The following is a 57671-nucleotide window of genomic DNA, read 5'->3' as shown; positions in this document are numbered from 1 at the left end:
ATCAACCGCGGCAGCCTGGGCTTTCTCACCGACATCCGTCCCGACGAGCTCGAGGTCCGGGTCAGCGAGGTGCTCGCCGGGCGCTACCTGCTGGAGAGCCGCTTCCTGCTCGAGGCCCACGTGCGCCGCGGCCTGGAGTCGATCGGCCAGAGCGACGCGCTCAACGACGTGGTGCTGCACCCCGGCAAGTCGACGCGGATGATCGAGTTCGAGATGTACATCGACGGCCAGTTCGTCTGCAGCCAGAAGGCCGACGGCCTGATCGTCTCCACCCCCACCGGCTCCACCGCCTACGCGCTGTCGGCTGGCGGCCCGATCATGCACCCCAAGCTGGACGCCATCGTCATCGTGCCGATGTACCCGCACACCCTGTCCAGCCGGCCGATCGTGGTCGACGGCAACAGCGAGCTGAAGGTGGTGATCGCCTCGGACATGCAGATCTACCCGCTGGTGTCCTGTGACGGCCAGAACCACTTCACCTGCGCCCCCGGCGACACCCTGACCATCCGCAAGAAGGCGCAGAAGCTGCAGCTGATCCATCCGCTGGAGCACAACTACTACGAGGTCTGCCGGACCAAGCTGGGCTGGGGCAGCCGGCTCGGAGGGCATGACTAGTGCTGCTCGACCCGGCGCGCAGCTACGACCTGATCGGTGACGTGCATGGCTGCGCGCGAGCCCTCGAACGCCTGCTGGCCGGCCTCGGCTACCGCCGCCAGGGCGGCGTCTGGCGCCACCCGCAGCGCATGGTGCTGTTCCTCGGCGACATCCTCGACCGCGGCCCGCACATCCGCGAGGCCATGCACCTGGTGCACGACATGGTGGCCGCCGGCCAGGCCCTGTGCCTGCTCGGCAACCACGAGTGGTACGCGCTCGGCTGGACCACCCCGGCGCTGCCCGGCAGCGGGCGGACCTTCGCCCGCGAGCACGTCCCGCGCCACGAGCGGCTCATCCGCGAGACCCTGGCGCAGTTCGAGGACTATCCGGGCGACTGGCACGACTTTCTCGCCTGGATGTACGAGCTGCCGATGTTCCTCGACGCCGGGCGCTTCCGCCTGGTGCACGCCTGCTGGGATGCCGGGCTGATCGCGCGCCTACGCGAGCGCTTCCCGGACGGGCGCATCGACCGCGCCTTCATCCAGGAGGGCGGCGATCCGCACAGCTTCGCCGCCCACTGCTTCCAGCGCCTGCTGCGCGGCATCGACATGCCGCTGCCCCAGGGCCTGACCCTGACCAGCAGCGACGGCTTCACCCGTTCGGTGTTCCGCACCAAGTTCTGGGAGGAGGATCCGCAGACCTACGGCGACATCGTGTTCCAGCCCGACGCGCTGCCCGACGAGGTGGCCAACCTGCCGCTGACCAACGCGCAGAAGGCCGCGCTGCTGCGCTACGGCGAGGACGAGCCGATGCTGTTCGTTGGCCACTACTGGTGCAACGGCACCCCGGCGCCGCTGCGCCCCAACCTGGCCTGCCTCGACTACAGCGCGGTGCGCCGCGGCAAGCTGGTGGCCTACCGCCTCGACCAGGAAACCCGCCTCGACCCCAACAAGTTCTTCTGGGTCGAGGTCAAGCGCCTGGAGGCCGACACATGAGCCCGGTGGCGGCCCTGCGCCGACCGCTGGGCGACGACCTGGCGGCCTTCGTCACCCTGCTGCAGCGCCTCGGCGTGCCGCACCGGGTCAGCGAGGAGTCCGGCGAGCAGGTGCTCTGGGTGCCGGACGAGACGCTGGCCGAGCAGGTGCGCGAACTCTATGCCCGCTATCCCGGCGGCGCGCCCTACGCTGAGGCGCCGGCCGCGCCGCGCCCGGCCGCCACTGGCCAGTGGCTGGCGCGCCTGCGCAGCCTGCCGGTCACCAGCCTGATCCTGCTGCTGACCTTCGGCGTCGCCCTGGCCACCTGGTTCGGCGACAACCTGCGACTGGTCAGCTGGCTGACCTTCAACGACTTCCGCATCGACGGCGACTACGCCTGGTTCCTGCCGCTGGGCGACAGCCTCGCCGCCGGCCAGTGGTGGCGGCTGGTCAGTCCGATGCTGGTGCATTTCGGCGTGCTGCACCTGGCGATGAACAGCCTGTGGCTGTGGGAGCTGGGCCGGCGCGTCGAGTGGCGCCAGGGCAGCCTGCTGCTGCTGGCGCTGGTCCTGCTCTACAGCCTGGTGTCCAACGTCGCGCAGTTCGTGTTCGGCGGCCCGGCCATCTTCGGCGGCCTGTCCGGCGTGCTCTACGGCCTGCTCGGCCACTGCTGGCTGTTCCAGCGCCTGGCGCCCAATCCGCACTACCGCCTGCCGCCCGGCGTGGTCGGCATGATGCTGGTGTGGCTGCTGGTCTGCCTGTCCGGTCTGATCGGCGCCCTCGGCCTCGGCGAGATCGCCAACGCTGCCCACGTCGGTGGCCTGCTGATCGGCTGCGCCACCGGTGTGCTCGGCGGTCTGCTGGCGCGCCGCCGGCGCTGAACGAGATACCCGCAGGGTGGACAACGGCGCCGCCCTGTCCATCGGTGTGCCGCGCAGGACGGTGGAAAGGACCTGCGGTCGTTTTCCACCCTACGGCCATCCGGCCCCGCTAGAATCACTTCTTTTTCCCTGGAGGCTACCCATGACGTCCTTCGCCGAAATGATCGAGAACATCACCCCCGAGATCTACCAGAGCCTCAAGCTCGCCGTGGAGATCGGCAAGTGGCCGGACGGCCGCAAGCTCACCCAGGAGCAGAAGGAGCTCAGCCTGCAGGCGATGATCGCCTGGGAGATCAAGAACCTGCCCGAGGAGGAGCGCACCGGCTACATGGGCCCGCAGGAGTGCAAGTCGAAGTCCTTCGAGGTGCCGAACATCCTGTTCAAGAGTTCGGACACCCTGCACTGATGGCCGAGATCGCACGCGGCGCGCTGACCAAGATGGCAGTGCGCCTGGACGCCCCGGTGCAGTACGCCCTGCGCCTGGACGACCGTGAGCTGCCGCTCAACCCGCTGATCGGCCAGACCCTGCGCCTGGAGTACCTCGGCGCCATCCACTGCAGCCACTGCGGCAGGAAGACCAAGAAGAGCTACGCCCAGGGCTACTGCTACCCGTGCATGACCAGGCTCGCCCAGTGCGACAGCTGCATCATGAGCCCGGAGAAGTGCCACTACGAGGCCGGCACCTGCCGCGAGCCGAGCTGGGGCGAGCAGTTCTGCATGACCGACCACGTGGTCTACCTGGCCAACTCCTCCGGGGTGAAGGTCGGCATCACCCGCGCCACCCAGCTGCCGACCCGCTGGCTCGACCAGGGCGCCAGCCAGGCGCTGCCGATCCTGCGCGTGGCCACCCGCCAGCAGTCCGGGCTGGTCGAGGACCTGTTGCGCAGCCAGGTCGCCGACCGCACCAACTGGCGCGCGCTGCTCAAGGGCGACGCCGAGCCGGTCGACCTGCCGGCGGTGCGCGAGCAGCTGTTCGATACCTGCCGGGAAGGCCTCGAGGCCCTGCAGCAGCGCTTCGGCCTGCAGGCGATCCAGCCGCTGGCGGAGGCCTCCGTGGTCGAGATGCGCTATCCGGTCGCGGCCTACCCGGCGAAGATCGCCAGCTTCGATCTGGACAAGAACCCGGTGGTCGAGGGCACACTGCAGGGCATCAAGGGCCAGTACCTGATCTTCGATACCGGCGTGATCAACATTCGCAAGTACACGGCCTACCAGCTGGCCGTGCAGCAACCCTAAGGAAGCCAGCCATGCGCAGCGAACAACCGAAGACCGTCTACCTCAAGGACTACAAGGCTCCCGACTACCTGATCGACGAGACCCACCTGACCTTCGAGCTGTTCGAGGACCACACCCTGGTCCATGCGCAACTGGTCATGCGCCGCAACCCGGCCGCCGGCGAGGGCCTGCCGAAGCTGGTGCTGGACGGCCAGCAGCTCGAGCTGCTGTCGCTGGCCATGGACGACGTGCCGCTGGCCAAGGGCGACTACCACCTGAGCGACAGCCACCTGACCCTGCAGCCGACCCAGGCGCAGTTCGTCATCGACAGCAGCGTGCGCATCCACCCGGAAAGCAACACCGCGCTGGAAGGGCTGTACAAGTCGAGCGGCATGTTCTGCACCCAGTGCGAGGCCGAGGGCTTCCGCAAGATCACCTTCTACCTCGACCGCCCGGACGTGATGAGCAAATTCACCACCACGCTCAGCGCCGACAAGCAGGCCTATCCGATCCTGCTGTCCAACGGCAACCCGATCGCCAGCGGCCAGGAAGAGGACGGCCGCCACTGGGCCACCTGGCAGGACCCGTTCAAGAAGCCCGCCTACCTGTTCGCCCTGGTGGCGGGCGACCTGTGGTGCATCGAGGACAGCTTCCGGACCCTGAGCGGCCGTGACGTCGCCCTGCGCATCTACGTCGAGCCGGAGAACATCGGCAAGCTGCAGCACGCCATGGACAGCCTCAAGCGCTCGATGAAGTGGGACGAGGAGGTGTACGGCCGCGAGTACGACCTGGACATCTTCATGATCGTCGCGGTCAACGACTTCAACATGGGCGCCATGGAGAACAAGGGCCTCAACATCTTCAACTCCAGCTGCGTGCTGGCCCACCCGGAAACCGCCACCGACGCCGCCCACCAGCGCGTCGAGGCGGTGGTCGCCCACGAGTACTTCCACAACTGGTCGGGCAACCGCGTCACCTGCCGCGACTGGTTCCAGCTGTCGCTGAAGGAAGGCTTCACCGTGTTCCGCGACGCCGAGTTCTCGGCCGACATGAACTCGCGCACGGTCAAGCGCATCGAGGACGTCGCCTTCCTGCGCACCCAGCAGTTCGCCGAGGACGCCGGCCCCATGGCCCACCCGGTGCGCCCGGACGCCTACATGGAGATCTCCAACTTCTACACCCTGACCATCTACGAGAAGGGCGCGGAAGTGCTGCGCATGATCCACACCCTGCTCGGTGCCGAGGCTTTCCGCAAGGGCAGCGACCTGTACTTCGAACGCCACGACGGCCAGGCGGTGACCTGCGACGACTTCGTCAAGGCCATGGAGGACGCCAGTGGCCAGGATCTCGGCCAGTTCAAGCGCTGGTACACCCAGTCCGGCACCCCGCGCCTGAGCGTGGAGGACTGCTACGACGCCCACGCCAAGACCTACACCCTGACCTTCCGCCAGAGCTGCCCGGCCACCCCCGGCCAGGAGCACAAGCAGCCCTTCGTCATCCCGGTGGCCATGGGCCTGCTGGACGCCCACGGCCACGAGCTGGCGCTGCGCCTCTCCGGCGAGGCCGAGGCGAGCGGCAGCTCGCGCGTGCTGGCGGTGACCGCGGCCGAGCAGAGCTTCACCTTCGTCGACGTGCCGACCCAGCCGCTGCCGTCGCTGCTGCGCGGCTTCAGCGCGCCGGTGAAGCTGCACTACCCCTACGGCCGCGACCAGCTGATGTTCCTCATGCAGCACGACTCCGACGGCTTCAACCGCTGGGAGGCCGGCCAGCAGCTCGCCGTGCAGGTGCTGCAGGAGCTGGTCGGCCAGCAGCAGCGCAGCGAGCCCCTGCACCTCGACGCCCGCCTGATCGAGGCGCTGCGCACGGTGCTGGCCGACCAGTCGCTGGATGCGGCGATGGTCGCCGAGATGCTCGCCCTGCCGGCCGAGGCCTATCTGGCCGAGCTCAGCGAGGTGGCCGACGTCGACGCCATCCACATCGCCCGCGAGTTCGCCCGCAAGGCAATCTCCCGCGAGCTGTTCGACCTGCTGTGGAGCCGCTACCAGGCCTGCCGCGAAGCCTCGCGCAGCACCGCCTACGCCGCCGACGCGGCGCAGATCGCCCGGCGCAGCCTGCAGAACATCGCCCTGTCCTACCTGATGCTGGCCGAGGACGACGAGGTGGTCGACGCCTGCGAGGAGCAGTTCGAACACGCCGACAACATGACCGAGCGCCTCGCCGCGCTGGCCGTGCTGGTCAACTCGCCGTTCGACGCCGAGAAGGCCCAGGCGCTGGCCAAGTTCGCCGACTACTTCAAGGACGACGCCCTGGTCATGGACCAGTGGTTCGCCGTGCAGGCGGCCAGCCCGCTGCCCGGCGGCCTCGAGCGCGTGCAGGCGCTGATGCACCACCACACCTTCACCCTGAAGAATCCCAACAAGGTGCGCGCGCTGATCGGCGCCTTCGCCAACCAGAACCACGTCAACTTCCACCGCGCCGACGGCGCCGGCTACCGCTTCCTGGCCGACCAGGTGATCGCGCTGAACGCCCTCAACCCGCAGATCGCCTCCCGCCAGCTGACCCCGCTGACCCGCTGGCGCAAGTTCGACCCCGCCCGCCAGGCGCTGATGCGCGGCGAGCTGGAGCGCATCCTCGCCAGCGGCGAGCTGTCCAGCGACGTCTACGAGGTAGTGAGCAAGAGCCTGGCGTAAGCCGGCTTGCGCGGTGCCGTGCCGTCTGGGCACGGTGCCGCTGCTTCATCCGCGATCTGGCGCAGCCAGCCGCGATCCCGCAGACCTTCCGCCCCCTGCCTGCTCAGGCCGGGCGCCCACCAGGCCGCGCAGCACTGCCGATCAATACGAGTTGTGCGCTGCCGCACGCCGCGCCGGCTGTCAGTCGCCCTGCGCTGATTGCACAATGACGTCCTCTCCATCTGCAGCCTCAGGCAGGGACGCATGTGCGGGCCGCAATACCAGACTCCCCTCGGCGCCCTGAGCGCCAGCACGCTCCCTGCCGCTTTGCCGCCGCTTGCCTGCTTCGCGCCCTGTCGGGCCGCTACGCGCCGGCTCGGCTGTATTGCACCGTCAATGAACCTCCGACAAGGACAGCAGGAACCCACGCATGCGCAAGGACATCTTCGACGACTTCGACACCAGCCACTGGCATCCCAAGGACAAGGCCTGGATGGCCGAGCGCGAGCAACAGTGGCGGGAGGTAGAGAAGCTTCTCTACGGACTCAACAAGAGCAAGAAAGCTGTGGGCATCTGCAAGCGCTACTTCTTCAAGGGTACCCTTCCGGACTGGAAGAAGCTGCAGGATTGGGATGCACATGAACGCCACCTGGACCTGATGCTGTTCCTCTATCTGCACCCCAGCCGTGACGAGACGGTCCTGCGTCCGCTGTGCGAGGGTTACCTGCGCTCCCGCCGCGTCAGCAGGGCCGATATCTTGCATGGCTTCTATTCCTTGCGGAGTGTCAGCGAGATCCGCAGTTGCAGTGGAGGAGGGGTGCTGTGCTACCTTGATGACGTAGAAAAGGACCTGCCCCACCTCGCCGGGGAGCTGGAACTGCTCACCTGGGGCGAAAAGCCACCTTATCAGTATCGCCGACGCCTGATCTTGCATACCCAAGGCAGCAACGAGTGGCTGTTTCGTCTGATGTGCCCTGATCCCGAGAAAAATCGCCTGTTTGAACTCGCTGGTCAGCAGAGCCACATGCTGTATCTGCAGTATCGCTATCAGGAAATCCAGACCTGGGGCGGCTGGTTGAGACTGACTCCCCCCTTAAGTGCCGGCGCGGCGGATATGTTATTCCAGTATGACCTGCCGCTGGAAACCTGGTACCTGCAATGCACCCGCAATCCCAACAGTTACCGGCAGATGCTCGAGGAACGGAGTGCAGAGAATGTTCTGATTGGTCTGTACCGTATTCACCACTTCGACCTTGCTGCCGAAGGTGATAGCCCACGGACCCGCTTCGTGCAAAAGTTCACTGCCATGCTGGAGCAACGCGAGTTCCCCGCCGAGTTCAAGGCCCTGTGGGAGGAGGTGAAGCGCGGCGAGGTCGAGGTGGAGGATGCCTGGGGGCTGGACTGCCGTGTGCTGGCCTCGAAGGCGCTGGGCATCCAGCGCAAGGAGTCCTAAGTGGGCTACCACGTACGCAGTGGCGCTTCGCTGATCCGCATCCGGGCAGAGCGGATCATGGCGGTTCTCGCTGCTCTCGACTTCGAGCCGGACGAGGATTTCAGCGCCGGGGACAACCTGAGCGACTGCCTGTCCGACCTCGACTGGGTTTGCGTGGGCCACGAAGACGGCGTCCTCGCCTTCAGCCACGAGAACAGCGATTACCATGACCAAGGCATGGACTGGGAGGCGCTGATCGCCATGGCCCCGTTTCTCGAGGAGGGCAGTTTCTACGAGGAGGGAGCGGGCGACTACGTGGAAGACCTCGACGGCAACAGTTGCCCCGGCGTGCTGCAGGCGCGGGTGGAAGGCGGCGCGCTCCGCTGCCGGCTGTATGCACTGGTCACGGATGCCGAAGGTCAGCGCAGCCGCCAGCTGATAGAGGAAATCGATCCGCAACTGTTCTAGCGAATACAGCAGTCCGCTGTTGCAGCGGTAGTTAAAGCCTGGCGCTCAATGGGGCAAATCAAACATGCAAGGGAATGACAGTCGATGATTCTGGATATCACCCATGATCCGCAATGGCTCGCCCAGCGAGAGCTACTGTGGCAAGCGATTAAGCGAGAGACCGCCGAGGGTCTGACCAAAAAGGAACTGGAGGACATCCGCACCTTCTTCTTCACCGGGATCCCGCGCAAGAACAGCTGGTTGCCGCCGTCGCGGATGCTGGACTTCTTTCCGGTATTCACCGTGGAGGGCATCGCCTGGTGTCTGCGGACCTAGGGTGCCTTGGCGCAGAGCGACAAACCGTCTGCCGATTCGGACTATTGGATGGTCCAAAGTTTATTTTGTAATACTTTGTCCAGTGTACCTGGCTTGTCCCGCGAGGAACGCTTGCACCTGTTCCACCATGTGTTCGGCGAGACCTATGACCCGTCGCGACGGTTTCCCTTTCTGATCGGCGAGGAAACTGAGCACCGATCGTTCGAGCTGCATGCGAATACTTTGTTCTGTAGCTCAATGTATTTCAGTTACATATGGCTGTATCGGGAGTACAACGAAGAGCCGCTGTGGTCCGCTTTGCTGGACTTCTTCTTTTCGCTGGTGCCCCATGTGGATGTGCGGATTTTCGACCAGAAGATGGAGGAGAATGGACTGGTTCGTCTGGAAAGGGGCGAAACTTTGGAACTTACCCAGTCCCGCCTGCGGGACATCATGACCTGGTGCTTCGACTACCCCGACCCGACCAAGGGTGCGCCCGAAGGCGAGTCGCGCCGTCGTTACCTGGCCGAGTTCCGCAGGCGGATGGACAGCCTGGAGAGTTATCCCGGCGAACTGGGGCAGGTGTGGAATGCTATCAAACAGGAGTACCGCTGATATGGAAGACGAACTCGAGCTGTCCTTCACTCCCGCTGTCGAGCAACGGCCGCTATGGCGGCAGATTCTCGCAGGGCTCTGCGAGGGCGAGGCGGGTGCACTGTTCCAGGAGCGCATGGAAGCCTTCGGTCCGGCCGTCGAGGCGAAGCTCGAAGCCATGCTGGAGGTCTGGCCGGTCGAATATTTCGAAGGGCAATACTGGGAAGAGGATGGCGAGCGCTTCTGTATCGGCTTGCTCCCCGGATCAGACGGCGACGAATTCGCCAGGGATCTCGAGGCCTTGTTCGCGCTCTGCCTCGTGAGGGATGTGCGGGTCGAGGCGCGGTACGACGGGGAAGGCGACGAGTAGCCGTGGGGTAACCACCGCTATGAGCTACCGCTGAACTCACCCGCCAGGCGTTGCCCCGGTCATGACGGACTGGCCGGGCCGCCGCGTTGGCGCCGGCACAAACCTGCCGTTGCCGTGCATTTTTCGGCGGATAACCGCGAATTGTGCAGGGTCGCACAATTCGACGCCTGCCAATCGCCCGGCGGTAATTGCAAAATGCTGCCTCTCCAACCAGAGCCTCAGGCAGGGACGCATGCACGGGTCGCAACTCCAGAACCCTCCGGGTGCGCTCCGCGCCTGCCTTTCCATCGTTCCCCCCATCTCTCGTTCGCGGCAGGCCAGGCAATGCCGGGCATCCGCTCATTCTCTTTCTGCCCATCGCCGCCCGCTTGACGTGCTGTCAGGTGGCGACGACGGCGACCTGACAACTTCGGAACTGCAGCCAGATTGCCGCCACAGGACAATCCGTCATCGATTCCCGATGAGGAGAGTGGCATGGAAAAATATCTGAGCACCGTGGAAATGGTCGGCTACTGCGCCGCCCATGCCGTATACAGCGTTTGTGACGGTGAGGTGCTGATACCCATCGTCGGTACCCTGCGTGACGACGGCCAGACGCAGCTGACGCGCCTGGTCGGCGGCTCCATCGAGACCACGGCCGGCGGGGCGAGGAAACTCAGCGAACTCGGCGCGGACATGCTCGGCGCGTGCTTCATCAGGGATGCCGTCATGACCAGCGCGACCGGCAAGACCGACTGCCTGCTCATCGACGTGCGCTTCAGTGCCGATCGCGAGCGCGAGATGCAGTTCGTCCTGCCGTACCGCAATGCCGGGCATGCCGATGGCTTCGGGGTCAACCGGCCGGAGTTGACCAATGGTGCCGAGGGACTGGATACCGGCACCCGGCAGGCCATAGGCCAGGCCTTCTTCAAGGGCATGCGCTCCCACTCGGAGGGTTTTGCCACCTGGGAGGCGCACTACCTCGACGAGGTCTGCAACAACGCTGCCTCCAGCGGCGAGGAAAACACCGGGTTCAGTGTGGACGAGCTGCGCACCCTGCAGCGCGCACCTTTTCTGGTGTTCTTCATCGTCGCTGCCGCCGACGGCAAGGTGGATCGCAAGGAAGTAGCCGGTCTGCTCCGTTTGCTGACGGACGCCGAGCACTACGGCAGCCCGCTATTGATCCGTATCGTCACCAACATCATCGACAAGCTGGACGTCATGGCCGCCAGCCTGGGCGAGCAAGGGCTCAACTTCGCCCTCGAGCTGGTGATGGTCGCGAGCATCGTCGACGAGCGCATGCCCGCCGCCGAGGCACAAGCCTTCAAGCGCGCGCTGCTGACCGTCGCCGAGGACATCGCCAAGGCTTCGGGCGGCCTGTTCGGCTTCGGTAGCCGGATCAGCAAGGCCGAGCGCACCGCGCTGACGCAGATTGCCCTCTGTCTGGGGATCGGCGAAGCCCACTGATGTCGATCCCGCCCGGAAGTTTCGCCATGCCCGAGAACATCCAACCCCGGCCCTGCTGTGAGCCTGTCTGCCGATGACCAACGAAGCCTTTGCCACCCTGCTGACGCTGTACATGCGGCGCATCCGCGCCAGCGCCGCCGGGGTGGCGGCCGAGATCGGCCTGAGCCGCGAGGCCGTCAACAACTGGCGCAACGGCACCTCGCTGCCCAGCCCGAAGACGCGCGATCGCCTGCAGGCCTGCGCGCGCTACCTGCGCCTCACCGAGGCGGAGACCAACCGACTGTTCGTCACCGCCGGCTTCGAGCCGGAGTTCCCGCTGCAGAGCGGGGCAGGGAGCGAGGTGCCCTTCGCCACCTTCATCGACGGCCTGTTCGCCCGCCTCGGCCAGGCGGTGCCCTATCCCATCGCCCTGCTGCTGTCCCAAGCCCACTGGGGGCAGCCGCCGTTTCGCCAGGAACTGCTGGCGCGGGCGCGCAGCCTCTACGGCGACGGCGCGGTGCTGCACATCCAGCCGCCCTACAGCGTGAGTACCGCCAGCAACGACTACTTCGCCGCCATCGGCCGGCAATGCGGCTTCGCCGGCGTGGCCTCGGACTACGAGTTCGAGGCGGCGCTGGAGGACCGTCTGATCGGCCACGGCCGGCTGTTCTGCCTGGTCAGCCGCTTCGAGCAGGGCACCCCGGAGCTGCGCGATACCCTGGCCGGCATCCTGCGCAGCCTCAGCGAGATGCACGGCGGCCGCCTGCACCTGCTGCTGTGCGGCGGCGAGGCGCTGGCCGATCTCAAGTACCGCAGCGGCGACCTCTCCCTGCTCAACATCGCCCAAGTCAGCCACTGGCCCGAGCTGACGCTGGACGATCTGGCCACCCTGGCCGGGCTGCGCTGGCCGAATCGCCCCTTCGAAAAGGCCACCCTGGCGCTGCTGCTGGAGCTCTGCGGTGGCCATCCCGCGCTGGCCGAGGAGGGGCTGCAATGGCTGTGCGAGAACGCCGGCCGCGACCAAACTGCCCAGGCGGCCCTGCGCACCCGGCTCGCCGCCAGCGCGCGGCTGTGGCAGACCTTCCTGCCGCTGGCCGCCGACCCGGCGGCGCGCGAACGCCTGCACACGCGCCTGCAGGCCGAAGACCTCGGCCGGGCGCGGCCGTACCTGCCCGATGCCGAGTTGCGCCGGCTGTTCTGGAGCAACCTCGTCTGCGTGCGCGGTGAGGGCGAGGCGGCGCGCCTGCACTGGCGCTGCGAGGTGGTGAGGCAGGCCGGTCTGCAGGTGCTCGAATCATGCTCGAACGACTGAAAACCCGCGCCTGGCGCCGGCCGCTGGTCGTCGCGCTGCTGGCCCTGCTGGTCGGCAGCGCCGTGCTGACGCCGCAGTACAACCCGCTCACCCGCGGCGCCGCGCTGGCGACGGTCGGCACTGGCGCGGTGTGGGGCGAACTGCTCGAATGGCGCCGCGCCATGCTCGAGGCGCGCCAGGCCTACGACGGCTGGCCGCAGGACATCCACGAGTTCGCGCCGCCGCTGTCGCAGGCGTTGCTGCGCGTGCACTCGCCGCAGCCCTGGCGGCTGGTTGCCGAGGTGGCCGAGAATCCCGAGCTGGGCGATCTTGCCGGCACCGAGATCGTCCTCGACTTCGCCGAGCGGGGCGACGGCTGGACCTGCCGCGCCGGCGAGCCGCCGATCCCGGCGCGCTACCTGCCGCCCAGCTGCCGCGCCGCCGGGGACGAGGCGGCCGAAGCCCCGCTGGTCGACGACCTGCGCAGCCTGATCCTGATCTGCCTCGCGCTGTTCGCCGTCGCCGCGCTGTTGTTGCTGGTACGCCATCCGCTGCTCGGCCCCAGCCAGCTGCAGCCCAAGAGCCTGCTGCGCCTGCCGCTGGGGCAGTTGCCCATGCTCGATCGCCTGCTCGGCCTGTTCGGTCGCCGCCGCGCCACCCTGACGGCCGCCGGCATTGTGGCCAGCGACTGGCAACGCGCAATCGCCTGTGCGAGCGCCGCATCTGCCGAGCGGGTGCAAGCCCTGGCATTGGCGCTCGGCGCGCGCTGCCAGCCGAGCGCCGACTGGTCGCTGCCCGGTATGGTGTTCGAGTGGCAGTTCTGCACCGAGCTGCCGGTCAGCCTCGACCGCTGTCTGGTCTACGTGCCCGCGCCCTATCTCGATGCCGCCGCCGTCGTCCAGCACCTGCGCGCCGTGCAGACCGGGCTGGACGTGATGCTGGTGCTCGCCGACCCCGCCGGCGAGCTCGAAGCCGGTGTGCTGCTCGCCCACTGCGCCGATCCGGCCAACCTGCTGGTGGCGCTGGACAGCAGCAGCCAGACGGAGTGGCTGCTCGGCGGCAAGCCCGCCGACGTGCTGCTGCGGCTGCTGTCCAGCCAGTTGCGCGTCACCCGCATCTCGCCCTACCAGACCCGCGGCGGCGTGGTGCGCGCCGGCGCCTTCTTCGGCCGCGCCCAGTTGCTGGCCCGCGTGCTCAACCGCGAGCCGGCCAACTACCTGGTGGTGGGCGGCCGCCAGTTGGGCAAGAGCAGCCTGCTCAAGGCGGTGCAGCGTCGCCTGCAGGGGCATCCGCACATCGCCTGCCACTACGTCTCGCTGCGCGACCACCGTCTGGCGCCGCGGCTGGCCCTGCAGTTCGGGCTCAAGGCCGACACGCCGCTGGACGCGGTCATCGACCATCTGGCGACCCGCCACGCCGGTCGGCGCCTGTTCCTGCTGATCGACGAAGCCGACCTGTTCTTCCGCGACGAATCCCGCCACGGCTACCCGCAGCTCTCTGCCCTGCGCGCGCTGAGCGAGGAGGGCCGCTGCTGGTTCATGCTCGCCGGCTTCTGGGACCTGTACGCCACCGCAGTGCTCGACTACCAGTCGCCGCTGCGCAACTTCGGCGAGGTGCTGAGCATCGGCGGCCTGGAGCCGGAAGCCTGCCGCGAGCTGGCCACGCTGCCGCTGGCCCGTCTGCGCCTGAGTTTCGCCAGCGACGCGCTGGTCGAGCAGGTGGTGAAGGCCAGCGGCCAGCGCGCCAACCTGGTCGCCATCGTCTGCCAGGAATGCCTCGAAGCCCTGCAACCGGGCGAGCGGGTCATCGAGTCCCGCCACCTGGCCCAGGCGCTGGCCTCGCAGGCGGTGCTCGACGCCCTGGCTGGCTGGGGTCGCCTGTGTCACGACGAGGCGGCTTGCCGCCTCGACCGCATCGCCGTGTACCAGGTCGCGCTGCATGGCCAGACCAGTCTGGCCGCGCTGGTGCGCCTGTTCGAGGAGCACGGCCTCGCCGGCTCCGCCGACGCCCTGCAGCGCGTGCTGGCGCGCCTGCAACTGGCCTACGTGCTGCGCCGCGAGGACGGCATCCACCGCTTCGCCATTCCGCTGTTCCTGCGCCAGTTCGAGCCCGACGAGGTGGCGCTGCTGCTGCGCCAGGAACTGGCGGCCGAACGCAGTCAGGCTTGATGAACGATCTCAGTCACAAGGAGTTAAAGACATGGAAACCTACCTGCAACTTGAAGTGAGCGCCGAGGAATCGGTACTTGGCACCCTGCACGAAGTCCTGAGCGCCATGCAGGACTATGACCTCGATACCAGTCGGGAGCTACTCAGCGACCTCGACGAGAGCCTAGCTCCGCTGTTCGACCAGCTGGTGCAGCGCTTCGGCGACTACATCGAGGGCATCGAAGACATCGAGGAGGGCGAGGGTGGGCTTTCGGCCTCCTTCGTCTGCGGCGGTGAAGGCCTGGAATACGCGGTTGCCCTGCTGCCGATCCTCGGCCGGCACGCCACCCGCGCCAGCATCGCCTTCGATCATGACGAGGAGCACGAAGATGACGAGGAGGACGTCATGCTGACCTGCAGCGGAGGCCAGGTGCTGCTCAACGGCAGGCCGGTGAGCGCCTGATTCCCTTTCACACGGATCGCAACAAGGAGCGTGCATGAACAACGAATCCATCCAGGTCAGCGGCCACGCAGCGTTGCTGGACGATGAGGCCGCGCTGGCCGAGCTGTTGACCAGCGTCCTTTACGAGTCCGCCCCCGAGGAGGCCTGTGTTGCCGTGACCTGCAACCCGCGCCTCGGGCTGGCGGCCATGGTCTGCTACGGGGACGACCCTGACTTCCCTAGCTTCTGGTTCTTCGATTACCGCACCGGCCAGCTTCTCTACTTCGACAGCGACGATCTCATCGACACCCCGACGATCCACGACATGCGTCTGGAGGACCGGCCCGGTGTGCTGAGCATCGAATCCTTCAGCGGCGAGCGCCTCGAGGTGTTCTACGAGCTCGGTCGGCAGCTGATGCACTGGAACGCCCCGACTGCCGCGCAGTGACACAACCGGGCGGCGTTACGGGCGCCGCCCGCGCAGGCTCTGAGGGCCACGCGCAACCCATTACCCGAACTCAGGAGTCTTTTGCATGAGCACTACCCCCCTAGACACGGAAGCCAGCCCCTTGAGCGAAGAGGAACAGGCGCTGGAGGCGCTGGAGCTGCTGGCCGATTCCCTGGCGGACACCGAAGCAGAGAAAGAAGATGTGCTGGAGTTGCTGCTCCGTGCCATGGAGGAAGCTGGAGATGAGCTGGCGGCTGGGGAGGCGTCGGAGGAAGCCGAGCGCCAGGCCCGGGCCGCACTGCCGGCACTCGACCCGGCCCAGGCGCCGCTGGGCGAACTGTCTCGCCACCTCGACGACACCCAGGAGCGCGCGGCCTTCGCCCGCATCCTCGCCGAGCGCCTGCAGGACGGTCGTGCCGCGGAAGTGGCCGAGTTCTTGCGCACCTGCGAGGAGCGCTGCCTCAACATCCTGTCGCACCTGGGCGGCGACGACGCGCCCTGGCTGGCGAGCACCGAGACTTGGCTGGCCTTCGCCCGCATGACGATTCCGCGCGGCCAGTTGTACCACTGCTCTCGCGAGATCCCCCGGCGCAGCCCCGAGCTGGCCGCCGAGCTGCGCGCCCTGGCCGACGCCTGGCTGGCCCGCGCCCGCACCGAGGGCAAGCCGGGCCACCAGGTCGTGGGCCTGGTGCTGGCGCGTATCCTGCCCCTGCTGTGGTATCCGGAAATGTCGCGCGAGGATTGCCTGGCGCACATCGAGTGGGCGCTCGCCCTGCGCGCGGAAGTCGGCAGCGACTACAACACCGGCTGGTATCCCTTCATCGCGGGCCTGAGCGAAGCGGCCGATCTGATCGCGCTGGCCGAGCGCGGCGGGCGCCTGTGCAAGGACGTGCTGGAGGTGTACCGCAAGCGGGTCGAGGACGTACCCGCGCCCACCGGCTGGGCGCCGTGGCACGCATTCTTCGCCCTTCATCCCGAGCTCTACGACGACAACGCCTTCCGCGACCCCGGCCTGATCGAGCTGCGCTGGTCGGGGGCGAGCGCCAAGCGACGCCAGCAACTGGCCGATCAGATGTTCAGCTGTCTCAGCTACCACGACCGGGCCGAGCGCGAATACACCTTCGCGGTGTTCGACCGCCTGGTGCGCGAGGATGCCGAGCCCTTCGTCGCGCAGCTGCGCGAGTGGGGGCGCTACGACATCAGCTTCAACCTCGCCTGGAAGGTGTGCACCGAGCCGTACCCCGAGCTGCTGCCGCTGATGCTGCCGGCGATTGCCTCGCGCTGCGAGAACGACTGCGAGGCCAGCCGCTACCGGCGCATCGTTCGCCACCTGGTTGCCAGCCGCCCGGACGACCTGGTGCAGGTGCCGACCAAGGATCTGGTCCATCTGTTGCCGACCCTTGATGCCGCGAGCCTGCAAGCCGCGCTGCCGGTGCTCACCAGGGTGGTGGCCGGCAGCAGCTCCAAGGCGCTGCGCGATGCCCTGGCCGGTATCGCCGGGCGTTTCGCCCCCGCCGATCTGGTCGCCGCCGGCTGGCTGCGCAAGCCGCCGAAGAACCTGCTGCTGGCCTGTCGCGACGTGCTGCTCGCCCATCCCGATGCGGCGGCCGGTCCGTTGCTGAGCGAACTGCTGGCCGCCGGCAAGCTCGATGCGGCCTCGGCCAGCATGGTCGAGGAGCGCCTGCAGCAGCTCGGCCAGGGCGCCGCCGGTCCGACCGAAGACGCTGCAGGCGAGGCCGCGCCGACTGCCGACCCCGCCGCCGCGCTGGCCGCCGTCGAGGCCCAGGCCGCCACGGTCAAGCGCATCGCCGCCAGCGTGAAGCACTACGACAGCCCCGAACTGCTGGCCCTCTGCGCGCCGCTGTCCGAGCACGCCGCTCGCGTGCTGCTGCATCTGACCGCCACCGCCGAGGACAGCCTGTCGCCGCTGGTGGCCAAGCTCCTCACTCCCATTGCCGCCGACAACCGTGCCCGCCTGGCGCTGGCGCTGGCCGAGGTCTGGATCGCCAGCAACGGCGATCCCAAGCTGCGCTGGGCGCTGAAGCTGCTGCCGGGCAACGCCGACGACCGGGTGGTCGACCAACTGGTCGCCGCGATCAACGTCTGGAACAAGCCGCGCCTGCAGCGCGCCGCCGCCGCCACCGAGCAGCTCGGCGAGGTCGACACCTTGTATGCGCTGCTGCGCGTGCAGGAGATTGCCGAGTCGCGCAAGCTCAAGGACATGGTGGTGAGCAGCGCTCGCCAGGCCCTGCGCGCCGCCGCCCAGCGCCGGCAGATGAGCGTGGCCGAGCTGTTCGACGAACTCACCCCGGACTTCGGCCTGGGCGAGGGGCTGACGCTCGTGGTCGGCCCCAACGCCTACCGCGTCGAGCTGCAGGGCGACCTGTCGCTGCGCGTCGTCAACGACAAGGGCAAGGCCGCCAAGTCGATTCCGGCGGTGAAGGATGCCGCGCTCAAGCCCGAGTGGGAGGCCGCCAGCGCCAAACTGAAGGGGCTGGCGAGCAATCTCAAGACCGTAGTCAAGCAGCAGGCGCCGCGCATGTACGGCGCGCTGGTCACCGGCAAGCGCTGGCCGCTGGCGCGCTGGCAGCGTCTGTTCGTCCAGCACCCGCTGCTGCGCATCGTCGGCCGCAGCCTGATCTGGCGCGCCGAGGATGCGCCGGATCTCGCCCGCAGCAGCTTCCGCCTCGCCGAGGACTTCTCGCTGGTGGATGTCGAGGACGATGCCGTCGTCTTGCCGGAAAGCTGCAGCGTCAGCCTGTGGCATCCGGCCACCGCTTTGGCGGGCGAGCTGGAGGCCTGGCAGGCCTATTTCGCCGACTACGAAATGGAACCGATGGTCGACCAGTTGGGTGCCTGCGCCGAGCTGCCGCCGGCCGAGCTGTTCAAGGATGAGCAACTGCTCGCTCCGCCCGGACTCGTGGTGGCGCAGGAGCAACTGGCTGGTCTGGCGAAGAAATGGGGCTACCGCCCCGGCCCGGTGGGCGACGGCCCGAGCATCGACGAGCACACCTGGAATCTGCCGGCGCTGAAACTGAGCATCGAACTGCACCACGGCTACTTCCCGCCGTGGATGGACATCGGCACCCCGGTGGAGATCGAGGGCTTCCGGGTGCGCGACCTCAGTAAGAGCTGGGCCTGGGTCAAACCCGCCGACCTGCCCAAACCGCTGCAGGCCACGCTGATGGGGCAGATCCGCGCCCTGCAGGCCAAGGCCAGCGAAGCGCCGACCAAGTGAGTGCGCCTTGCGCCAGGCCGACGGCGTCGGCCTGGCGCATATCTTGCCGAGCGGGGCGCCCGGCAAGTTCTTCGTGTTTCCCAAAACCAAGGAAGTGACTGATGGAAATCTTCAAGCGTGTCATGGCCTGTGCCGAGCGCCACAACCTGCCGGTGGCGGCCCATGCGGAGCTGATCGAGGTGGTCGAGGACTGGCGGGAGAGCCTGTGCGAGTGACGGGGATCGTAATGGCATGACCGACAAGGACAGCCCATGACCGCACCCTGTTCACCCGATAACACACCACACCGAGCGTCCTGCAGCTGCCCTGACCGCGACTCATCAACCTGTTAAATCAAGGACGAATCTTGAAACTCAGCACAATGACCCTGGCCAGCCTCGCGCTGGTCGGCTTGGCCCCGTCCTGGGCCCAGGACACCACACCTGCCGGTCAGCCTCTGGTCGGCGACTGGTGTCTCGTGGAGACCGTGCTCGACGAGGAAACCTCGATCCCGAACATAACCTGGTCCTTCGACGCCCATGGCAAATACCGCTTCGCGATCGGCGGATCGCCTTTCTCCGGCGACTACCGCCTGGAGGGCGACACCCTGCACGCGGCGCCCTATGTCTTGTCGAACCTGGAGTTCGCCGACGACTCCTTCCGTGCCAACTTCAACGGCCGCTCGCGCTTCGTCAAGGGTGCTTGCCCGGCGCCAAAACTCGGCTTCGACGATCACATGGCACTGATCAAGGCCGTCCGCCTTGGGCAACTGGACGAGATTCGGCGCCTCATCGCCCAGGCGGAAAACCCGGACATCACCGAGCCGGGCGATACCTGGGAGCACACGCCGCTGCACCTTGCCGCCAAGTTCAACGCCAAGGAGTCCGCCGCCCTGCTGCTTTCCCTGGGCGCGGCCCCGAACAAGGCGGATGCTGCCGGCAATACACCGCTGGATATTGCCGTGAAGAAAAACGCCCTGGCGGTCGCCGGGGTGTTGCTGGAGGCCGGGGTGGATCCGAACCGTGCCGACAGCCAGGGGCGTACTCCGCTGATGTTCGCGATCGGCGACTCCGACACGGCCATGGTCAAGCTGCTGCTGGAGCACGGCGCCGGTGCCGATGCTCACTTCAGTGGCTGGGACGGCCAGTCCATGTCCTTGCGCGAATACGCCCAGAAAAGCGAGCGCAGCAGCGAAATCCTCGAACTCTTGAACCAGCACTGACATCAACCCAAGGAGCACGACATGAAAAAAACTCTCGCCATTCTGATCCTCGCCGCCTCCACGGCCGCCTTCGGCAGCGAAGATAGAGCCACCCCGGAAATGTGCAAACGGGCGCTCACCCAGACCAACGACTCGCTCGATACCGCGCGGGGAACGGTCAAGAAAAATCTCGCGGGCGGTTACATCACCCAGGCCAACTACGACGAAGCGATGAAGATGCTGTCCCTGGTGGAGGGCAAGCTGGAGATGCAGCAGTGCCTGGGCAGCAGCGGCCGGGATCTTGAGGTCTACCGCTGCCTGTCCCGCTATGGCGACTTCATGGGGTGTCTGAAGGGCTGAGCAGGGGGCCCGGCGTTCGCCCGGTTGACCATTCCGCTCGGCAGGCTGCTGCGCAGCGACCGGTTGGTACTCGCCGAGCATGCTCGCAGCGATGAACGCGTTCGCCGAAGCCCACCTCAGTGGCATGTTCGCGAGTGTGTTCGAGCGCCGGGTCGACCATCGGAACGCCTGGCGGCCGCAGCCCGAACCTCTCGCCCCGCGGCTGCTCGCCACGCCGATGGAAGAGATGCTGGCACTGGCGGCATCGACGGCCAGCGCTGAGGCGGCGTGAAGCCCGCTCTGCAGATTGCTTTGTTCCCGAAAATACAAGGAGGCAAACGATGGAAATGGATGGCAAGACGATGTTTCAACAACTGATGGCGTGCGTCGAGCGCCACCGATTGCCGGTGGCCGCGGAGCGGGTGGCCGAACTCGAGCTCAAGTGCGAGTCGCTCGAGGCGATGGATATGCTCTTTTTGTTACCGGACATGCTGTGCGAATTGTTCCCTGAGATCGCCATCACCCACGTTGACGAGTACGAATCCTCGCCCGAGGAGATCTACCCCGTCCTGTTCGACAGCTACTGCGAACTGACCGGCGGGGCGTTCGAGCCGCAGAATGTGGAGTTCGTCCAGGTGGACGGCGTGGACGATGTGGGTGACGAAGAGGACGAAGAGGACGAAGAGGACGAAGACGGCGAAGGCGACGGTGCTGATCTCGAACTGCGTTTTACCTGGCAGGGGCAGGCGCAGCAGTTGCTACTGCGGGGCGCCGACTGCAACGGGTTTTACTCGATGAGCCTAGCCGATGAACTCAACAAGTTCGCCGAAGCCCACCTTGCCGGCCGCTGGTTGGTGATCGAGGGCCTGGAAGATTGCGACTACACGGGGATCTACCTGCCGGTGGCGGCCTACGCGGAGCTGGACAAGATGGTCAAGGACTGGCTGGAGAGCCTGGACGAGTAGTGAGTCATGTAGGGCCGGGCCGCCGTGTGCTGCTGCGGCCCTGTCGTTGAGCAAGTATTCGGGCGAATCGACAACGGAATGAGCAACGATATGGATCACTTCAACGAACTGGCGACTGCCACGGACGAGGCCGAATTCCTGCAGCGCCTGGAGCGCAGCTATGCGCAGCAGGGCATCGGCGAGGGGTTGGACTTTGGTGCGGTGCGCCAGTACTGGCAAGACGGGGCCGAGTTGCCCAAGGCGTGGCGCCAGGCGCTGGCGCAGAGGCTCTGTCCGACCCGGACGGAATTCGACCGTTACCAGGACAGGTTCAGGCGCCTGTATGCCTGGGCGCTGGCCGAGCGGGCGCCGGAGCACTGGCTCGATTGCTGGGAGCGGCTGGTCGTGCTGCTGTCGCCTTTCGTGACTCCCGGTGACGCGTACTACTACCGGCATTGGTTGCCCGGGGCGGGGGGCGGGCCGGTACGCCTCAATACCCAGGTCTGGGTCCATGCGCTGGGCGAGTCGATGCGCGATTGGGCCGGCGCGTTGGCCGAGGGCGTGCGGGGCTGGGAAGGCGTGTATGCCTGGCTGGTCCGTGCCGGCGCCAATCCGGCCTGCCTGGCCGAGGTGCTGGCTGCGCCGGATATGTTCTGGGATGAGCAGCGTTTGCGCGCTCTGGCCGGCATGCGCCTGTTCCTGATCCTGGTGCGCGAGCAGTTGCAGCGTGAAGCGCTCGGCGAAGACGTCTGGATCGACCTGTTGCTGGGCTATCGCCAGAGCGTTGCCGGCAGCTTCGAACATGTCTTTCCCGCCCGACGGGCCATTGCGCTGCGCCATCAGTTGCTGCTGCCACTGTTGCAGGCGCTCGCCGCCAGTCCGCGGTTGTACGAGGTGCTGCAACTGCAGGAGGGCCGGAACTGGCCGATGGTCGAGGTCTTCCGCGACCTGGGGCTGGCCCTGGTGCTGGGCGAGTCGGCCGAGCGGTTCGCCGAGGTGCTCGAGCGCCTGTCCGATGCAGAGGTGCGGCTGCTGTGGCGTTCCGATCTGTTTTGCGAGCGGTGCCCGGCGGCGGCCCTGCGGCTGGAGCAGCACCGCTTCGAGCGCTGCGGGGTGTTCGATCCGAACCTGAAAAGCCCCGAGGCGCTGGCCTGGTATCGCCAGGTCATCGACCGCGTGCCGGTCGATTCGGACGGCTTCAAGACGGTCATGAAATTGCTGTCCAGCGAGTTGGCGGAAGACGAGCTGCAGGGGCTGATCGACCGGCTGATCGCGCCGGCGCCGCAAGCCAAGCTGGGGTGGGAACTACTGGGGGGCATCACCCTGGCGGAGCCGCTCTGTGCCTGGCTGGAGTCGTGCAACGAGTCGCTGCGTGAGCGTGCCGCCGAACGCCTGCACGAGTTGGCCATCGCGCCGGCGAAGAGCGCCGAGCGGTTGCTGCCCGAGGTTTGGGACAGACTGGTCGAGGCCAGCCAGCGCTATCCGGCGCTGTTCATCGGCGCTCTTTCCTCCGAGCGTCTAATGGCCGGCGAGGATAGCGTGGAGCGCTGGCTGCTGCTGTGGCGGGCCTGCGAGGAGGCGGAACCGCGCGTGCAGCTGCTCAGCCTTGCGCTGAGCGGGCTGGGTGGGGCCGGCCATGCCGGGCTGCTGGCCCTGCTCGAGACGCTGTACGGCGAGGCGCCCGAGCTGTTCCGGCGTTTTGTCGAGGAACATTCCAGCTATTACCTGCCGCCGGTGATCGCCGCGCTGGGGCGCCAGGACACGCCGTTGCTGGCCCTGGTGCCGCTCATGGCCGGGCGCTGCTTCCAGGCTTCGGCCGGCTCCGGCGCCCGCTCCGGCCCATTGTCCGCCGCCGTGTGCCGGGCGCTGGTCGCCTTTCCCGAGGCTTTCGCCAGCCTGGAGAGCAAGGCGCAGCTCAAGCTGCTGCCGCTGTTCGACGACGTGGCGCTGGTGGCCTGCGGCCCGGCGCTGGTCGGGCTGTTCGCCGGCAGTTCGAAAACCCTGCGCGAACCTGCGGTGGCGCTGCTCGCCCGCTGCGCGCCGCAGGCCATCGAGGCCAGCGGCCTGCTGCAGGCCGCGCCCCGCGCGCGCCGGCTGGCGCTGATCGGCATGGCGCTGTCGGCGGACCCGGCGATGGCCGGGCCGATCCTGCGGCATATCGACGATGCGGCCCACGACGACTACAGCCGCAGCATCAGCCTGGACGCCCTGGAGCGTGCCGGGCAGCCGCTGGACGGGTTGGATCCTTGGGCCGGGGCGGATCTGGCCGCCCTGCAGGCGCAGGTGGGGGGGCGCAAGGTGCCGGCGGCGGTGGGCAAGTGCTGGAGTCCGGAATTGGCCGAGCTGCTGGCGCCGCTCTGCGAGCCGTTGGCGAAGCACCTGCTGGTCATTCTCGCCGAGGGCGGCGAGGCGCTGCCGCGGCGCGCCCGGCAGATCCTCGCCTGGCTGCCGGCGGGGCGGCGCAGCGATTTCGCGCTGCTGTGCGTCGTGCAGTGGATCGCCGCCAACGGCGCCACCGCCGTCGACTGGCTGCTGCTGCCGCTGGCCGAATACGGCGACGAGCGTGCGGCCAATGCCCTGGTCAAGGCGGTCAAGGACTGGAAGAAGGTCCGCAAGCTCAAGGCCAGCGCGGCCATCCATCTGCTCTGCCGCCTGCCGGGCAGCTACGGGGTGTCCCAGGTGCGCGAGCTGTGGGAAAGCGGCAAGTTCTCCGAGTCGATCCTGGCCAACGCCCGCCAGGCCCTGAGCGAGGCGGCGGAGCGCCGGGGCATGGGCCTGGAGGAATTTCTCGAGCAACTGGTGCCGGACTTCGGTCTCGACCGCGACGGGCTGCAGCTCGACCTCGGCCCCTGGCAGTACCGGGTGCGCATCCGTCCCGACCTGAGCCTGGTGGTGGTGAACGAGAAGGGCAAGGCCAGCAAGAGCCTGCCCAAGGCCCGCGCCGGCGAGGACCCGGACCTGCGCAGCCTGGCGGAAAACCAGTACAAGGCGCTGGCGAAGAACCTCAAACCGGTGCTCAAGCAGCAGGCCGCCCGCCTGACCCGCGCCCTGCAGCTGGGCAGCCGCTGGCCGGCGGCGAGCTGGCGCCGGCTGTTCGCCGAGCACCCGCTGCTGGCCATCGTCAGCCAGGCCGTGGTGTGGGCGGCGGAGGATGCCGACGGCCAGCCGCTGGGACGTTTCCGCCCGGATCAGGCCGGCGAACTGATCGACCTGCAGGACGAGCCCTTCACCCTGGCGGACGACGCGCAGGTGCATGTCGCCCATCCGCTGGAGCTGGACGAGGCCGAGCGTACCGCCTGGGCCGAGCATTTCGCGGACTACGAACTGGTGTCGCCGATCGGCCAGTGGGAGACGGCGGTGCACCAGGCCAGCGCGGAGGAGTTGGGCGCCAGCGAGCTGACCCGCGCCGAGGGCAGTCGGCTGCAGCGTGGCCGTTTCGGCGGCCTGCTGGAGAAGTGGGGCTACATCAAGGGCGAGGCGGGCGATGGCGCGATGGTCAACGACCACACCTGGACCCTGGATGGCGAGCGCTGGCAGGTGACCCTCGCGCACAGCGGCGTCAGCGTGTTTTTCGAGCCGGACGAGGAAGTGGAGATCGAGACGCTGTCTGTGTACAAGCGCGAGGCGGACGGCTACCGGTGCCAGCGCCTGGGCGAGCTGCCCCCGGCGCTGCTCAACACCCTGCTGGCGCAGGCGGAAACCCTCAAGGCGGAGGCCTTGGCATGAGCAAGGCTCCGGCCCGCCGGAGTCATCCATCGCCCCCTCCGTGTGGAGGGGGAACGTTTGGGCATCGAATCTCGCTACCCGACAGCCCTGCATCCGCAAAAGATGGCGGCGTGAGCGCCATACAGACCACGCAAGGAGCACCCATGGACATGCGTACCCACGGCAACACCCCGTTGCACTCGCTCGATAGCCAAGTCCCACCCGCCGTGCTGGCCGAGGAACTGGCCGCGCGCCTGCAGGAAGGCCGCGGAGACGAGGTCGCCGCCTTTCTGTCCAGCACCGCGGTGGGCTGGAGCTACGAACTGGGGCAACTGCAGGGCGCCCCTTGGCGCCGCGATCACGATACCTGGCTGGCTTTCGCCCGGCTGACCGTCCCGCAGGGCAGGCTGCTGCGCGGCGACTGGAACAAGGACATTCCCCGGCGCAGCGCCGAATTGACGGCCGAGCTGCAGGCACTGGCGCGCGCCCGCCTGGCCAGCGTCCAGAGGGAGTCGGGCAATCTCTGGGTGTGCCTGAACTTCATCCTGGCCCGCCTGCTGGTGTGGATGGGCTATCCCGGCATGCCCCGCGACGAGGCGCTGGCGCTGCTGCGCTGGGCTCTGGAGCTGCTCGCGCTGGCCGACATCGATCCGCGGGGGCGGATTCACCCGCAGTGGACAGAGCTGCTCGAGGCGCTGGACGACGCCGACCTGCTGCAACTGGCCGAGGAGGGCAGCGAGCTGTGCCGCGGCATCACCTCCGTATGGGCTTCGCGCCACAAGGCGCTGCCCCATCCCGAGCGTTTCGCGCCCTGGTACGACTTCGTGCGCCGCCACCCGGACTACTACGACTGGCACGACACCCACGACGACATCCACAAGGATCCGGGGCTGATCGCCTTGCGCTGGGAGCTGGGCACCAACGCCGAGCAGCGGGCGAATCTGGCGGAGCTGCTGTTCTCCCAGGCCTCGCGTTCGCCGGCGGAGCACTTCAACGCGGTGTTCGACCGCCTCGTGCGGGAGGCGCCGCAGCTCTTTGTCGAACTGCTGGAAAACTGGCGGGTCAAGCACTTCGATGTGGTGCTGGCCGAGCAGATCTGGCGCGCGCAATATCCCGAACTGTTGCCGCACCTGTTGCCGAGCATCCTGCAGCAGAGCGAGCTCCAGCCCTTTGTCGGTGTGCTCAATGACATGCTGGCGGCCAATCCGGCGTGCTGGCGCGATATTTCCACGCCTAAGCTCGCCACTCTTCTGCCCCTGCTCGATCCGGCGCTGATCCGCGCCAACCTGGCGCTGCTGGGCGAACTGCTGGCTGCCAGCAGCTCGAAGGCGCTACGCGAGGCGGCAACCCAGGCGATGCGCGACTTCAGTCCGGCGGAAATCGCCGCCAGCGGCTGGCTGGAGATCGCCGGCAAGAACATGCAGCTTGCCTGCCGCGACATCCTGTTGGGCCACCCGGACCCCGCGGTGGTGCCGCTGCTGCGCCAGTTGCTCGACGGCGGCGCGCTCGACCTCGGCTCGGCCAGCCGAGTGGAGGTGCGTCTGCAGGAGTTGGGTGTGGAAATGCCCGACGCGGCGATGCCCGACCTGGCCGCGCTCGAGGCCCGGGTAGCGCGCTTCAAGCGCTTCGGAGGCGCGATCAAGGCCTACGACGCGGAGGAAGTCCTGGCATTGTGCGCGCCGCTGTCGGCGCACGCCGCACGCATCCTGCTGTATCTGGCGGCCACCACCGAGGACGAGTTGCCGCCGCTGGCCGAACGCCTGCTCGCCGAGATTTCCGCCGAGAACCGCGCCCGCCTGTCGCAGGCGCTGGTGCAGATCTGGGTGGCGTTGAAGGGGGACCCGAAGCAGCGCTGGGCGCTGAAGCTGGTGGCCGGCAACATCGACGACCGGGTGGTCGACACCCTGGCCGCCGCGGTGCGCGCCTGGGGCTGGTCGATGAAACTGCGTGCGGTGATCGCCGTCGAGCAGCTCGGCACACTCGATACCCTGTATGCGCTGTCGCAGCTCAAGGTGCTGTCGGCCTCGCGCAAGCTCAAGGACATGGTGGTCGAGGCCGTCTTCGACACCCTGCGGGCGGCGGCCAGGCGGCGAGGTTTGAGCCTCCCCGAGCTGTTCGACGAGCTGACTCCGGATTTCGGCCTGGGCGAAGGGCTGGTGCTGAACGTCGGCCCTCATGCCTACCGAGTCGAGCTGCAGGGCGATCTGTCGCTGCGCGTGATCAACGACAAGGGCAAGGCCAGCAAGTCGCTGCCTGCGCTCAAGGACGAGTCCTTGCGCGCGGAATGGGACGCCGCCAGCGCGTGCCTGAAGACCACCGCGAGCGGCCTGAAGACTGTCGTCAAGCAGCAGGGGCCGCGCCTGCAGACCGCCCTGCTGACGGGCCAGCGCTGGTCGCTGGCGCGCTGGCAGCGCTTGTTCCTGCAGCATCCGCTGCTGCGCATCGTTGGCCGCAGCCTGATCTGGCGGCTGGTGGAAAGCGGGCGGAGCTTCCGCATCGCCGAGGATTTTTCGCTGGTGGATGTGGTCGACGAGGCGGTCGTGCTGCCGGCCGAAGGGCAGGTCAGCCTGTGGCATCCGCTGGATGCGGACGTGGACGAGATCGCCGCCTGGCGCAGCTACCTGGACGACTACGAACTCAAGCCGCTGGTCGAGCAGCTCGACGCTCCCGCCGTCTTGCCGGCGCTCGAACAATGGCAGGGGAACGAGCTGCGCCCGCCGTGCCCGCTGACAATCACCCAGGGGGCGCTCTCCGGGCTGCTCAGCAAGTGGAACTACCGTCCCGGCCAGGCCAGCGACGGCCCCCGTATCTACGAACACAGTCTCGATCTGCCCGCCGCACAACTGTACGTCGAGCTGCATCACGACAGCTTCATGGCCTACATGGACCTGGACAACCGCGTCGCCATCGAGCATGTGGTGGTCTACGACACCAGCAGGCGCGGCGATGACGGGCGCTGGTGGAAGCTGAGCCCGCAAGAGTGGCCGCGTTCGCTGCAGGCCGCTGTCCAGGACCAGTTCAACGCGATCGCGGCCAAGGCCGTCCCCAACAAGGAAAGTGACTGATGCCCCCACGTGGTAGCAAGACCGCCGGAGCCACTCCGGAAACGGCCCAGCGGCTGCCCGCCGAACTGGCCCACGCCGAGGAACTGGCCGCGCTGCTGGAGTGCGATGACGGCCCGCGCCCCGAAGGCTGGCGCCTCGGCCCGCGCGCGGTGCGTACCTTCGTCCTCGGCAGCGGGCGCGACAGCGTCGGCGGGCGGCGTATCGCCCGCAAGATCCACGGCAACGACGCGCTGGTCGAGCGCGCCATCGTCACCCTGACCGGCCAGCGCGGGCTGATGCTGGTCGGCGAGCCGGGCACCGCCAAGTCGCTGCTCTCCGAGCTGCTGGCGGCGGCGATCAGCGGCGACAGCACGCTCACCGTGCAGGGCGGCGCCGGGGTGGTCGAGGAGCAGATCCGCTACGGCTGGAACTACGCGCTGCTGCTGCGCGACGGTCCCGGCCCGGCGTCGCTGGTGCCCGGCCCGCTGCACCGGGCGATGGCCGGCGGCGGCCTGCTGCGCTTCGAGGAGATCAGCCGCTGCGCCACCGAGGTGCAGGACTGCCTGGTGCCGGTGCTCTCCGAGCGCCTGCTGCACATCCCCGAGCTGAAGGACGAGCGGCCCTGGCTGCTCGCCCGGCCCGGTTTCAACGTGATCGCCACCGCCAACCTGCGCGACCGCGGGGTCAACGAGATGTCCGCCGCGCTCAAGCGCCGCTTCAACTTCGAGACCATGCGCCCGCTCGACGGCATCGAGGCGCAGGCCAGGCTGATCGGCGAGGAAGTGGCCCGCGAGCTGGCCGCCCAGCGCATCGGCACCGAGGTGCTGCCCGAGGTGCTGACCCTGCTGGCCACCGCCTTCCACGAGCTGCGCGCCGGCAGCATCGAGGGCACCGCTATCGAGCGGCCCGGCACCGTGCTGTCCACCGCCGAGGCGATCAGCGTGGCCTGCAACGCCGCCACCGACTGCTGGTACTTCGGCGAGGCGCGCCTGCGCCCGGCGCATCTGGCGCGCTACCTGGTGGGCACGGCGATCAAGGACGACGATGAGGATCGCCGGCGCTTCGCCGAGTACCTGCGCCTGGTCGCCCGGCGCCGGGCCGCCAGCGAGGACTGGCAGGACTTCGTCGCCGGTGGTCAGGGTGCTTGAGGCGGCGCAGGCCCTGCAGCTGCTGGCTCCCATGGCGAACCTGCGGCTGGCGCCGGTGCGCCACCACAGCCCGCGCTGCGCCCGCCATTTGGGCGAGCTGATCGAGGCGTTGGCCCCCGACACCCTGCTGATCGAAGGCCCGCAGGAACTCGACGCCCTGTTGCCGGCGCTGCAGCACGCCAAGGCGCAGCCGCCGCTGGCGGTGTACCTGCACGCGGCGCTCGGCCGCGGCGACGACGAGCTGCGCTGCCGCGGCTACATTCCGTTCGCCGAGTTCTCGCCGGAGTGGGTGGCGCTGCGCGCGGCCGACCGGCTGGGCGCGGCGGTGCGCTTCATCGACCTGCCCTACGGCGCGCGGCTGGCGCTGTCGGCGCAGCCGGAGTTCTTCGCCACCGCGCCGGAGCCGACGCTGGACGCCGAGCCGCCGCGCCAGGCGCCGGACGTGCTCGCCGGGCTGATCGAGCAGGCTGGCTGCCGCGACTTCGACGAGTGGTGGGATCGCCACTTCGAGTCCGGCGTCGAGCCGGCGACGGCGGCGGATTATTTCGCCGACCTGCTCGCCTTCAGCCTGCTGTTGCGCGCCGACGGGGCGGGCGACGACGCCGAGAACGCCGCCCGCGAGGCGCACATGGCTGCGCAGGTGAGCATGGCCCTCGACGAGGGCCGGCGCTGCCTGGTGGTGTGCGGCGGCTACCATGTGCCGGGCATCCTCGCCGGCCTCGGCGAGCGGCTGCCGGCCAGTGTGGCCGAGGCGCTCGCCGCGCTGGGCTTCGCCGCCGCGCCGCCTGTGGTGCCGCGCGGCGCAGGGCCGGGCAGCGGCGAGGTCGGCGCCCATCTGATTGCCTACAGCCTGGAGCGCCTGGCGCGCGCCAGCGGCTACGCCGCCGGCCTGCCGGCGCCGGGCTACTACCAGGCGGTATGGCAGGCCTGGGAGAAGGGCCGCAAGCTTCCGCATGCGGCGGCCTGGCCGGTGCTGGCCGCAAGGCTGGCCGTACGCCTGCGCGAAGACGGTCTGCCGGCGACCCTGCCGGACGCCAGCGAGGCGGTGGCCATGGCCGGCCGCTTGGCGGCGCTGCGCGGCTGCCGCGGCGGGCGGGCGGAGCTGGCGGAGGCGCTGCAGGCCACGCTGGTCAAGGATACCGACGATGCCGGGCGGTTCGCCCGCGCGCTGGACGCGCTGTTCGGCGGCGATGCCAGCGGGCGCCTGCCGCCCAATGCGCCACTGGCGCCGCTGCTGGTCGACGTGCAGGCCTTCTGCACGCGCTATCGGCTGCCGGCGCGGCTGGGCGGCGCGCAGCGCAAGGAGCTGGACATCTACCGCAGCGCCCGGCACCGGCTGATCTCCCAGGGGCTGCAGCGGCTGCGCTTTCTCGGCATTCCCTACGCGCAACGCCTGGCCGGGCCGGATTTCGTCGCCGGCTCCGATCTCGCCCGTGTGCGCGAGATATGGGAATTGCGCTGGCAGCCGGAAACCGTCACCGCGCTGACCGAGGCGGCGCGCTACGGCGCCAGCCTGGAGGAGGCGGCGGTCAACCGCCTGCTCGAACGGCTGGCGCAGTCGAACGCCGCCACAGCGGTGGCCGGCACCCCGGTGGCCGGCAGTCCGGTGGCCGGCAGTCCGGCGACGCTGGTGCTGGAGGTGCTGGTGATGGGCCTGGAGGCGCTGGCCGAGCGGGTGCTCGATGCGGTGGCGCTGTGGCTCGAGCGCAGCTTCGACGCGCTGGCCCTGGCCCAGGCCGCCGGACGCCTGGCGCAGGCCTACGAGGCGCGCAACGCGCTGGGCGGCGTGGGCCTGGCGCGCCTGCAACCGCTGCTGGCGCGCGCCTTCGCCCAGGCCTGCCTGCGTCTGCCGGCGCTGGGCCAGGGCGATGCCGCGCACGCGGCCGCGGCGGTCGATGCCCTGGCCGACCTGCACGGCATGGTGCGCCGTGCCGCCGCCTGGGCCGACGGCCCGCTGCTGCTCGATGCCTGTGGCGCGCTGCACGACGCCGACGTGCCGGCGCCGGTGCGCGGCGCCGCGGCCGGGGTGCTGGCCATGGCCGGGCACTGGTCTGCCGCCGACACCGAGCGCGCGCTGGCCGACGCGCTGGGTCTGGCGCATACCGCGCCGCAGGCCATGGGCGAGTACCTGCAGGGCTTCCTGCGCATCGCTCGCGGCTGGCTGCTGAGTCATCCGCCCACGGTGCAACGTCTGTCGGCATGCCTCGCGGCGTGGAGCGAAGAGGAATTTCTCGACGGCCTGCCCGCGCTGCGGCTGGCCTTCAGCCAACTCACCCGCCGCGAGCTGCAGGCCTTCGCGCAACTGCTGGTCGGCGCGCAGCAGGCGCCGGCGTTGCTGCGCGCGCGGGTGCCGGACGACGCCACGCTGCGCCGCAGCCAGGCGCTGGCCGCGCAGGTGGCGACGGTGCTGCACCACTGGGGGTTCGATGACTGATTCGATCATGCGCCGCCGCTGGCGGCTGATCCTCGGCGCCGAGGCCGAGGCCGCGCTGGGGGGCGAGCAGGGCGGCGCGAGTGTGCTGGACGACGGCGACCAGCGCCGCGACGCCGCCCTGGAGTATCTCTACGGCCGCGAGTTCGAGCGCCGCGAGGGCGGCGAAGACGCGGACCGTTACGGCGGCATCGGCCGTCCCGATCCCGGTGCGGTGCGCTGGCTGGGCGAGGTGCGCAAGCTGTTCCCGCGCTCGGCGGCCGAGGTGCTGCAGCGCGATGCGCTGGACCGCTACCGGATGAGCAGCCTGCTCGCCGATCCCCAGGTGCTGGCCCAGGCCACGCCGAGCATCGAGCTGGTGCAGGCGCTGATGGCGGTGCGCGAGCGCCTGCCGGCGGCGGTGCATGCCGAGGCGCTGCGGCTGATCCGCCGGGTGGTCGAGCAACTGGAGGAGAAGCTGGCGCCGCGGCTGCGCGCCGCCTTCGCCCCCAAGCGCCGTCGCCACGGTCGCGGCGGGCGGCCGCGGCTGGCCGACCTCGACTGGGCGCGCACCCTGCGCCACAACCTGGCCCACTATCAGTTGGAAACCGAGGAACTGGTGCTGGAGCGGCTGTTCTTCCATCCGCGCGAGGAGCGCCGGCTGCCCTGGCACCTGTGGCTGGTGGTGGACCAGAGCGGCTCGATGAGCGAGTCGGTGATCCACAGCGCGGTGATGGCCGGCATCTTCGCCCGCCTGAGCGCGGTGCGTACCCGCCTGCTGCTGTTCGCCGACGAGGTGGTCGACGCCAGCAGCCAGCTGCAGGCGCCGGAGCAACTGCTGATGGGCGCGCAGATCGGCGGCGGCACCAACATCGGCGCGGCGCTGGCCGCGGCGTTCGGCCAGGTGGAAGTGCCGCGGCGCAGCGTGGTGGTGCTGATCTCCGACCTCTACGAAGGCCACGATGCGGCGCGGGTGCTCGGCGAGGCGGCGCGCCTGGTCGGCAGCGGCGTCCAGGTGCTGGCGCTGGCCGCCCTCGACCGCCGCGCCCATCCCGACTACGACCGCGCGATGGCCGAACAACTGGTCGCGCGCGGCGTGCCGGTGGCGGCGATGACCCCGGACCATCTGGTCGACTGGCTGGCCACTACCATGCAAGGACGCTGAACATGCTGCAGCAATGGCTACACGCCCTCGACGATGCCGCCATCGCCGACTGGGCCAACAAGGGCTTGCTCAAGCGCGGCGCCAAGACGCTGGCGGCCTGCGACAGCGCGCAGTGGACGCTGGCGGCGGACGCCGCCGCGGCCAATATCGAAGGCCATACCCAGCGCCTGGGCGGCGTCGGTTTCGCCCAGCTCGCCTGCGACTGCCCGGCCTTCGGCCCCTGTCACCACCTGTGCGCCTTCCTCCTCGGCCTGCGCGCGCGCCTGCTGGCGCAGGCCGGGGGCGGCGCTGGCGAGGTTGTCGAGCGGGCGCCTGCCCGCCCCTGGCTGGAGGGCGAGGCCGCGAGCATCGAACAGGCCTTCGGCGCCGCCGCCACCCGCCGCGCCCTGCAATGGCTGGCGCGCAGCTTCGAGGCCGAGCTGGAGGAGGGCGCCGCCGGCCTGGTCGGCCAGTTGCTCGACCCGGAGGAGGCCACCGTGCGCGTCCCCCGCGCCGGCGGGCTGGCCGCAGCCACCTGCACCTGCAAGGCGGCGAGCTGCGCCCACCGCGCGCTGGTGGTGGTGCAGGCGCGCCAGGCGGCCGGCGCGGCCATCCCGCAACTGCCGGCGCTCGGCCTGGAGGCGCCGGCGCGGGCGCGCCTGGCGCAGCTGGAAGACTGGTTGGTCGCGCTGGTACTGCAGGGCAGCGCCGGGGTCGGGCCGGCCTTCGTCGACCAGGGCGAGGCGCTGGCCACCGAGCTACGACAGGTCGACCTGCCGCGCCTGGGCGCGACCCTGCAGGGGCTGGTGCAGCTGCTGCGCGACGACCAGGCCCGCCGCGGGGGCGCCGCCGAGCGCCTGCCGGATGCACTGGCGGCGGTGTGGGTGCTGGCCCGCGGCCTGCGCCGGGAGCCGATGCCGCGGCCGTTCACCGAGCTGGCCGGGGTGCACCGGCGCAGCTACCGGCGCCTCGACGGCCTGCTGCTGCACGGCATCGGCGCCGAGGTGTGGGAAACCCTGGCCGGTCAGCGCGGCTTTTCCGTGTATTTCCACGCGCCGGAAAGCGGACGCTATTTCAGCTGGTCGGAGTCGCGCGCCCGCGACCTCGATCCGCAATGGCAGCCCGCCGCGGCGCTCGAACAGGCGCGGCTGGCCGGCGTCGGCGTGGCGACGCTGCTGCAGCGTGGCCACCGCCTGGAGTGCGGCTGGGCCAGCGCCGACGGCCGCCTGTCCGCCCGCGACGGTACCCGTCTGAGCGTTGCCGAAGACGCGGCGCCGGTTTGCCCGGCGGACGATCTGGCGACCCTGCTGCAGGGCCTCGGCGAGCGCCTGCGCGCCGACCCCTGGCAGCGTCCGCCGCCGCTGCTGGCGCGGCTGGCGGTCGGCGAAGTCGGCGAGCTGCACAGCGACCGCGCCTTGCAGCGCTGGTCGCTGCCGCTGTGCGACCAGAACGGCATCCCCTTCACCCTGCGCGGCGAGCTGGCCGGCTTCCAGGAGCTGGCCTGTCGCCGGCTGCAGGCCGGCCTGGCGGCCGGGCACGTGCCGAGCGAGGTGTTCGGCCGCCTCAGTCTGCAGGGCGGGCTCGTCGTGCTCGCGCCGATCAGCGTGCGCTGGGCCGGCGCGCCCGGACTCCTGCACCTGAGCGCACCCCGGCTCGCGACCTCCAGAGGAGTTTCCCATGCGTAAAGACGACGACCTGCAGGCTTGGCTGGACGCCGGCCAGCACTGGCTCGCCCGCGTGCAGGCCGCCGGCCTGTCCTGCGCCGGCCAGCCCCTCCTGGCCGAAGGCCGCGCCTGGGGCGAGCAGGGCGAACTGCTCGGCTGGGGGGCGGTGTGCCGCCTGCTGACCAAAGTGCTCGACGAGCAGGATGCACTGCCGACGCGGGCACGGGCGCTGCTCGACCTAGCGGCCTGGGTGGCCACGGCGCGGCGGTTGGCGGCGGTGGCGGGGGAGGCCAAGGATTGATGGAAAACAAATCTTTCCCCCTTTTTTGCTTTTTTTAAACTATCGATCCGTTGACTATGAAGAATGGGGCTTGATATGGCAGTGGGTATTCCAGCGCATAAGGCAAAGTTCCGCTTTGCGCAGAAATTTGATGGTGTTGTATCTGTTGCTTTAGCTGATGACAGATTGTATGTGCAGTATGGCGATAGAAAAGGTAAGCGCTACTTCAAGGTGTTTGATCTGCAGCATTTCTCTGGGGCTGAAGACGACGAACCTGAATTGCTGGTTAGAGATGCAGAGGCGCAGTGGCGTCCGATGTTTCTGGTGGGTAACTTGCTGCATGTTTATGGGAAAGTGCCGGAGCTTATTGATGTGGTCCAATGGCAGCTACTCTACAGTGAGTATGATGGGCTTGCCAATCCAGGTTGGTCGAGAGATGGCCGTTTTGTGTGCGACGATGGGAAAATTTATCGTGCATATGGTTGGAATGATTATGGCCAAGGTTTGGATGTCGTTAAGGGTGGTGTTGTTGTTGGACATGTCGATGTAGATGTTCAATATTTTATGCCCTGTTCTGACGGATTGATTTATGGTGTGCGGCTCTCTTCGCCAGTCTTCTGCATATATTCTGTTTCTGAAATGGCAGTAAAATTGGAAGTGTCTTTGGAGCGCTACGAGTTTCCTGGCAGCACCCCGAGGACGGTGGTGTCAAGGTTTGGCGACACGCTCTATGTGTTGGCTGGTAGTCATGTGCTGGTCATTGATCTTAAGACCTTTTCCGTGGATGCTGAATTCTCCTATTTGACTAGCGACTTTATGCAGGTGCTGCTGGCTGGTTTGAAGTACAAAGATATTGCATTTCCACACGCCATCAGTGCCTCGGAAGATACTCTGGTGTTGAGTAGTTCTGGCAGTATCGGATTGGTGCTGTGTTTGTCTACGGTCGATGGTTCGTTGCTTTGGGGGCGAAAGAGTAATTGGAGTATGCTTGCTGCCAATACTGACGGAGATTTGGTTTTTGGCTTGGAGGAGCGCCGGCCGCGTGCTTGGGATAAGTATACTGGTGAGGAAGTGTGGCAAGCCTCTGTCGGAGTAGTCGCCAATACTATCCAAGTGGGCGATAATTGGGTGGTTTATCACCCGCTATCTGGTGATATTCAGTGTTTCAACTGGAAAAAGCCTTACGTCTCTCCGTATCGTCCTTTCTGAATTCAATGGCAATAAAGGTCACTCCATTGCTTAATTCTGTCGAATTGGCAGATTTGTCTGTCAGGAAAAATCAAGCAAAGGGAACAGATTTGTTTTTCTAAAGTCGCTCAAGTTTTCAACGAGCAGCAGCCACTCCGGAAGATGCTGTCGAATAAATCAGGGCGCTTCCTGAATAGTTTGAGGGCAATACGTGGAAAATTATATTGAGCTTAGCTTCACCACCGATGACCCCTTCTGGGTGGGTGGAATGCCGCGGATCAGCTGCGGGATGGCAGTATCCCGCACCGGGAAACCGCTGTTTTCTGTCGTAGATCAGTGTGTAGAGCGTCTGCAGAGCTGGTGGCAGCGCTTCGATGAGTTGGATGGGCCTCACTGGCAGCGCTGGTTGGCTGAGCAGTGTCGTATCTGCGAACCTCCGCTACCTTTTGTCGAAGGTCTTGACGTCGAGGATAATCGGGTAAGGGTTTTCATGATCTCCGGTACCGAAGGCACCAATATGGTGCGAATGCTAGTTTCCATGTTGTATGAGGCGGGTTGTACTGAAGTCGAGGCTCTAATCACCTGTGATGAGAGCGAGTTGGTGAGGGATAATAAAGGAGAACTCCAGCCCGTCGGCGAGCGCTATTACATTGATGCTTATGGGCAACTGGCGGTAGTCAACTATCCGGAAATCGAATGCCCCGACGAATGAGTATTACCACGATCACTCCTTGGAGAAAGGGGACAGATTTGTTTTTCTGAATTGCCGGCACGGGCGCTGCTCGACCTGGCGGCGTGGGTGGCCACGGCGCGGCGGTTGGAGACGGTGGCGGGGCTGGTCGCAGAGCCCGGCTGAAGCGGATATGCGTCGGCCGTTGCGGCCGGCGCTGGACTGAAGGCCTGCCGGCACCCGAGCCGGGGGTGGCAGGCCGGTTTTTCTTGATGAGCACTCAACTGCAAGGAGGCAACAATGTCGGAAGCATCTGGACCCATCTTGATCAAGGCGCCTGCCGCCGTTCTGGAGGCAATGCTGGATGGTGGGAATACGATCACCTGGGAGGGCATGTCGGCGCTGTTCGCGGCGGCGGGCATCGTCTCGCTAGTAGATAGTCACCCGCTACTGCGGTTCTGCGAAGGCGTTACGTTCAGCGACGAGGGGATCAAGCGCAAGAGAGGCTTTCTCTATGTGTGCGTCTTTGGCGATCAGTGGATGAGCGCGATGCAGTCGCTGCTCAAGACAGGTCAGGGGATCGAGGTTTATGGGTATATCGGTCACGAGTGGGGGTTCAATGAATACTATGCCCTGAACGACAAGGGCGAGCGCTTCTTCGAGACCATCGACTTGGAGAGCGATGACGAGGATGAGGAAGTCGACGAGCAGGCCGTGTTCGAAAGATGGCTGTCCCATGTGCCGCCCGCGGTACAGGCGGCATTCCCCGACGTTTTCGAGAGATCGGGCGAAGACGAAGAATAAGTGTCTGCATGGACGAACCATGACTGCAAGGAGCCCCGAACATGTCAGCCCTGTCTCGAAGACCACGCTGTTGGTGGTCGGCCAGAAGCCGGGTAAGTCGAAGCTGGACAAGGCCGAAGAGCTGGGGGTGCGGCAGATCGCTGAAGAGGAGTTCATGGGGTTGATCGGCTGAGCCGGGGATGGCGACGGTGGTCGCCGACTATCCGGAAATCGACTACCTCGACGCGCGAGAGGCGGGAAGGCCCGGGTGGAAATGGCCGAAGAAAACGCCCGGGCGCCCTGCGCAGGTGCGCTTCATAGGCTAAAAACATAGAGGTGGAGTGTGTTATGCCGATTCTGCAGAGGGTCGGCATGCCCCTTGCCGGATACCTGCGAGCACCATTCCCCCTACCCAGGAGCTCTCCATGACGCAGAAGATTGCAGGAAAAGGCTTTCTCGCCCTCGCGGTAGGCGCCGCGCTGGGCCTGTCTTCGCAGGTCCACGCCGACGTGCTGATCGGCGTGGCCGGGCCGCACACCGGCCCCAGCGCGGCCATCGGCGAGCAGTACTGGCGCGGGGCGACCCAGGCGGCGGCCGACATCAACGCCGCCGGCGGCATCAACGGCGAGCCGATCAAGCTGGTCAAGGGCGACGACGCCTGCGAGCCGAAGCAGGCGGTGGCGGTGGCCAACCGCCTGGTCGACCAGGAGCAGGTCGCCGGGGTGATTGGTCACTTCTGCTCGTCGTCGACCATCCCCGCCTCGGTGGTCTACGACGAGGCCGGCATCCTCACCATCACCCCCGGCTCGACCAACCCGCAGGTCACCGAGCGCGGCCTGACCGGCATGTTCCGCATGTGCGGGCGCGACGACCAGCAGGGCCAGGTCGCCGCCGACTTCATCGTCGACACCCTCAAGGGCCAGCGGGTGGCGCTGATCCACGACAAGGACACCTACGGCCAGGGCATCGCCGACGCCACCCGCGCGCGGCTCAAGGAGCGCGGTGTCAGCGAGGTGCTCTACGAGGGGCTGACCCGCGGCGAGAAGGACTTCAACGCGCTGGTCACCAAGCTGCGCGCGGCCGAGGTCGACGTGGTCTACTTCGGCGGCCTGCACCCGGAGGCCGGTCCGCTGCTGCGGCAGATGCGCGAGCAGGGCCTGACCGCCCACTTCGTCTCCGGCGACGGCGTGGTCACCGACGAGATGGTCACCACCGCCGGCGGGCCGCAGTACGTCAAGGGCGCCTACATGACCTTCGGCGCCGACCCGCGCAAGATCGCCGACGGCCAGGCGGTGATCGAGAAGCTGCGTGCCGGCGGCTACGAGCCGGAGGGCTACACCCTGTACGCCTACGCCTCGCTGCAGGCCATGGCGGCGGCCTTCAACGCGGTCGGCTCCAACGATCTGGCCAAGGCCAGCGAGTGGCTGAAGAGCAACAGCGTGCCGACGGTGATGGGGCCCAAGGCGTGGGACGCCAAGGGCGACCTCAAGGTCAGCGACTACGTGCTCTACCAGTGGGACGACCAGGGCAAGTACCACCAGTTGCCATGAGGCGAGTCCGGTAAAGGCGGGCATCTCCGATCCGTAGGGTGGAAAACCCGCGCAGCGGTTTTCCACCGAAAGCGTGAGGTGGTGGAAAAGACCTGCGGTCGTTTTCCACCCTACGGTGCTGCAGGCCCGCCCTCCCACAGTTCTCCCCTGAGGCGACACGCATGGACGGCATCTTCCTGCAGCAACTGGTCAACGGCCTGACCCTGGGCGCGGTCTACGGGCTGATCGCCATCGGCTACACCATGGTCTACGGCATCATCGGCATGATCAACTTCGCCCACGGCGAGGTGTACATGATCAGCGCCTACCTGTCGGCCATCGGCCTGGCGCTGCTCGGCTTCTTCGGCCTGCACTCCTTCCCGCTGCTGATCTTCGCCACCCTGCTGTTCACCGTCGCGGTCACCGCCACCTACGGCTGGGTGATCGAGCGCATCGCCTACCGGCCGCTGCGCAACTCCACGCGCCTGGCGCCGCTGATCAGCGCCATCGGCATCTCGCTGATCCTGCAGAACTACGTGCAGCTCAGCCAGGGCGCGCGCCAGCAGGGCGTGCCGACCCTGCTCGACGGCGCCTTCCGCCTGCACGTCGGCGAGGGCTTCCTGCAGATCAGCTACACCAAGGTGTTCATCCTGGTCGCCGCCTTCGCCGGCATGGCCGCGCTGACCTGGGTGATCCAGCGCACCCGCCTGGGCCGCATGTGCCGCGCCACCCAGCAGGACCGCCGGATGGCGCAGATCCTCGGCATCGACACCGACCGGGTGATCAGCGCGGTGTTCGTCATCGGCGCGGCCATGGCCGCGCTGGCCGGCCTGCTGATCACCCTCAACTACGGCACCTTCGACTTCTACGCCGGCTTCGTCATCGGCATCAAGGCGTTCACCGCCGCGGTGCTCGGCGGCATCGGCTCGCTGCCGGGGGCCATGCTCGGCGGCCTGCTGCTCGGCGTCGCCGAGGCGCAGTTCTCCGGGCTGGTCAACACAGACTACAAGGACGTGTTCAGCTTCTCGCTGCTGGTGCTGATCCTGATCTTCCGCCCGCAGGGGCTGCTCGGCCGGCCGCAGGTGACCAAGGTATGAGCGGCGCCGACCTGCGTCACGTGCTGCTCGACACCGTCCTCGCCGGGCTGCTCGCCCTGGTGGTGTTCGGCCCCATCGTCGGCGTGGTGCTCGACGGCTACGGCTTCACCCTGGAGCCGGCGCGGCTCGCCGTGCTGGTCGGCGCGGTGATGCTCGGCCGCCTGCTGCTCGGCCTGTTCCTGCACACGGCGAGCGGCCGGCGCTGGCTGCAGCGCTTCGACGGCGGCGGCGCCGGCGTGCAGGTGCTGCCGCCCGGGCAGCGCTCGGCGCTGCGCTGGGCCATCCCGCTGGTGCTGCTGGCGGCGGCGATCTTCCCGCTGCTGGCCAGCAAGTACCTGCTCACCGTGGTCATCCTCGGCCTGATCTACGTGCTGCTCGGCCTCGGCCTGAACATCGTGGTCGGCCTCGCCGGCCTGCTCGATCTCGGCTACGTGGCCTTCTACGCCATCGGCGCCTACGGCCTGGCGCTGGGCTACGAGTACCTCGGCCTCGGCTTCTGGAGCGTGCTGCCGCTGGCCGCGCTGACCGCCGCGCTGGCCGGCGCGCTGCTCGGCTTCCCGGTGCTGCGCATGCACGGCGACTACCTGGCCATCGTCACCCTCGGCTTCGGCGAGATCATCCGCCTGGTGCTGAACAACTGGCTGTCGTTCACCGGCGGCCCCAACGGCATGCCGGTGCCGGCGCCGACCTTCCTCGGCCTGGAGTTCGGCCGGCGGGCGAAGGAGGGCGGCGTACCGGTCCACGAGTTCCTCGGCATCGCCTACGATCCCAACCTCAAGTTCGTGTTCATCTACGCGGTGCTGCTGCTCACCGTGCTGCTGGTGCTGCACGTCAAGACGCGGCTGACGCGCATGCCGATCGGCCGCGCCTGGGAGGCGCTGCGCGAGGACGAGATCGCCTGCCGCGCGCTGGGCCTCAACCACGTGCTGGTCAAGCTCTCGGCGTTCATGCTCGGCGCCTCCACCGCCGGGCTGGCCGGGGTGTTCTTCGCCAGCTACCAGGGCTTCGTCAATCCCAGCTCGTTCACCTTCTTCGAGTCGGCGCTGATCCTCGCCATCGTCGTGCTCGGCGGCATGGGCTCGACCCTCGGCGTGGTGCTGGCTGCCTTCGTCCTCACCGTGGCGCCGGAGCTGCTGCGCAGCTTCGCCGACTACCGGGTGCTGCTGTTCGGCATGCTCATGGTGCTGATGATGATCTGGCGCCCGCGCGGGCTGATCCGCGTCAGCCGGCGCGGCTTCGCACCGCGCCCGGGGGTGGCGCCATGAGCGACGAGATCCTGCGCGTCGAGCGCCTGTGCATGCAGTTCGGCGGCATCCGCGCGCTGCACGAGGTCAGCCTGGGCGTGCGCCGCGGCTCGATCACCGCGCTGATCGGCCCCAACGGCGCCGGCAAGACCACGGTGTTCAACTGCCTGACCGGCTTCTACCGCGCCACTGCCGGCAGCATCCAGCTCAACGCCCGCGGGCGCCGCACCGACGTGCTGCAGGTGCTCGGCGAGCCGTTCCGCCCGGGCGACTTCGTGCGCCCGCGGCAGTTCGCCAGCCGGCTGTGGTACAAGCTGTTCGGGGGCACCCACCGGGTCAACCGCGCCGGCCTGGCGCGCACCTTCCAGAACATCCGCCTGTTCCGCGAGATGTCGGTGCTGGAGAACCTGCTGGTGGCCCAGCACCTGTGGCTGAACCGCAGCCTGCTGGCCGGCGTGCTCAACACCCCGGCTTTCCGCCGCGCCGAGGAGCAGGCGCTGGCCCATGCCTTCTACTGGCTGGAGCTGGTCGATCTGGTCGACTGCGCCAACCGCCTGGCCGGCGAACTGGCCTACGGCCAGCAGCGCCGTCTGGAGATCGCCCGCGCCATGTGCACCCGCCCGCAGCTGCTGTGCCTGGACGAGCCGGCCGCCGGCCTCAACCCGGCCGAGACCGTGGCGCTCGGCGCCATCATCCGCCGCCTGCGCGAGCAGCACGCCCTCAGCGTGCTGCTGATCGAGCACGACATGGGCATGGTGATGGGCATCTGCGACCACATCGTGGTGCTCGACCACGGCGAGGTGATCGCCGAGGGCGCGCCGGCGGCGATCCGCAGCGACCCGAAGGTGATCGCCGCCTACCTCGGCGCCGACGAGGAGGAGCCGGCATGAGCGCGCCGCTGCTCGAGCTGCGCGACCTCGACCTGTTCTACGGTCCGGTGCAGGCCCTGCGCGGGGTCAGCCTGCGGGTAGAGGAGGGCGAGACGGTGTGCCTGATCGGCGCCAACGGCGCCGGCAAGTCGAGCCTGCTGATGTCGATCTTCGGCCAGCCGCGCGCCAGCGCCGGGCAGATCCTCCTCGCCGGCGAGGACATCACCTTCCGCTCCGCCCACCACGTCGCCGCCAGCGGCGTGGCCCAGGTGCCCGAGGGGCGGCGGGTGTTCCCCGACATGAGCGTCGAGGAGAACCTGCTGATGGGCACCATCACCGTCGGCGAACGGCACGCCGCCGAGGACCTGCGGCGCATGTACGCGCTGTTCCCGCGCCTCGAGGAGCGCCGCCAGCAGCGCGCCATGACCCTCTCCGGCGGCGAGCAGCAGATGCTCGCCATCGCCCGCGCGCTGATGAGCCGGCCGCGGCTGCTGCTGCTCGACGAGCCGTCGCTGGGCCTGGCGCCGCTGGTGGTGCGGCAGATCTTCCAGACCCTGCGCGAGCTGGCCGCCGGCGGCATGACCATCTTCCTGGTCGAGCAGAACGCCAACCATGCGCTCAGGCTCTCCGACCGCGGCTACGTGCTGGTCAACGGCGAGATCCGCCTCACCGGCACGGGGGCGGAGCTGCTCGGCAATCCCGAGGTGCGCAGCGCCTACCTGGGCGGGCACTGAGGCGCGTCAGCACTCCACCACGTTCACCGCCAGGCCGCCGCGGCGCCGTCTCCTTGTACTTGCTCTTCATGTCCGCGCCGGTCTGGCGCATGGTGCGGATCACCCGGTCCAGCGACACGAAGTGGCGGCCGTCGCCGTGCAGGGCCATGCGCGCGGCGTTGATCGCCTTCACCGCGCCCATGGCGTTGCGCTCGATGCACGGCACCTGCACCAGGCCGCCGACCGGGTCGCAGGTCAGGCCGAGGTTGTGCTCCATGCCGATCTCGGCGGCGTTCTCCACCTGCGCCGGGCTGCCGCCCTGCACCTCGCACAGCGCGCCGGCGGCCATCGAGCAGGCCACGCCGACCTCGCCCTGGCAGCCCACCTCGGCACCGGAGATCGAGGCGTTCTCCTTGTACAGCATGCCGATCGCCGCGGCGGTGAGCAGGAAGCGCTCGACGCCCTCGCTGCTGGCGCCTGGCACGAAGCGCCAGTAGTAGTGCAGCACCGCCGGGATGATGCCGGCGGCGCCGTTGGTGGGCGCGGTGACCACCCGGCCGCCGGCGGCGTTCTCCTCGTTGACCGCCAGGGCGAACAGGTCGACCCAGTCCAGCGCGCCGAGCGGATCGCCGGTGGCGGCCTGCGCCTCGAGGCGCTCCAGCAGCGCCGGGGCGCGGCGGCGGATGCCCAGGCCACCGGGCAGCACGCCCGGGTGGCGGCAGCCGGCGGCCACGCAGTCCTGCATCACCTGCCACAGGCGCGCGAGGCCGGCACGGGTCTCGGCTTCGGGGCGCCAGGCCCGCTCGTTGGCGGCCATCAGCGCACTGATCGACAGGCCGTGTGCGGCGCACTGCGCCAGCAGTTCGGCGGCGCTGTGGAACGGGTGGGGCAGCGCGGGGCCGGCGGCGGCGAGCGGGGTTTCGCCGGCCTCGACGATGAAGCCGCCGCCCACCGAGTAGTACTCGCGACTGCACAGCTGCAGGCCGGCGGCGTCGAAGGCGCGCAGGATCAGGCCGTTGGGATGGCGGGGCAGGGCCCGGCGCAGGAAGTGCAGGTGCTCGCGTTCGACGAAGCGGATCGCCCGCTCGCCCGCGAGAAGCAGCTGGCCGCGGGCGCGGATCCGTTCCAGGCGCGCGGCGATGCGCGTGGTGTCCACCAGGTCGGGCTGCTCGCCCTCCAGGCCGAGCAGCACCGCGCTGTCGCTGGCGTGGCCGCGCCCGGTGGCGCCCAGCGAGCCGTACAGCTCGGCCTTCACCGTCGCGGTGGCGGCCAGCAGGCCCTGCTCGCGCAGCTCGCCGGCGAAGCGCGCCGCGGCGCGCATCGGCCCGACCGTGTGCGAGCTGGACGGGCCGATGCCGATCTTGAACAGGTCGAAAACGCTGAGGGACATGGCCGACACTCCCGTGCTCAGTCGCACTTCACCTCTTCCTTGAACTCGTCGCGCTTGACGTCCTGCTTGACCCGGCAGCGACCGTCGCGGAACTCGTCCTTCCACTCGCCGCGCCACCAGGCGCCGCGACCGTCCTTGCACTTGATCTCGCGCTTGAATTCGTCGCGCTTGGATTCGAGCTTCACCCGGCACGGGCCGTCGCGGAACTCCTCCTTGCGCTCGTCCTCCCAGCCGTCGCGCCACCAGCGGCGGTCGTCGTAGCGGTCGTGGTCGGCCAGGGCGAAGGGGGCAAGGGCGCTGGCCCACAGGCCGAGCAGGGTGCACAGCAGATTCTTCATCAGGTCGTTCCCGCGAGTCGAAGGGCAGGCCGGGGTGGCGTCAGACGCCGGCCTGTTCAACTGAGACAGCAGGCGCGCCGTAAATTCGATAGCAGCCCTTGCCGACATGCTTGGCCTGATACATGGCGACATCGGCCTGGTGGATCAGGCTGTCGACGCTCTGCTGGCCGTCGGCGAAGGCGATGCCGATGCTGGTCGATACCTGCACCTGCGGTCCGTCATCCGCGAGGGCGATGGGTTCGCCCAGCCGGGCGATCAGGCGCTGCATGAGCTGGTGCAGCGTCGCACCGGCAGCCAGCCCCGGCAGCAGCACGACGAACTCGTCGCCGCCCAGGCGCGCCGCGGTGTCGCTGGAGCGCACCAGCGCCTGCAGGCGCCGCGCCACCTCGCGCAGCACCAGGTCGCCCGCCGGGTGGCCGAAGCGGTCGTTGATCGTCTTGAAGCCGTCCAGGTCCAGCACGCACACCGCCAGGCTGCCGCCCTGGCGGCGCTGAGCGGCGAGCGCCATGGCGATGCGGTCGTAGAGCAGCAGGCGATTGGGCAGTCCGGTCAGCGGATCGTAGTGGGCCAGGTCGTCCAGCTCCTGCTGGCGGCGCAGCAGTTCGGCATTGGTCGTCTGCAGGGCCTGCGAGCTGCGGTGGGAGCGGTCGAGGAAGACCAGGCTGGCCCCGGTCAGCAGCAGCAGGGACAGCATCAGCAACACGGGCTGGATGTGCAGGCTCTCGCCGAAGCCTTCCTCGGCCACGAACTCCATGACCCAGGTGCGACCGGGCACCCGCAGCTCGTGGTGCACCACGTTCTCCGCCGGCTCCTGCAGGCTGGCGCCGCGCGGATGGATGGCCGCCAGCTGGGCGTCCTGCCGGTCGTACAGGCGCACGGCGATCTTGCGTTCGCCGAAGGGCAGGCCTTCGACCAGCAGGCTGGGCCGCAGCAGGAGGATCAGGAAGCCCTGCAGCGCCTGCTGGCGCTGCTCGGCGCTGGCGGTCGGCAGGTCGCTCGCGAACACCGGCTGATAGAGCGCGGTCGCCAGCGGGCCGTCCGGGTCCTGGATCAGCGGGAACACCGGGGTGAGCTGCTGCTCGCCGCTGGCCGTCGCCGCGCGGATGGCGGTCTGGTTGGTCGAGCGCCCCAGGGTGTCGAGGCCGACCACCTTGCGGTTGGCGGCGTACGGCTCGGCGTACTGGACCGGGAAGTACAGCTCGCGCGCGGTGGCAGGGTAGAGAAGCTTGCCCCGGGCGTCGGTGTCGAAGATGCCCAGCGGCACGGCCTGCAGGGCGCGGATCTCGGCCTCCAGGGCCGCCCGTTGCGCCGGGACGACCTTCGGCGCCCAGTGGATGGCGTAGATTTCCGGGTAGTGGGCGAGGATTTCGCCGGCGAAGCGTGCGTACTCGTCACGCTCGACCTGCTCGGAGGCGGCGAAGAAGCCGCGGAAGGCGAGCAGCACCTGGGTCGAGCGGCGCAGCAGTTCCCGGGTGTTCTGGTACTGCACCTGGGCGAGGCGCTGGAACTCGCGGGTCTCGATGTCGCGCTCGAGGGCGGCGCCGTACAGGTAGGAAACGAGGGCGATGACGATCCCGAGGCTGCCGGTCAGCGCCATGCGCCACCAGTAGCCTCCCTCAGGCTGCCAGCTTCTGAGTCCCATGCTCACCCACCCCCACCTGCTCGGCAGGTTGTTATTCTGGCGAATTCCGTGACGCCGATCACTTTTCGTGGTTCGTGGCACTATGCCATGGCGGCTGGCCGCCGCCTAGGCGGAGGGCCGGCGAGCTCCGTCCTGGACCTTCATCAGCTCGGTGATGATCGGCACCGGCCCCATCAGATGCTCGCGCATCAGCTGGCAGGCGCGCTCCTGGTCGCGGGCGAGGATCGCCTCGATCAGCGTGGCGTGCTCGCGGCGCTTGGCCTCCAGCGCCTGCTCGGAGAACACCGTGTGCTGCAGCCACAGGTGGCGGTAGCGCTCGGCCTGGTCGAACAGGTAGGCGCGCACCTGCAGCAGCTGCGGCGAGCCGCAGCCGGCGACGATGGCGGTGTGAAACGCCTTGTGGCGGGTGTCCCACAGGCTCAGCTGCTCCTCGGCGTTGCGCACCTCCACCACCTTGGTCAGGGTGTGGGCACGGGCGAGGATCTCCGCCTCCCAGGCGTCGTCGCCGCGCTCGATGGCCAGGCCGAGGAGCATGGCCTCCAGGTTGGCGCGGGCGTCGTAAATATCGAACAGCTCGCCGAGCGACATCGGCGCCACCCGGTAGCCGCGCTGGCTGATGACCACCACCAGGCGCTCGGCCACCAGCTGCGACAGCGCCTCGCGCAGCGGGCCGACGCCCAGCCCGTAGCGCGCCTTCAGGCCGCTCATCAGCAGCTTCTCGCCGGGGCGGAACACGCCGCGAATGATGTCGCGCTTGAGCAGCTCATGCCCGCGGATCGCCAGATTCTCTTGGGAAACAAGGGTTTCCATGTTCGCCGTCCTTCCTCGTGGTGCCCGGCCATCATACCCAATGGCGGGCTGACTGCGCCTTTCGTCCGCAGGTGTTGGAAATTTTTGACACGCGATAAAAATGTCGATATTTTTCAAATACGCCGACAGTAAACAAAAACGTCTCAACCCATTGTCGTCTTGTCCAGGAGCGCCCGCCATGTCCAGCGTTGTCCAACTCAAGCCTTCCGTCGCCCAGCCCGTCGAGCCGCAGGGCTTCACCCTGGCGCCGTCGGCGATCTCGCCGCGTCTGCTGCAGCTGACCTTCCCGCGCAGCACCGTCGAGGCCTACCTCGCCGCGACCGCCGACTACCCGGTGCAGGCGCTGGAGTACAAGTCGTTCCTGCGCTTCCGCTGCGCGCGCCTGCTCGACGAGCTGTGCGCCCACACCCTGCAGCCGCTGCTGATCGACAGCCTGGCCGACCGCGATACCGGCGCCCTGCTGATCACCCCCGAGGGGCTGGATTCGGTGGAGCAGGCCGAGGACATGGTCAAGTTCACCACCGCGGTGGCCCACCTGTTCGGCCGTTCCAACTACGACGCCATGAGCGGCCAGTACTACGCGCGCTTCGTGGTGAAGAACGAGGACAACTCCGACAGCTACCTGCGCCAGGCCCACCGGGTGATGGAGCTGCACACCGACGGCACCTTCGTCGAGCAGGACACCGACTACGTGCTGATGCTGAAGATCGACGAGCAGAACATGGAAGGCGGCAACTCGCTGCTGCTGCACCTGGACGACTGGGAGGGGCTGGAGCACTTCTACACCCACCCGCTGGCCCGTCGCGAGATGCGCTGGAGCGCGCCGCCGAGCAAGAACGTGACCAAGGACATCTGGCACGCGGTGTTCGACACCGACGTCGCCGGCCGGCCGATCATCAGCTACATCGACCAGTTCGTGCAGCCGAAGAACTTCGAGGAAGGCAACTGGCTGGCCGATCTCGGCGACTCCATCGAGAACAGCCCAGCCAAGCTGTCGGTGCGCGTGCCGGTGGGCAGCTTCCTGCTGATCAACAACCACTGCTGGCTGCACGGCCGCGACCGCTTCATCGCCCATCCCGGCCTGCGCCGCGAGCTGATGCGCCAGCGCGGTTACTTCACCCACAAGAAGGTCTTGCGCCAGCCGCGCCAGTAAGGTTCTGCTCGCCATTCGCGGGGACGGCTTGCGTGCGTCGTCCCCGCGTGCCCCATAACCACCATTCCAGAAGAAGGGCAGACAAGGTGTACGACTTCATCATCATCGGCGGCGGCATCATCGGCATGTCCACCGCCATGCAACTGCTCCGCGCCTACCCGGACCGCCGGATGCTGCTGCTGGAGAAGGAATCCGCTCCGGCGCGCCACCAGACCGGCCACAATAGCGGTGTGATCCACGCCGGCGTCTACTACACCCCCGGCAGCCTCAAGGCCAAGTTCTGCCTGGCCGGCAACCGCGCGACCAAGGAGTTCTGCACCGAGAACGGCATCCGCTTCGACGAGTGCGGCAAGCTGCTGGTCGCCACCAACGAGCTGGAGATGCAGCGGATGAAGGCGCTGTGGGAGCGCACCGCTGCCAACGGCCTGGAGCGCGAATGGCTGAGCGCCGAACAGCTGCGCGAGCGCGAGCCGAACATCACCGGCATCGGCGGCATCTTCGTGCCCTCCAGCGGCATCGTCAGCTACGCCGAAGTCACCGCGGCCATGGCCCGCGAGTTCCAGATGCGCGGCGGCGAGATCCGCTACGGCACCGAGGTGATCGGCCTCGACGAGCGCCCCACCGAAATGGTGGTGAAGACCTCGGCCGGCGAGTTCAGCAGCCGCTTCATGGTCTCCTGCTCGGGGCTGATGGCCGACCGCGTGGTGCGCATGCTCGGCCTCGACCCGGGCTTCAGCATCTGCCCGTTCCGCGGCGAGTACTACCTGCTGCCGGCCGAGCACAACCGCATCGTCAACCACCTGATCTACCCGATCCCCGACCCGTCCATGCCGTTCCTCGGCGTGCACCTGACGCGGATGATCGACGGCACCGTCACCGTCGGCCCCAACGCGGTGCTGGCGCTCAAGCGCGAGGGCTACCGCAAGCGCGACATCTCGCTGTCCGACACCTTCGCCATGCTCACCGACCCGGGCATCCTCAAGGTGCTGAAGAACAACCTGCGCCCCGGCCTGGTCGAGATGCGCAACTCGCTGTTCAAGCGCGGCTACCTGCAGGAAGTGCGCAAGTACTGCCCGAGCATCGAACTCAAGGATCTCAAGCCCTACCCGGCGGGCGTGCGCGCCCAGGCGGTGTCCCGCGAGGGCAAGCTGATCGAGGACTTCCTGTTCCGCAACACCCGGCGCAGCGTCAACGTGTGCAACGCGCCGTCGCCGGCGGCCACCTCGGCCATCCCGATCGGTGCCTACATCATCGAGCAGATCGACGCCCAGCTCGCCGACCTGCCCGGGTTCAACAGGCAGCGCCAGACCGCCTGAGCCCCGAATGCCTTGCCCAACCCCCATGGAGCGTGCGTCATGAGCCAATCGCTGCAAGAGAAGGACATCCACTACCAGCTGCACCCCTACACCAACGCCCGCCTGCACCAGGAGCAGGGCCCGCTGATCATCGAGCGCGGCGAAGGCGTGTACGTCTACGACGAACAGGGCAAGGACTACATCGAAGGCATGTCGGGGCTGTGGAGCGCCGCGCTGGGCTTCAGCAACCAGCGCCTGATCCGCGCCGCGCAGCAGCAGCTCGAGACCCTGCCGTTCTACCACCTGTTCAGCCACAAGGCGCACCGGCCGAGCATCGAGCTGGCCGAGAAGCTGATCCAGATGGCGCCGGTGCCGATGAGCAAGGTGTTCTTCACCAACTCCGGCTCCGAGGCCAACGACACCGTGGTCAAGCTGGTGTGGTACCGCAACCACGCCCTCGGCAAGCCGGAGAAGAACAAGTTCATCGCCCGCACCAACGCCTACCACGGCATCACCGTGGCCAGCGCCAGCCTCACCGGCCTGCCGGCCAACCACCGCGGCTTCGGCCTGCCGCTGCCGGGCTTCCTGCACGTCGGCTGCCCGCACCACTACCGCCACGCGCTGCCGGGCGAGAGCGAGGAGCAGTTCGCCGACCGCCTGGCCGCCGAGCTGGAGCAGCGCATCCTCGCCGAGGGCCCGGAAACCATCGCCGCCTTCATCGGCGAGCCGCTGATGGGCGCCGGCGGCGTCATCGTGCCGCCGCACACCTACTGGACCAAGGTCCAGCAGGTCTGCCGCAAGTACGACATCCTGGTGATCGCCGACGAGGTGATCTGCGGCTTCGGCCGTACCGGCAACATGTTCGGCAGCCAGACCTTCGGCATCCGCCCGGACATCATGGTGGTGTCCAAGCAGCTGTCCTCGTCCTACCAGCCGATCGCCGCGGTGCTGATCAACGACGCGGTGTACCAGCCGATCGAGGCGCAGAGCGGCGAGCTCGGCACCCTCGGCCACGGCTTCACCGCCAGCGGCCACCCGGTGGCCACCGCGGTGGCGCTGGAGAACCTGAAGATCATCGAGGAGGAGAACCTGGTCGCCCACGCCGCGGCCATGGGCGAGCGCATGCACGCCGCGCTGCGCCGCTTCTCCGACCACCCGCTGGTTGGCGAGGTGCGTGGCTGCGGCCTGATCGCCGCGGTCGAACTGGTCGGCGACAAGGACAGCAAGGCGCCGTACCAGGCCACCGGCACCCTCGGCCGCTACCTGGCCGGCCGCGCCCAGCAGCACGGCCTGATCACCCGCGCCATGGGCGACGCCATCGCCTTCTGCCCGCCGCTGATCATCGACGAACAGGAGATGGGCCTGCTGCTCGAACGCTTCGAGCGCGCGCTGGAAGACACGGCGCAGTGGGCGAAGTGAGCTGAGAAGGGCCGGCGCGGCCTCTGCGCCCGGCCCACTCCTGTAGGGGCGAATTCATTCGCCCGGATACCCCGCCAAGGCGAATGAATTCGCCCCTACGGATCTGGCGCCCGGGCCGGCGCAAGCCGGCCCTTTCGCGTCAGCCGACGCAACAGAGCGTCAGGCCTGCCCCAACCACGGAACGCAGCCCGAAAAGGAGGTCCCCTTGAACATCCCGGTCGTACCGATCACGGCAGACAACACCGCCAGCGCGGTCGACGCCTTGCGCGAACTCTGGCCGCACTACGCGCCGGAGGAGATGGTGCGGGTGATCGACCAGCAGCTGCGGCCCAACGGCTACCAACTGGCCGGCATCTTCGCCGACGACTCACCCACGGCCGCCGCCGTGCTCGGCTACCGCATCCAGCACTCGCTGTGGCTGGGGCAGTCGCTGTACATCGTCGACATCGCCACCCTGCCGAAGTGGCGCGGGCGGGGCTTCGGCGACCGCCTGATGGAGTGGGCCGAGGCCGAGGCGGCGCGCCTGGGCTGCAGCGCCATGCACCTGGACTCCGGCGTCGGCCGCGAGCGCGCGGCGGCCCATCGCCTGTACATGCGCCATCACTACCAGATCGGCTGCCACCACTTCGTCAAGAAGCTTGGGGGTAGTTCGCGCGCGCAGGAGGATACGGCGCTGTGAGTGAAGTGAGGTGAGAGGAGGGCCGGCGCAAGCCGGCCCTTTTTTGTAGGACGCAAGAGCAGTGTGGTGGTAGCGGCTTGGCTGGCCGGTTGCCTGCCCGAGCAATGCCGGTCATGGTGACGACGACCCAGAGCGGCCCGTTGCGACAGGCAGAAATCGGCCAGAAGCGGTCTTTCGGTTCATGCGGAAATCGGGGCGACTCACTGCGCCAAGCAGATAAGCCCCTCATCCCCTTTGGAGTAGCCTCAGATGTTGTTCAACGGCACCTGCGGCACAAGCAGATCTTTACAAGACGTTGAGGGCATAATTTGTGAGTAATATATGCCCTTATTGTGCCGTTTATTTTTTGAATAATAAGCGATGCTGCTTGTCTGGAAGATAAATTTTTCTATGCACTTTAAAGCTGTCAGGATATTTTTTAAGGCCCGTAGTGAGTATAACTTGATAAGATTTTCCATAGCTACCAAGCTCACCAATTTTTTCAAGGCAACGTTTAAGGTTGTCCAGCTCAATTCCTGATGTTTCTGGCGTGTCGATGAGCAAGAATTTAGGAAACGGCACGTCTTCTTGTGACAGGGATAAATTCATGAGGGCGAGGTAATACATAAGTCGCCTTGATACGGCTGAGCTGGCCTCTCTATATTCACCACTGCCAACTATCGGGAGGTAGTCATCTAAACTTATGCGAGCAGCGTTGCAGTCAGGTAGGGAGTCAGTCATTAATTTGTTATAAATTAAGCTGAGCTTCCCTACCTTGCCTCGAATATCTATTTTTGCTTTCGCCTCTAACTCATCTGTTTGCAGCTTTGAAATCTCATGTTCGCTTCTCTTTCGCTCGTAGTCATTTGTAAGGCGAACATTTTTGCTTTCAGCTTCAATTTGCTGGCGTATCTTTTCTATATCTTGACGAGTGTTTAGGATCTCATCATCAATATCATTAATTGTGTCTAGATCTACTGGGGCGTCTAGATTGTCAACTCGCTCTTCTATTTTTCGCATTAGCTCTGGGATTTCTGTTTCCAGCTTGCGAATATTATCCTGAATGATCTTTAGGTCTTGAGTGCAATCAGTTATGGCTATTTCAATGGTTTGGGTCGTTTTGATTTTTGCTTTATAGATTTCTTTGTATTCTTTGGATGTATAGAAGAAGCGTTGGTACTGCTCCTCTTGTATCTCTGAGCCGCAAACACAATGACCTGTTGCTCGTTCAACTTTGCCTAAGCAGTAGGGGCATGTATCTGCTGAGAATAAATTAAGCTGATCATGCGAGTGAATAATTTTTACGATTTGAGAGATTTCTCTTAGAGTATTTTCTTTTATGGTGTTTAATTGTCGTTTTTCACCTATGGTTGATATCAGGTCTTGATTTAATTTGCTTAAGGCTAGCTGTTTCTCGGTAATTTGGTTCTTTATATCTATTAGTGCATAGTCTACTACTGACCCTTTGATCTCTCTATTGCTTTTGAATTTGTTCCTAGCGTTGTGCAAGCGTTCTAATTGGTTCTCTTTTTCTTGCAGGGACACCTGAAGAAATGAAACATTTAGCGGCTCTGAACTTCCAGAAAGCTCCTCAATGATTCGGGAGTATTCTTTCAGAAGCCCTGCTGCAATGTTTTTATCTTTTTCTAGTGCTTTTGACTTGGAAAGAGATTCGTAGTATTCCGAAAATGTTTTTCCGACCAAAAGCTCAAAGATGGCTTTTCTCAGAAGCTCTGAGTCATTCATGAAATTGCTTTGCGTATCTATCTTTTTGTAAACCCCTTTAGGGTCAGGTTGCTGGTCATGATAGATAAGTCGCATAAGGTCATTGAAATTAATTTTAAAATTTCTATAGCCTTGATATAACTCTACAACGGTTATTCCAAGCTTCGAGAGAATCCAATCGGAAAATATGTACTCAACTTCAGGGGAGCGAAACACCTGAAATATGGACGTGGGTTGATCGTTGTCGTGTATTAAGATTCGTGATTTAGTGTTGATGTTGCAGGCTTCTAGAGTCGATGATACAGCTATATCGTTGTCGTCTATGTAGCGAGTTAGCTTGTAGTTTTCATTGTTTATTTTTACGTAAAGCTCGACGCGATTGTCTTTGTCTTCTGTGATTTGTTTGTGCTGCTCTTTCTTTTCTTTACGGCTGAACTCGCTAACTCGCCCACCAAGCCCGTAATAGATCAAGTTGCAGAAGGTGCTCTTCCCCGTTCCGTTGTCACCTTCTATAAGAATGAGGTTTTCATCAAATAGGGGGGATTCGAAATGGTAGTTTGTGCCCTCATAAACCACCTTCTGAATTCTTAAACTTCCCATATTTTTATACCTCTGTCCCGATATGCCTTGCTAAGAAATGTGTCAAGAGTAATGGCTGTGCTTCTCTGAATTGCACTCTTAAATTTCTCGCAATTCATGTACTCGTTCTTGAAGACTTCCTTGGATAGGAAGTTCGGGGGTAGCTCTTCTTTGTTTAGGGTTATGTTGACTAGTGCTTCTGTGTCACCCTTGTGGAGAGATACATACCCCTTCTTTTCAAGTGTGAATAAAATTTTTAATGTTTCGCTTCTTTTGGCGAGGCCATTTGTATAGCTGCGGAAGAGAAAATCCTTGTCGCCTTTGCGTAGTCTCTCTGTAGTCGAGGACTCTAATATTAGTATGTTTCGATTGTTGGTTATCAACTCAATTATGAATGGAATTTTTCTGTAGTCTTTAAAAATTCGTCCCTTGGTGCAGTTAAGGCTGTCAAGGATAACTATTGTTGCATATGTCAGCAGGTAAAAGTCATCAGATGATATGAACATTAATTTCTTTTTTGCTGCCTCGTTCATTCGGATTTCTCCTCATCGAAGCATATGAAACATGAATCTATTAGGTTTACTACTATGCCGCTGATGGTTTCTTTGTTTGATACGGTGTATGTGTAATCTTTTTTCAATTCTTCAATCGTATCTGCCGCTTTTTGCTGTAGTGATTTTATTGTGGTGTCGATTGAGATTTGATTAACAGTGTTGCTGAATTTGTCGTTATCAAAAAAATAGTCCTCGCAGGCTTCAAAAACCCTGTACTTTAATGATAAAAAGCTCTTGTTGCTTGCATCTTCTTCTGTTTTCGAGCCGCAGGCTTTTCTTGCAAGGGTTGCAATTTTTGATTTTGGGTATGTTGGGCAGCTATCCAGTAGCTTTTCTTCTAAATTGCGTTTGTCGGTGATTTGAGCTGATAGCCCTTGAAGTTCTTTCCATATGGGGTCAAGCAGCTGTTCACTGACTTCGGACTCTGCCATTTTGAAAATTAGTTCTACCTCTGCGGAGTTGATAAATCTCTCTGCGAAGTCTGTGAAGTGTTGTTTCTCATCAATCTTGTCAAGAATTTTAGCGAGAATCAGTTGCTCCTTTCCACTCATGCTGAGTTGATAATATTTGCAGTTCTTTATCAGTTTCTCTGCACTGCCTTGGAGTTCTGATTCGTCTTCTTGCCCAGATAGCCAGTTTATTTTTTTCAGAAAAACCTTGAATTCTTCTAGGCAAATATCTTCGAGTGCTTTGATGTAGCCATTTCCGGGGATTTTTTCATATTGCTTTTTGTATTCAGCAAGCAGGATGGTTTTGACAATACCGGCTATGTCGTCGGGAATATCGGAGGAGTTTTGAAGAATCCCAAGAATCGGCTTATCGGGAAGCTCTATTATTGTTCCGTCTGCAAGTTCTTTCTTTTTTTCTTTTCCGAAATTCGTTGTGGTGTAAAAGCTAAATGTAAATATTGTAGATTGGCTTTTGTGCCACTTACCCATATAGATGTCAAAAAAGCTTACAAGGGTGTTTAGTACGGCTTCTGAGTGTATTGTAAAGTTGCTATCAGAGCTGTAATTTTTGTCTTCTTCAATTATCTGTTCTGTGCTTAAGTTTGCAGTTTTTATTATTGTTACATCTTCTTCCGCTTCAATGGCTGCGTAGTAGAAATTTACATTTGACAAGTCATTTGCTGCTCTCAGCAGAAGTGTTGCTGCTCTGAGCTTTTGGAGCCGAAAGCCTTTTGTTTTGTCAGCGGCATCCCGGTTTATTATCTGCGTCATATCGACGTGTAATCCGTTACTTAGGTTGTGCGGGGATTTCTATGACCGAACCCTAACTGAAAGCTGACCATGCTGTCGATATGCTGCTATGCCTTGCCTGGCTTACGCCTCTCCGGTTTGGGCAGGGAAAGCAACGAAGGGTGAGGTCAACCCTGGCCCGTGTAGATCTAGTTGAGTCGGACTCCAGCCGGTGACGACTGGCAGCTTCTGGCCGATAGCTGCCGGTCGTCACAGGAAAATCACTGGTCATCCTGGGCGCAATCTGCCTTCATCTTCATGCAGCCGGTCGGCTAGGAAATCCGCTGCTTCGAGATCCAAAACCGGGCCCTCCCTGGCTGCGGTTTTTATTGCCTCTGCTATCACTCCGGCCGCCTCTGCAACCCCCCACGCACCTCCCGAGCGGTGCAGCCGTACTGCTGGCGGAAGGCGCGGGTGAACTGGGCCTGGTCGTTGAAGCCCCAGCGGAACGCCAGTTCGCCGATCGACAGGTGGCAGTGCGGGTCGCGCAGCTGGCGGTGCACGGCCTCCAGGCGTTGCAGGCGGACCCATTCGCCGAGGGTGTAGGGCGTGGCGGCGAACAGCTTGTGCAGGTAGCGCAGCGACAGGCCGCAGGCCTCGGCGATCTGCGCCGGGTTCAGTTCGGGGTTGGCCAGGTGGCGCTCGATGTACTGCTCGACGCGCTGCAGGTGCACGGCAGCCAGCGTCGAGGTCTCGCTGTTGAGCACCCGCTCGTCCTGGCGCAGGGCCATCAGCAGGGTGGCCAGCGCCTGTTCCAGCAGCAGGTGGCGGGCGCTCGCGTCGCACTCGTCGAAGCGCGCCGCGCACAGGCCGAGCTGCTCGACGAAGATCCGCCCCAGGCCGTGGCGGGCGTCGAAGCAGAAGCGGGTGTAGCGTTCCGCGCCGCGCAGCTGGCCGTGCAGGGCGCGCTCGGGCAGCTTGAACACCCAGAGGTCGTTGTCGGCGGCGTAGTGGAAGCGGTAGGGCGCATCGCCGCGCTCGACGATGAAGCCGCCCGGCTGGCAGCGCAGGGCGCGGCCGTCCTGCTCGAAGAGGACTTCGGTCTGCCGCGGCACGGTGACCAGGTAGCAGGCTTCCGGGTCCTGGCTGACCTGGGCCTTGCTGCGCGAGTAGGCGAGCTGGCTGGAGCGCAGGCGGGAGAGGGTGAGCGGCGTGCTGGGCGTGTCCCAGACGTGCAGGCTGCCTTGGAAGGTCGCTCCGGGGGCGAACTCCAGGCTGAGGGGAAAGTAGGTGGTGCCGATAGCTTCTGCCCAGCGGAGCTGGCGTTCCTGTTGCGGCCAGTACCGGGTTGAGAGCTGTTGAGCCATGGCCGGTCCTCACGATTATCGTTGTTATGAGGACAGTGCGGCAGGGAAGTCCCTGCCGCACTGTTATTTCGCCATCATTGGCCTGGGTGACCGGGTGGTCAAGTCCTTGGAGTCACCGCATAGGTGGCCGACGGGGTGAGCGTCGCCTGCCAGCCCGGCGGGATGACGATGTTGGTGGTGCTTTCCTCGATCACGCACGGACCCTGCACGGTCTGCCCGGCCTGCAGGTGGTTGCCGTCGTACACCGGGGTGGCCTGCCAGTCGCCGTCGGCGCTGAACAGCATCTTGCGCAGGCTGGACGGGGCGGCCTCGCCGACCTCGGCCGGCACCGGCAGCTCCGGCAGCGGCGGGCGCGGCAGGCGGCCGATCACCGAGCACTCCAGGTTGACCAGCTCCACCGGGCTGCCCGGCTCGCTGTAGGAGTACAGCGCCTGGTGGCGGCGGTGGAAAGAGTCGCACAGTGCGGCCAGGCCCTGCTCGTCGAGCCGACTGCTGGCCAGCTCCACGCTGCACTCGTGGATCTGCCCGAGGTAGCGCATCTCCAGGGTGTAGTGGCACTCGATGGTGTCGGCGGCGAAGCCGTCCTCGCGCAGGTTGTCGAGGCCCTTGTTGCGCAGCTCGGCCAGCGCCTGGTTGAGCTGCGCGAGGTCGACGTGGCCGGCGTCCAGGCGCATCGGCAGGGTGGTCAGCTGGTCGTAGCGCATGTCGGAGAGGATCTGGCCGAAGGCGCACAGGCCGGAGGCGACCTTGGGGATCAGCACGGTGTGGATGCCGATCTCCTCGGCCAGGCGCACCACGTGCATGCCGGCCGCGCCGCCGGCACCGATCAGGGCGAAGTCGCGCGGGTCGTGGCCGCGCTCGATGGACACGCGGCGGATGCCGTTGACCATGTTGAGGTTGACCAGGGTGGTGATGCCGTAGGCCGCGCGCTCGATGCTGATGCCCAGCGGGTCGGCGATCTTGCTGCGGATGGCGTCCAGCGCCGCCTGACGGTTGAGGCGGATGCTGCCGCCGAGCAGGGCGCCGTCGGGCAGGTAGCCGAGCACCAGGTTGGCGTCGGTCACCGTCGGCTCGGTGCCGCCCTTGCCGTAGCACACCGGGCCAGGCTTGGCGCCGGCGCTGCGCGGGCC

General features: G+C 66.2%; 49 protein-coding genes and 1 pseudogene (2 of these 50 cut by a window edge). 41 read left to right on the top strand and 9 right to left on the bottom strand.

The window, feature by feature from the left end:
* The 37 genes from SK095_RS09025 to SK095_RS08845 form a co-directional block, all read left to right on the top strand.
* Window positions 1-615, top strand: the 3' portion of a protein-coding gene (locus SK095_RS09025; protein ID WP_136488742.1) for an NAD(+) kinase. 273 nt of this gene lie to the left of the window's left edge; only the last 615 of its 888 coding nucleotides appear in the window; the start codon falls outside the window, past its left edge; its stop codon occupies window positions 613-615.
* Between the two features lie 2 nt (window positions 616-617).
* A complete protein-coding gene (locus SK095_RS09020) occupies window positions 618-1589 on the top strand; it encodes a metallophosphoesterase (RefSeq protein WP_320548881.1) in 972 nt (323 codons plus the stop codon).
* Window positions 1586-2449: a rhomboid family intramembrane serine protease gene (locus SK095_RS09015; protein ID WP_320548645.1), complete on the top strand. Its 864-nt coding sequence runs from the start codon at window positions 1586-1588 to the stop codon at window positions 2447-2449. The genes SK095_RS09020 and SK095_RS09015 overlap by 4 nt, the downstream gene beginning before the upstream one ends.
* A gap of 142 nt (window positions 2450-2591) precedes the next feature.
* Window positions 2592-2855, top strand: coding sequence for a YeaC family protein (locus tag SK095_RS09010; RefSeq protein WP_090347312.1), 264 nt, complete (start codon window positions 2592-2594; stop codon window positions 2853-2855).
* Complete coding sequence (locus SK095_RS09005; protein ID WP_320548644.1) at window positions 2855-3685, top strand: DUF2797 domain-containing protein; 831 nt, start codon at window positions 2855-2857, stop codon at window positions 3683-3685. The genes SK095_RS09010 and SK095_RS09005 overlap by 1 nt, the downstream gene beginning before the upstream one ends.
* Before the next feature lie 11 nt (window positions 3686-3696).
* Window positions 3697-6354, top strand: a complete 2658-nt coding sequence (gene pepN, locus SK095_RS09000) for an aminopeptidase N (protein WP_320548643.1) — start codon at window positions 3697-3699, stop codon at window positions 6352-6354.
* Window positions 6355-6763: 409 nt separating this feature from the next.
* The gene (locus tag SK095_RS08995; RefSeq protein WP_320548642.1) at window positions 6764-7786 is read left to right on the top strand and encodes a hypothetical protein; all 1023 of its coding nucleotides are present in this window, start codon (window positions 6764-6766) and stop codon (window positions 7784-7786) included.
* Window positions 7787-8233 carry a hypothetical protein gene (locus SK095_RS08990; protein ID WP_320548641.1) on the top strand — a complete coding sequence of 149 codons (447 nt, stop codon included), beginning with the start codon at window positions 7787-7789 and terminating at the stop codon, window positions 8231-8233.
* 84 nt (window positions 8234-8317) lie between these two features.
* Complete coding sequence (locus SK095_RS08985; RefSeq protein WP_320548640.1) at window positions 8318-8548, top strand: hypothetical protein; 231 nt, start codon at window positions 8318-8320, stop codon at window positions 8546-8548.
* 111 nt (window positions 8549-8659) lie between these two features.
* On the top strand, window positions 8660-9142 hold the full coding sequence (locus SK095_RS08980; protein ID WP_320548639.1) for a hypothetical protein: 483 nt from the start codon (window positions 8660-8662) through the stop codon (window positions 9140-9142).
* A gap of 1 nt (window position 9143) precedes the next feature.
* Entirely contained in the window at window positions 9144-9491 is a 348-nt protein-coding gene (locus tag SK095_RS08975; RefSeq protein WP_320548638.1) for a hypothetical protein, read from the top strand.
* A 474-nt stretch (window positions 9492-9965) separates the two neighbouring features.
* Window positions 9966-10937, top strand: coding sequence for a hypothetical protein (locus SK095_RS08970; RefSeq protein WP_320548637.1), 972 nt, complete (start codon window positions 9966-9968; stop codon window positions 10935-10937).
* Between the two features lie 73 nt (window positions 10938-11010).
* Window positions 11011-12228 (top strand): helix-turn-helix transcriptional regulator, encoded by a 1218-nt coding sequence (locus SK095_RS08965; protein ID WP_320548636.1) that lies wholly within the window; start codon window positions 11011-11013, stop codon window positions 12226-12228.
* On the top strand, window positions 12213-14375 hold the full coding sequence (locus SK095_RS08960; RefSeq protein WP_320548635.1) for an AAA family ATPase: 2163 nt from the start codon (window positions 12213-12215) through the stop codon (window positions 14373-14375). Before SK095_RS08965 ends, SK095_RS08960 begins: the two co-directional genes overlap by 16 nt.
* 31 nt (window positions 14376-14406) lie before the next feature.
* Window positions 14407-14817 carry a hypothetical protein gene (locus SK095_RS08955; protein ID WP_320548634.1) on the top strand — a complete coding sequence of 137 codons (411 nt, stop codon included), beginning with the start codon at window positions 14407-14409 and terminating at the stop codon, window positions 14815-14817.
* A gap of 34 nt (window positions 14818-14851) precedes the next feature.
* Window positions 14852-15244 (top strand): hypothetical protein, encoded by a 393-nt coding sequence (locus SK095_RS08950; RefSeq protein WP_320548633.1) that lies wholly within the window; start codon window positions 14852-14854, stop codon window positions 15242-15244.
* A gap of 85 nt (window positions 15245-15329) precedes the next feature.
* Complete coding sequence (locus SK095_RS08945; protein WP_320548632.1) at window positions 15330-18482, top strand: DUF4132 domain-containing protein; 3153 nt, start codon at window positions 15330-15332, stop codon at window positions 18480-18482.
* Window positions 18483-18828: 346 nt separating this feature from the next.
* Window positions 18829-19683 carry an ankyrin repeat domain-containing protein gene (locus SK095_RS08940; RefSeq protein ID WP_320548631.1) on the top strand — a complete coding sequence of 285 codons (855 nt, stop codon included), beginning with the start codon at window positions 18829-18831 and terminating at the stop codon, window positions 19681-19683.
* Window positions 19684-19704: 21 nt separating this feature from the next.
* Complete coding sequence (locus tag SK095_RS08935; RefSeq protein ID WP_320548630.1) at window positions 19705-20022, top strand: hypothetical protein; 318 nt, start codon at window positions 19705-19707, stop codon at window positions 20020-20022.
* A 91-nt stretch (window positions 20023-20113) separates the two neighbouring features.
* On the top strand, window positions 20114-20293 hold the full coding sequence (locus SK095_RS08930) for a hypothetical protein (RefSeq protein ID WP_320548629.1): 180 nt from the start codon (window positions 20114-20116) through the stop codon (window positions 20291-20293).
* 49 nt (window positions 20294-20342) lie between these two features.
* Window positions 20343-20966 (top strand): hypothetical protein, encoded by a 624-nt coding sequence (locus SK095_RS08925; protein ID WP_320548628.1) that lies wholly within the window; start codon window positions 20343-20345, stop codon window positions 20964-20966.
* Between the two features lie 78 nt (window positions 20967-21044).
* Window positions 21045-24671: a DUF4132 domain-containing protein gene (locus tag SK095_RS08920; RefSeq protein WP_320548627.1), complete on the top strand. Its 3627-nt coding sequence runs from the start codon at window positions 21045-21047 to the stop codon at window positions 24669-24671.
* Window positions 24672-24814: 143 nt separating this feature from the next.
* Entirely contained in the window at window positions 24815-27715 is a 2901-nt protein-coding gene (locus SK095_RS08915) for a DUF4132 domain-containing protein (RefSeq protein ID WP_320548626.1), read from the top strand.
* Window positions 27715-28842, top strand: a complete 1128-nt coding sequence (locus tag SK095_RS08910) for an AAA family ATPase (protein ID WP_320548625.1) — start codon at window positions 27715-27717, stop codon at window positions 28840-28842. The genes SK095_RS08915 and SK095_RS08910 overlap by 1 nt, the downstream gene beginning before the upstream one ends.
* Window positions 28826-31276, top strand: coding sequence for a DUF5682 family protein (locus SK095_RS08905; RefSeq protein WP_320548624.1), 2451 nt, complete (start codon window positions 28826-28828; stop codon window positions 31274-31276). Before SK095_RS08910 ends, SK095_RS08905 begins: the two co-directional genes overlap by 17 nt.
* Window positions 31269-32417 carry a VWA domain-containing protein gene (locus tag SK095_RS08900; RefSeq protein ID WP_320548623.1) on the top strand — a complete coding sequence of 383 codons (1149 nt, stop codon included), beginning with the start codon at window positions 31269-31271 and terminating at the stop codon, window positions 32415-32417. Before SK095_RS08905 ends, SK095_RS08900 begins: the two co-directional genes overlap by 8 nt.
* A 2-nt stretch (window positions 32418-32419) precedes the next feature.
* Complete coding sequence (locus SK095_RS08895; protein WP_320548622.1) at window positions 32420-34081, top strand: hypothetical protein; 1662 nt, start codon at window positions 32420-32422, stop codon at window positions 34079-34081.
* Window positions 34074-34361, top strand: coding sequence for a hypothetical protein (locus SK095_RS08890; RefSeq protein WP_320548621.1), 288 nt, complete (start codon window positions 34074-34076; stop codon window positions 34359-34361). The genes SK095_RS08895 and SK095_RS08890 overlap by 8 nt, the downstream gene beginning before the upstream one ends.
* A 75-nt stretch (window positions 34362-34436) precedes the next feature.
* Window positions 34437-35549 carry a hypothetical protein gene (locus SK095_RS08885; RefSeq protein ID WP_320548620.1) on the top strand — a complete coding sequence of 371 codons (1113 nt, stop codon included), beginning with the start codon at window positions 34437-34439 and terminating at the stop codon, window positions 35547-35549.
* Window positions 35550-35739: 190 nt separating this feature from the next.
* The gene (locus SK095_RS08880; protein WP_320548619.1) at window positions 35740-36240 is read left to right on the top strand and encodes a hypothetical protein; all 501 of its coding nucleotides are present in this window, start codon (window positions 35740-35742) and stop codon (window positions 36238-36240) included.
* Window positions 36241-36498: 258 nt separating this feature from the next.
* The gene (locus SK095_RS08875; protein WP_320548618.1) at window positions 36499-37002 is read left to right on the top strand and encodes a hypothetical protein; all 504 of its coding nucleotides are present in this window, start codon (window positions 36499-36501) and stop codon (window positions 37000-37002) included.
* 19 nt (window positions 37003-37021) lie between these two features.
* Entirely contained in the window at window positions 37022-37174 is a 153-nt protein-coding gene (locus SK095_RS08870) for a hypothetical protein (RefSeq protein ID WP_320548617.1), read from the top strand.
* Window positions 37175-37406: 232 nt separating this feature from the next.
* Window positions 37407-38531, top strand: a complete 1125-nt coding sequence (locus SK095_RS08865) for a branched-chain amino acid ABC transporter substrate-binding protein (protein WP_320548616.1) — start codon at window positions 37407-37409, stop codon at window positions 38529-38531.
* A gap of 161 nt (window positions 38532-38692) precedes the next feature.
* The gene (locus SK095_RS08860; RefSeq protein ID WP_136488737.1) at window positions 38693-39607 is read left to right on the top strand and encodes an ABC transporter permease subunit; all 915 of its coding nucleotides are present in this window, start codon (window positions 38693-38695) and stop codon (window positions 39605-39607) included.
* Entirely contained in the window at window positions 39604-40872 is a 1269-nt protein-coding gene (gene livM, locus SK095_RS08855; protein WP_201485656.1) for a high-affinity branched-chain amino acid ABC transporter permease LivM, read from the top strand. The genes SK095_RS08860 and livM overlap by 4 nt, the downstream gene beginning before the upstream one ends.
* Window positions 40869-41741 carry an ABC transporter ATP-binding protein gene (locus SK095_RS08850; protein ID WP_320548615.1) on the top strand — a complete coding sequence of 291 codons (873 nt, stop codon included), beginning with the start codon at window positions 40869-40871 and terminating at the stop codon, window positions 41739-41741. Before livM ends, SK095_RS08850 begins: the two co-directional genes overlap by 4 nt.
* Window positions 41738-42454, top strand: coding sequence for an ABC transporter ATP-binding protein (locus SK095_RS08845; RefSeq protein WP_201485654.1), 717 nt, complete (start codon window positions 41738-41740; stop codon window positions 42452-42454). Before SK095_RS08850 ends, SK095_RS08845 begins: the two co-directional genes overlap by 4 nt.
* Before the next feature lie 6 nt (window positions 42455-42460).
* Here the strand turns inward: SK095_RS08845 and SK095_RS08840 are convergent.
* The 4 genes and pseudogenes from SK095_RS08840 to csiR form a co-directional block, all read right to left on the bottom strand.
* Window positions 42461-43823 (bottom strand): annotated as a pseudogene (locus tag SK095_RS08840) (L-serine ammonia-lyase).
* 17 nt (window positions 43824-43840) lie between these two features.
* Window positions 43841-44161, bottom strand: a complete 321-nt coding sequence (locus SK095_RS08835; RefSeq protein ID WP_320548614.1) for a hypothetical protein — start codon at window positions 44159-44161, stop codon at window positions 43841-43843.
* Between the two features lie 40 nt (window positions 44162-44201).
* On the bottom strand, window positions 44202-45803 hold the full coding sequence (locus tag SK095_RS08830; RefSeq protein WP_320548613.1) for a diguanylate cyclase domain-containing protein: 1602 nt from the start codon (window positions 45801-45803) through the stop codon (window positions 44202-44204).
* A 105-nt stretch (window positions 45804-45908) separates the two neighbouring features.
* Window positions 45909-46613, bottom strand: a complete 705-nt coding sequence (gene csiR / locus SK095_RS08825; RefSeq protein WP_320548612.1) for a DNA-binding transcriptional regulator CsiR — start codon at window positions 46611-46613, stop codon at window positions 45909-45911.
* A 178-nt stretch (window positions 46614-46791) separates the two neighbouring features.
* Here csiR and glaH point away from each other — a divergent pair, with 178 nt between their 5' ends.
* From glaH to SK095_RS08805, 4 genes are all read left to right on the top strand, one after another.
* On the top strand, window positions 46792-47766 hold the full coding sequence (glaH, locus tag SK095_RS08820; protein WP_320548611.1) for a glutarate dioxygenase GlaH: 975 nt from the start codon (window positions 46792-46794) through the stop codon (window positions 47764-47766).
* A gap of 86 nt (window positions 47767-47852) precedes the next feature.
* The gene (gene lhgO / locus SK095_RS08815) at window positions 47853-49082 is read left to right on the top strand and encodes an L-2-hydroxyglutarate oxidase (protein ID WP_320548610.1); all 1230 of its coding nucleotides are present in this window, start codon (window positions 47853-47855) and stop codon (window positions 49080-49082) included.
* A gap of 39 nt (window positions 49083-49121) precedes the next feature.
* A complete protein-coding gene (locus SK095_RS08810; RefSeq protein ID WP_320548609.1) occupies window positions 49122-50480 on the top strand; it encodes an aspartate aminotransferase family protein in 1359 nt (452 codons plus the stop codon).
* A 205-nt stretch (window positions 50481-50685) separates the two neighbouring features.
* Window positions 50686-51159, top strand: a complete 474-nt coding sequence (locus SK095_RS08805) for a GNAT family N-acetyltransferase (RefSeq protein WP_320548608.1) — start codon at window positions 50686-50688, stop codon at window positions 51157-51159.
* A 339-nt stretch (window positions 51160-51498) separates the two neighbouring features.
* On the opposite strand, the gene SK095_RS08800 is transcribed toward SK095_RS08805, so the two are convergent.
* From SK095_RS08800 to SK095_RS08780, 5 genes are all read right to left on the bottom strand, one after another.
* Window positions 51499-53463, bottom strand: coding sequence for an AAA family ATPase (locus SK095_RS08800; protein WP_320548607.1), 1965 nt, complete (start codon window positions 53461-53463; stop codon window positions 51499-51501).
* The gene (locus SK095_RS08795) at window positions 53451-53975 is read right to left on the bottom strand and encodes a hypothetical protein (RefSeq protein WP_320548606.1); all 525 of its coding nucleotides are present in this window, start codon (window positions 53973-53975) and stop codon (window positions 53451-53453) included. The genes SK095_RS08800 and SK095_RS08795 overlap by 13 nt, the downstream gene beginning before the upstream one ends.
* A complete protein-coding gene (locus SK095_RS08790; RefSeq protein ID WP_320548605.1) occupies window positions 53972-55216 on the bottom strand; it encodes a hypothetical protein in 1245 nt (414 codons plus the stop codon). The genes SK095_RS08795 and SK095_RS08790 overlap by 4 nt, the downstream gene beginning before the upstream one ends.
* A 359-nt stretch (window positions 55217-55575) precedes the next feature.
* Entirely contained in the window at window positions 55576-56541 is a 966-nt protein-coding gene (locus SK095_RS08785; RefSeq protein WP_320548604.1) for a helix-turn-helix domain-containing protein, read from the bottom strand.
* Window positions 56542-56639: 98 nt separating this feature from the next.
* Window positions 56640-57671, bottom strand: partial view of a hydantoinase/oxoprolinase family protein gene (locus SK095_RS08780; RefSeq protein WP_320548603.1) — the 3' end only. It continues 1053 nt past the right edge of the window; the window shows 1032 of its 2085 coding nt (coding positions 1054-2085); its start codon lies off the right edge, out of view — the gene reads right to left on this strand; its stop codon occupies window positions 56640-56642.

The sequence above is a fragment of the Pseudomonas sp. AN-1 genome (assembly GCF_034057115.1).
GTDB lineage: Bacteria > Pseudomonadota > Gammaproteobacteria > Pseudomonadales > Pseudomonadaceae > Geopseudomonas.
Note: the sequence above shows the minus strand (reverse complement) of the source record. Positions and strands in the feature narration are given on the sequence as shown.

Excerpts from the sequence above, each read along its gene's own strand:
- SK095_RS09010 (WP_090347312.1), top strand. The coding sequence starts at position 2,592 with ATGACGTCCTTCGCCGAAATGATCGAGAACATCACCCCCGAGATCTAC.
- SK095_RS08785 (WP_320548604.1), bottom strand. The coding sequence starts at position 56,541 with ATGGCTCAACAGCTCTCAACCCGGTACTGGCCGCAACAGGAACGCCAG.
- SK095_RS08870 (WP_320548617.1), top strand. The coding sequence starts at position 37,022 with ATGACTGCAAGGAGCCCCGAACATGTCAGCCCTGTCTCGAAGACCACG.
- SK095_RS08800 (WP_320548607.1), bottom strand. The coding sequence starts at position 53,463 with ATGGGAAGTTTAAGAATTCAGAAGGTGGTTTATGAGGGCACAAACTAC.
- SK095_RS08865 (WP_320548616.1), top strand. The coding sequence starts at position 37,407 with ATGACGCAGAAGATTGCAGGAAAAGGCTTTCTCGCCCTCGCGGTAGGC.
- SK095_RS09015 (WP_320548645.1), top strand. The coding sequence starts at position 1,586 with ATGAGCCCGGTGGCGGCCCTGCGCCGACCGCTGGGCGACGACCTGGCG.
- SK095_RS08795 (WP_320548606.1), bottom strand. The coding sequence starts at position 53,975 with ATGAACGAGGCAGCAAAAAAGAAATTAATGTTCATATCATCTGATGAC.
- SK095_RS08860 (WP_136488737.1), top strand. The coding sequence starts at position 38,693 with ATGGACGGCATCTTCCTGCAGCAACTGGTCAACGGCCTGACCCTGGGC.
- SK095_RS08875 (WP_320548618.1), top strand. The coding sequence starts at position 36,499 with ATGTCGGAAGCATCTGGACCCATCTTGATCAAGGCGCCTGCCGCCGTT.
- SK095_RS09005 (WP_320548644.1), top strand. The coding sequence starts at position 2,855 with ATGGCCGAGATCGCACGCGGCGCGCTGACCAAGATGGCAGTGCGCCTG.
- SK095_RS08845 (WP_201485654.1), top strand. The coding sequence starts at position 41,738 with ATGAGCGCGCCGCTGCTCGAGCTGCGCGACCTCGACCTGTTCTACGGT.
- SK095_RS08935 (WP_320548630.1), top strand. The coding sequence starts at position 19,705 with ATGAAAAAAACTCTCGCCATTCTGATCCTCGCCGCCTCCACGGCCGCC.
- SK095_RS08930 (WP_320548629.1), top strand. The coding sequence starts at position 20,114 with ATGAACGCGTTCGCCGAAGCCCACCTCAGTGGCATGTTCGCGAGTGTG.
- SK095_RS08950 (WP_320548633.1), top strand. The coding sequence starts at position 14,852 with ATGAACAACGAATCCATCCAGGTCAGCGGCCACGCAGCGTTGCTGGAC.
- pepN (WP_320548643.1), top strand. The coding sequence starts at position 3,697 with ATGCGCAGCGAACAACCGAAGACCGTCTACCTCAAGGACTACAAGGCT.
- SK095_RS08890 (WP_320548621.1), top strand. The coding sequence starts at position 34,074 with ATGCGTAAAGACGACGACCTGCAGGCTTGGCTGGACGCCGGCCAGCAC.
- SK095_RS08850 (WP_320548615.1), top strand. The coding sequence starts at position 40,869 with ATGAGCGACGAGATCCTGCGCGTCGAGCGCCTGTGCATGCAGTTCGGC.
- SK095_RS08895 (WP_320548622.1), top strand. The coding sequence starts at position 32,420 with ATGCTGCAGCAATGGCTACACGCCCTCGACGATGCCGCCATCGCCGAC.
- SK095_RS08835 (WP_320548614.1), bottom strand. The coding sequence starts at position 44,161 with ATGAAGAATCTGCTGTGCACCCTGCTCGGCCTGTGGGCCAGCGCCCTT.
- SK095_RS08920 (WP_320548627.1), top strand. The coding sequence starts at position 21,045 with ATGAGCAACGATATGGATCACTTCAACGAACTGGCGACTGCCACGGAC.
- SK095_RS08925 (WP_320548628.1), top strand. The coding sequence starts at position 20,343 with ATGGAAATGGATGGCAAGACGATGTTTCAACAACTGATGGCGTGCGTC.
- SK095_RS08945 (WP_320548632.1), top strand. The coding sequence starts at position 15,330 with ATGAGCACTACCCCCCTAGACACGGAAGCCAGCCCCTTGAGCGAAGAG.
- csiR (WP_320548612.1), bottom strand. The coding sequence starts at position 46,613 with ATGGAAACCCTTGTTTCCCAAGAGAATCTGGCGATCCGCGGGCATGAG.
- SK095_RS08915 (WP_320548626.1), top strand. The coding sequence starts at position 24,815 with ATGGACATGCGTACCCACGGCAACACCCCGTTGCACTCGCTCGATAGC.
- SK095_RS08995 (WP_320548642.1), top strand. The coding sequence starts at position 6,764 with ATGCGCAAGGACATCTTCGACGACTTCGACACCAGCCACTGGCATCCC.
- SK095_RS08910 (WP_320548625.1), top strand. The coding sequence starts at position 27,715 with ATGCCCCCACGTGGTAGCAAGACCGCCGGAGCCACTCCGGAAACGGCC.
- SK095_RS08810 (WP_320548609.1), top strand. The coding sequence starts at position 49,122 with ATGAGCCAATCGCTGCAAGAGAAGGACATCCACTACCAGCTGCACCCC.
- SK095_RS08970 (WP_320548637.1), top strand. The coding sequence starts at position 9,966 with ATGGAAAAATATCTGAGCACCGTGGAAATGGTCGGCTACTGCGCCGCC.
- livM (WP_201485656.1), top strand. The coding sequence starts at position 39,604 with ATGAGCGGCGCCGACCTGCGTCACGTGCTGCTCGACACCGTCCTCGCC.
- SK095_RS08965 (WP_320548636.1), top strand. The coding sequence starts at position 11,011 with ATGACCAACGAAGCCTTTGCCACCCTGCTGACGCTGTACATGCGGCGC.
- SK095_RS08975 (WP_320548638.1), top strand. The coding sequence starts at position 9,144 with ATGGAAGACGAACTCGAGCTGTCCTTCACTCCCGCTGTCGAGCAACGG.
- SK095_RS08955 (WP_320548634.1), top strand. The coding sequence starts at position 14,407 with ATGGAAACCTACCTGCAACTTGAAGTGAGCGCCGAGGAATCGGTACTT.
- SK095_RS08960 (WP_320548635.1), top strand. The coding sequence starts at position 12,213 with ATGCTCGAACGACTGAAAACCCGCGCCTGGCGCCGGCCGCTGGTCGTC.
- SK095_RS08885 (WP_320548620.1), top strand. The coding sequence starts at position 34,437 with ATGGCAGTGGGTATTCCAGCGCATAAGGCAAAGTTCCGCTTTGCGCAG.
- glaH (WP_320548611.1), top strand. The coding sequence starts at position 46,792 with ATGTCCAGCGTTGTCCAACTCAAGCCTTCCGTCGCCCAGCCCGTCGAG.
- SK095_RS08900 (WP_320548623.1), top strand. The coding sequence starts at position 31,269 with ATGACTGATTCGATCATGCGCCGCCGCTGGCGGCTGATCCTCGGCGCC.
- SK095_RS08790 (WP_320548605.1), bottom strand. The coding sequence starts at position 55,216 with ATGACGCAGATAATAAACCGGGATGCCGCTGACAAAACAAAAGGCTTT.
- SK095_RS08830 (WP_320548613.1), bottom strand. The coding sequence starts at position 45,803 with ATGGGACTCAGAAGCTGGCAGCCTGAGGGAGGCTACTGGTGGCGCATG.
- SK095_RS08985 (WP_320548640.1), top strand. The coding sequence starts at position 8,318 with ATGATTCTGGATATCACCCATGATCCGCAATGGCTCGCCCAGCGAGAG.